The sequence below is a fragment of the Actinoplanes lobatus genome, from assembly GCF_014205215.1.
Classification (GTDB): Bacteria; Actinomycetota; Actinomycetes; order Mycobacteriales; family Micromonosporaceae; genus Actinoplanes; species Actinoplanes lobatus.
The window spans coordinates 7,717,176-7,773,415 of record NZ_JACHNC010000001.1; the positions used below are offsets into that span (position 1 = coordinate 7,717,176).

The window sequence follows — 56,240 nt, forward strand, 5'->3', positions numbered from 1 at the left end:
GCCGGTGTCGGCGACGGCGGCGAGGGTGTCGTCCCAGCCGGGTTGCCGGTGGGTGGCGCGGACGGCGGCCAGTGCGGCCTGGATGCCGGGTGGTGGTTGCGGATGCCGGACGGCGATCTTGTCGGCGAGTTCGAGGGCGGTCATCGGCTCGGTGGCCAGTACGGACAGCAGCATGACCCGGTCGCGGGCGGCGACGACGCGGGCGGCGGCGGTGTCCGGGACGGGGCGTACGGTGTCGCGGGCGGTGACCGGGTCGCCGGCTTGGAGAAGCGCTTCGCCGCGCAGGACGGCGGCTTCCAGGGCGAGCGGGTCGGCGGCGCCGGGCGGGCGGGCGTCGGGGTCGGTGGTCAGGAACACGGCGGGCACGATCGGGCGCAGCACTTCGGCGGCGTCGGCGGCACGGCCGGTGGCCAGGGCGGCGTCGGCGGCGGCGAGCCGCACCCGTGGGTCGACGGTGGTCGGCAGGCCGCAGGCGAACAGCAGCAGCGCGGCGCGTTCGGCGCCGGCCATGCGGTCGGCCGCGCCGAGAGCCTTCCGGTACGCCCCGAGCGGGTCCCCGGCGGCGGCGAGGTGGCGGGCGGCTTCGGCGGGTGGGGTGAGGTCGGCGAGCCGGGCGTGCATCTCGGCCCGGGCCGGGGCGTCGAGCAGCCCGGCGGCGGTCTCGGCCACATAGGCGGACACGGGCAGCAGGGATCCGCCGGGTTCGGCGGTGACCAGCCCGGCGGCGAGCAGGTCGGCGGCGCCGGTGCCGAGCAGGGCGGGTGGGGCGGGCCGGCCGAGCAGCCCGAGCGCGGCCAGGGCGGTACGCGCGGGGCGGGGCAGGTCGGCCAGGGCGGTGGCGATCGCGTACGCCACCTGGTCGATGTCCTCGCCGATCGGCGCGCGGCCGGTGGCGGCCTGCCGGGCCAGCGCGATGATCGCCAGGGGGTTGCCGCCGGCCCTGGCCACGACGGCGGCCGCGGCCTGGTCGTCGAGGCCGCCGGCGGTCTGCCGGGCGAGGGTGTGTGCGGCGTCGGCGGTCAGCGGTGGCACCGCGATCCAGGCGGTGGCGGCCTGCCGCAGCGCGGCGTGCGCGGCGTCGGGCAGTCGATGCGGGGTACGCAGGGCGACCAGCACCCGGCAGCTACGGGCGAGGTGCGCCACGGCGGCGAGGGTGGCCGGGTCGACGTGCTGGAGGTCGTCGAGCACGAGCAGGCCGCCGCGGACGCGGGAGCGGACGGCTTCGGCGAGCAGCGGGATGTCGTCGCCGGGCAGCCGGGCGCGGACGGCTCTCGACAGGGCGAGGGCGGGTACCGCGGCGAGCATGGCGAGGCCGCCGCCGAGGTGGGCGGGGCCGGGTACGGCGGTGGCGATGCGGCGCAGCAGGGTGGTGCGGCCGCAGCCGGGTGGTCCGGCGATCACGACGAGGGCGGGCCCTTGGCACAGCGCGGTACGGGCGGCCTCCTCTGGGTCGTCCGTCACCTGCGCTCCCCCTTCACTGGCACGAACACGGGATCCCGGCCGCGGCGCCGTCGTCCGTAGGCTGCACGGTGTAGACCACTCCTGTTCCCGCTATCGAAGGGTCCCTTCGTGCCGACGACATCCGCGATACGCACATTGTCGCCGACGGTGTGCTGCGCTGACGAGTCGAAGTGACCGGGCCACTCACCACCGGCATCGCGACGCTCTGTAACGAGATCGTCACGACGGTGTCCTCCGATGCTGGTCAACACGTACGGCAGATCAGTAACCGTCTTCACGATCCGTTACGGGTGGCGGTCGCCGGACGCCTGAAAGCCGGAAAGTCGACACTAGTCAACGCGCTCATCGGCCGTCGCGTCGCCCCCACCGCCGCCGGTGAGTGCACCCGCGTGGTCACCCGCTTCCGGTACGGCCCGGCCGACCGCATCGACGTGGTGACCCGCGACGGCGCCCGGCACAGCCTGCCGCTGGACGAGGACGGCATGGTGCCCGCCCGGCTCGGCGTGCCGGCGGCCCGGATCGCGTACGTGGACGTGGCCCTCACCACCGACCGGCTGCGGGATCTGACCGTCGTGGACACACCCGGCCTGTCGTCGACCGACACCGCCGGCAGCGCCCGGGCGGAGGCCGCGGTCGGTATCGACGACGACTCGGCCGGGGAGGTCGCCGCCGCCGAGGCCGTGGTGTACGTGTTCACCCAGGCGGTCCGTGCCGACGACGTCCGCGCCCTGGAGGCCTTCCACACCGCGTCGGCCCGGCTGGCGACCAGCCCGATCAACGCGATCGGTGTGCTGGCGAAGGTCGACACCCTGGTCGGCGGCCCGCAGGACCCGTGGCCGGTGGCCGGCCCGCTCGCCGTCGAGCAGGCCGGGCTGCTCGCCCGCACGGTCGGCGACGTCGTCCCGGTCGCCGGGCTGCTCGCCGAGACCGCCGAGTCCGGCCGGCTGACCGGCTCCGACCGCGACGCCCTGGCGAAACTGGCGGTGTTGCCGGCCGCCGACCTGAGCCTGCTGCTGACCTCGGCCGACCTGTTCCGGTCCCGGCCCGCACCCGTCGGCCGCGACCAGCGGGAACGGCTGCTGACCCGCCTCGACCTGTACGGCGTCGGCTTCTCCTGCGCCCAGCTGGCCGCCGACCCGCGACTGTCCACCGGCGAGCTGGTGCGCCGGCTGGCCGCCGCCTCCGGGCTGGCCCGGCTGTCGGCGACGGTCGACCAGACGTTCCGCTGGCGCTCGGACGCGATCAAGGCCGGGTGGGCGCTGACCCGCCTGGAACGGCTGTCGCGGCACGGGCTGCAACGCCGCGACTCCGAGACCGTCCGCGACGCCCTGGAAGCCGCGCTGCGCGACCCGGCCTACCACCGGCTGCGGCTGCTCGACGCCGCCCAGCGGGCCGCCACCGGCACGGTGACGCTGCCGGGCGACTGGGAGCAGGAGCTGATCCGGCTGGCCACCTCCGACGACCCGCGCTGGATCCTGCGGCTGCCGCAGGCCGGTGACGGCGAACTGGCCACGGCCGCGGTGGCGGCGGCGGGACGATGGCGGGCGTACGCGGTCGACGGCGCCGGCCCCGCCCAGGCCCGCATCGCCCAGGTCGCCCATCGTGGCTTCCAGCTGCTCGCCCAGGAGGTGCGCCGGTGCGCGACCTGACCACCCTGTTGGACACCGCGGTCCGTGACACCCTGTCCTACCTGCGGACCGCCGACCCGGACGCGGCCGCCGACCTGGCCGAGCTGCGCCGCGCCCACCTCACCCGCCCTGGGGTGGTGGTCGTCGGCGAGACCAAACGCGGCAAGAGCTCGCTGGTGAACGCGCTGCTCGGGGTGCCCGGCCTGTCGCCGGTCGACGCCGCGGTCACCACCGCCGCCTATCTGAGTTTCGTGCCCGGGACGGAGTTCGCGGCGCGGGCGTGGCTGCCCGGCGGCGAGGAGATCGAGATCGACTCCCTCGACGAGTGGGCGCGCGGTAGGCAGCGGGCCCGCCGTATCGAGGTCACCCACCCGGCGCCGATGCTGCAATACCTGACGCTGCTGGACACCCCCGGCGCGGGCGGTCTCGACCCGGTGCACGCCACCATCGCCCTGGACGCGGTCCGCCGGGCCACCGCCTTGCTGTTCGTCGCCGACGCGTCCGCCCCGCTGTCGCAGCCGGAACTCGACTTCCTGGCCGCCGCCACCGAACGCGTCGACGCGGTCGTCTTCGCCCTCACCAAGATCGACGCGTTCGGTCAGTGGCGGACCATCGCCGAGGACAACCGGTCGCTGCTGCAGGCGCACGCGCCCCGGTTCGCGGCCGCACCCTGGTTCCCGGTGTCGGCGCGGATGGCCGAACTGGCCCTGACCGCCGGCGACGCCGGCACCCGCGACGCGCTGGCGGCCGAGTCCCGGGTGCCGGCCCTGCAGCACGCGCTGGTCGAACTGGCCGGCCGCGGCCACCAGCTGCGGCTGGCCAACGTGCTGCGCGCCGCCCACCGCGACCTGACCCGGCTGCGTGACGCCGCCGAGGAACGGGTGACGGCGGCGTCGGCGGACGCGGCCGTCCAGGCCGCCACCCGCGCCGAGCGGGCCGCGCTGGCCGCCCGCAAACGCACCGAGTCCCGGCAGTGGACGCTGAAACTCAACGCCGAGATCCAGCACGCCCGGGTCGCCGTCGTCGGGCAGCTGCGGACCCGGCTGACCGAGGTGCAGCACGACTACGCCCGCCGCATCGACGGCGCCCGCGGGGAGGCGCTGGCCGCACTGCCCGACGACCTGGACACCCAGTTGCAGGCGGTCGCGGCGCAACTGTCGGCCCGGCTGGAGGACACCTACCGGGAGGTGGCCGAGAAGGTGCTGGCCGACGCGTTCGACCCGGCCCGGGTCAGCGCCACCCTGCGCCACCACCTGATCGCCGGGCCGCCGCGCGACGGCTCCGGCGAGAACCTGCTGATCGCCCTGTCCGCGGGCGGGGTGGCGCTGATCGCCGGCCGCGGCGCGGCGCTGGGTGCGGCCGCGCTCGGCGTGTCCGGCGGGCTGCTGATGCCGGTCGCCGGGATCGGGCTCGGCCTGGCCGCCGGCGGCTACGTCATCTACCGGCGCCGGGTGCACACCGACCGCCGGCACGCCCACACCTGGCTGCGGGACGTGCTGGCCGAGGCCCGGGCCGCGCTCACCGACGAGATCGCCGGCCGGTTCACCGACCTGCAGTACGCGCTGTCGGTGGCCCTGGACGAGGCGATCGAACGGCGGCTGCGCGAGCTGGACACACTGATCGCCGAGATCGACGCGGCGGCCGCCGAGGACGCCGCGGGCCGCGCCAAACGGCGGGCCGCATCCGTCGCCGACCGGGACGCCGCCGCGTCCCGGCTGCGGCAGGCCGACGAGGCGCTGCTGCGGGCCCGTTCCCTGACCCCCACCCCGATCGACGAGGAAGGTTCGCGATGACCGACCACTGGGATTTCGACGACCATTTCGAGGATCTGACGCCGGATGATGTGCCGGAGCCGGATGCTCTTGTCCACGACCATGTGGAGTGGGATCTCCCGGACGATACGCCGGACCTTGCGGACCTGCCCGACATCGACCTGCCGGACCTGCCCGACGTGCCGGACGCGGTGGACGTGGTCGACGACGACGCCTTCCCGCCCACCCTGGACATCGGTGAGCTGCCCGAACCCGTCGACGGATTCCCCTGGGTGGACACCACCACCCTCGGCGCGGCGGACCCGTCCGGCTTCACCCCGCCGGTCGAGCCGGTCACCGCGGGCGAGCTCGCCGCCTACGCTGGGGTCGAGATCCCGCCCGGCGCCGACCCGTGGACGTTCCTGGCCTCCTCCGAGGACCCGGCCACCGCGGCGCTGGCCCAGTGGTGGACGCAAGGTGAACAGTGATCCACATCTCCCGTTGACAGCGCCGGGGTGGCATCATGTCCGCGCACCGACCATTTTCAGGAGCGGACGTAGATGGCCGTCGACGGCAACCACAGCACCACTCTCGCACCCAGGCGGGAACGCACCGCCTGGTATTTCTACGACTGGGCGAACTCGGCGTTCTCCACCACCGTCATCACGGTGTTCCTCGGCCCGTTCCTGACCAGCGTCACCGAACAGGCCGCCGGCTGCGCCATCGACGCCGACGAGTGCACCGCGAAGGTGTACCCGCTGGGCATCCCGGTCGCCACCGGCTCCTACTTCCCCTACCTGGTGTCGCTGTCGGTGCTGCTGACCGTGTTCATCCTGCCGATCATGGGTGCCGTCGCCGACCGCGCCCCGCGCAAGAAGCCGCTGCTGGGCGGGGCCGCGTTCACCGGCGCCGCCGCCACCGTGGCGATGGCGTTCGTGACCGGGGACCGCTATCTGCTCGGCGGGATCCTGTTCATCATCGCCAACATCGCCTTCGGCGCGGCGATCGTCGTCTACCACTCGTTCCTGCCGCTGCTGTCCGGCCCCGACGACCGTGACCGCATCTCCAGCCGCGGCTGGGCCATCGGCTACCTGGGCGGCGGTGTCCTGCTGCTGCTCAATCTGATCGCCGTGATGTCGCTGTCGGAGGACGGCAACCCGCAGCGCACCCTCGACCTGGCCCGCTGGTCGATCGTGTCGGCCGGCGTGTGGTGGGCCCTGTTCACCATCGTTCCGCTGCTGTGGCTGCGTGAGCACCCCAGCGCCTCCGCGGTCACCACCGGCACCGACCGCGGCAACGTGCTCACCGACGGGTTCAAGCAGCTCGGCCACACCCTCAAGGGCATGCGCGCCTACCCGCTGACACTGTTCTTCCTGGGCGCCTACCTGATCTACAACGACGGCATCCAGACGGTCATCTCGCTGGCCAGCCAGTTCGGCAGCGAAGAGCTGAAACTCGAACAGTCCACGATGATCCTCACCATCCTGATCGTGCAGTTCCTGGCGTTCGGCGGCGCCCTGCTGCTCGGCGCGCTGGCCACGAGAATCGGCGCCCGTAAGACCATCCTGATCGCCCTGGCGCTGTGGCTGCTCGTGGTGGTCGCCGCCTACTGGCTGCCGGAAGGCGAACCGGTGCCGTTCATGCTGCTCGGCGCCGGCATCGGCCTGGTGATGGGCGGCAGCCAGGCCCTGTCGAGAAGCCTGTTCTCCCAGCTCATCCCGGCCGGCAAGGAAGGCGAGTACTTCGGCTTCTACGAGATCAGCGACAAGGGCACCAGCTGGCTCGGCCCGCTGTTCTTCGGCCTGATCTTCCAGATCACCAACAGCTACCGGACCGGCATCGTCTCCCTGGTGCTGTTCTTCGTGGTCGGCGGCGTGCTGCTGGCGTTCGTGCCGCTGCGGCGCGCCATCCTCGCGGTCGGCAACACCCCGCCCAAGCTGATCTGATGGACATCACGATCGACCCGGCGTCGGCCACACCACCGTACGAGCAGGTGCGGCTGCACATCGCCGCGCTCGCCGCCGACGGTGTGCTGCCCGCCGGCACCCGCCTGCCCCCGGTCCGCCGGCTCGCCGAGGACCTGGGGCTGGCGGTGAACACGGTGGCCCGCGCCTACCGGGAGCTCGAGCAGGCCGGCCTCGTCGAGACGCGGGGCCGGCACGGCACGGTGATCACCGCGCGGGCCGGCGCGACGCCGGTCGAGGCCCAGCAGGCGGCCGCGGCCTACGCAACGCGGATCCGCGCCCTCGGCGTGCCGGCCGAAACGGCCCTGTCGCTGGTCAAGGCCGCCTTGGAAGACCAAACCTGATTGGTACGGGTGAACCTCGTCCCGTTCTTTTCAGGACTGTTCCGCCCGGCCGGCGCGATCGGCTGCCTGCTGCGGCCGGTGCCGCGCCCGCCGGGCGCAGATCGGTGGTCACGCCAGCCCCGGATCCGGGGTGGTGGTGACCCGGAAGCCGACACGGCCGTTACGCAGCAGGGTCCGTTCCTGCCTGCCCCCGGTCTCGTACGTGATCAGCAGGTCGAAGGTGTAGGCGCCGGTGTCGGCGCGGAAGCTGAACAGCAGGTCCTGTTTCTCACCGTCCTCGATGAGCAGGCCCGGGTACTCCTCGAAGTACGGGCGGGTGGCGCGGCCGCCCTCGTCGGTGGACCACATCAGCGGGTCGACGTCGGCCAGGTCGAACATCATCGGCGCGGGTTCGGCGTCGGTGCCGTGCAGCGGGATCAGGGCGGCGCGCGGGACGCATTCGGTGACGATGTTGACCGGGCGGATGTCGGTGACGCTGATCAGATGGCTGGTGACGTTCTCGAAGGTGACCTGGGCGACGGCGCCGGCGGCCGCGAACGCGCCCCGGCTCAGCACGTAGGGCACGTCGATCGGGTCACCGACACCGGCCACGTCCGGCAGCGACCGCAGGGTCTCGGCGGAGAACGCGACGTCGTGCGGGTGATCGGCGGCCGGATATTCGCGGGTGGCGGTCCGCAGCGCGGTTCCGGTCGCGGTCACCCGGGAGCCGTGCGGGCGGGGGCAGTCGACGGGCGGGGGTGTGGTGTGCCGGGTCGTCGCCGCGACCAGGACGGGAACCGGCGCGGATCCGGGTTCGGGGGTGGGCGGCTGGGGTCGGCAGACGGTGACGGGTATCAAAGCGAGCACGGTCCAGATGGCCAGAAACGGTCGTGGTCGAGGCACGGATCCTCCCTGCGACGTGGATCTGTGCCCGACCATAGGGCTCCGCGGATGCCCCGTCAGGGCATCGATCGGGTGTAACGGACATCCGACAGCGCGGCTGCGCCTCAGCCGCGCCGCTGGAGCGCCTCCCACCAGGCGGCACGGATCTCGTGGGCGCCCCACGCGTTCGGTTCGATCACCCCGCAGAACCACAGGTCACGCCCGTCCGGGCGCGCCTGCGAACAGGCCGCGTCACCGGCCGTCACGCCGTGGCCGTGGAACCGGGCGTGCACGTCGGCGAGCAGCGCACAGTGCCGGGCCGCCAGCGCGGCCAGCTCCGTGTTCAGCGCCGCCACCCACCGCGGGCCGCCCGGCCACGGCGGCAGCCCGGATCCGCCGACCTCGCCGGTGCCGTCGCTCGGGTCATAGACGGTGGTGACCACGATCGGACACGACGGGCCGGCCACCGCCCGCAGTCGCGACAGCACGCCCTCGCCCTGTGCGGCGACCCGGCCCACGACGGCGGCGGCCGCACGGTCGTCGCCGTAGGCGCCCATCAGGTCGTTGCCGCCCATCGTCACGGTCACCAGATCCGGCGCCTCGGTCAGCTGCGGCAGCTGCCGGTCCAGGACGTCGGCGACGACGGCGCCGTCGCGGGCCAGCAGCCGCAGCGTCCAGCCGGGCAGGTCACGGCCGGCCCAGTCGGCGAAGTCACGGTCCTGGTTGCGGTGCAGCAGGCTCGCCGCGCCCCGGCCGGGGCCGCCCGCGTAGTCGTCGATGGACATCGAGTCGCCGAGCGCGACGTACAGGCCGGTCATGGTCGCCGATCATGACGGATCGGCGGGCCGCCCGTCACCCGCTTTACCGCTGCCGGCGGCCCCACGTCTGCCCGATGAAGACCAGCAGCACGGTGATCCCGACGGTGACGGCCAGCGACCACCAGGCGCCGTAGACGAAACCCATCACGATCGACACGGGTACGCCCAGCATCAGCGCCACCATCCCGGACACCACACCGGCGGCCTCGTCGTCTTCGTCCTCGGCCGGTTTCGTCAACTGCGGATGCGGGTCCGGCAGATCGGCGAAGACCTGCTCCAGCGCGGTACGGGTACGCGCGGCCTGACAGTCCAGCAGCCGCTGCTCGAACTCGCCGGCGTCGATGCGCTCGGCGTCCAGATGCTCCTGCAGCGCCTGGCGTGCCAGCTCCCGTTCGGGCGAGCCGATACGCAGGTCGGGCCCTTTCACGACGGTCACGCCGCCCAGGGTAGCGGCCACCGTCACTGCGGCGTGTCCCGCAGCACGGCGACGGCGGCGACGGTGGCGTAGCCGCGCCACTCGACGGCGGCCGCCGGACTGTACGCCGGGAACGTGACCGTCCAGCCGCCGTCGGCCTGCTGTCCGGCCGCGAGCCGCTCCCGGTCGGCGGCCACCGCACCCGGATCGAACAGCTTGCGCGACGCCGTACCCGGGTGCGGGGTGAAGTCCAACGGGTACAGCACCTCACCGTCGGCGCCGCCCTCGACCGGGGTCGGCCCGTCCATGCGCACGAACCGGGCCAGCCGCTCCAGCAGCTGCGGCGCGTCGACCGCGTCGAGGAACCGCAACGCGAACATCAACTCGTACGCGTGCGGCGCCGCCTCGATCCGCTCGATCGCGCCGAGGCAGTAGCCGGTGGCGGCGGCCAGCCACGGATGCCCGCCGACATCCGGCCGGTGCCGGGCCAGCCGGTGCGCGTGCCCCGCCAGCTGCGCGGTCATCTGCAACGACGACACGCCCGGGTCGGCGCCGGCCCAGTGCGGGGCACTGCCGGTGGCGTCGGCGAACGGCAGCGCGAACGGCATCCCGCCGTCGTCGAGGCTGTGCCGCATCAGCCAGTCCAGCAGCGCGACCGGCCCTGGCCCGGTGTCGCGGACCTCGGCCATCACCTCCAGGGCGTGCATGGCGGCGACCGGCTGGCTGGTCACCGACCGCAGGTCCGGCTCCAGCGCCCACCCGTACCCGCCGTCGGGGTTGCGGTAGCCGTCCAGCGCTGCCATCACATCCTGTGCGGGCAGGTCACCGAGCAGGTGGTGCAGCCGCCGCCGGTCCAGGTTGCGGGCGTTTCCAGCCGCGAACCTGACCGCTGCCGCGAGATCGAATCCCATCCGCTCATCCTCGCACCGTCCGGCCGCTCGGTCGTGCGAGCACATACGACACCCGCTCGGGCCAGTCGTCGAGGTCGCCGGCGGCGGTGGCCGCCGGGAACGCGCCGATCAATCCACCGGATCGTCGTCGGCATCGGATTGGCTTCCTGCCGATGTCGGGCGTACGGCGGGCTGCGGGCCCGCCACACACCCGACATCGGGCCCAGGCCGAGGAGCTGATGACGCGACGGGTTCAACTTCTCGTCGACAGCCCCCTCGAACCCTCGTGGTCAGGACATGACCATGAGGCCGAGCATCATGCCCTCGTCCTCGTGGATGACGTTGTGGCAGTGCAGCATGTACATGTACTCGTTGTCGCTGTAGTCGGTGAACTGCATCTTGATCACGACTGTGGTGCTCGGCGCCACCTCGATGGTGTCCCGCCAGCCGGTGTTCGCGCCGGTCGGGGCGGAGCCGCCGATGGAGACCACTTGGAACGGCACGTCGTGCAGGTGGAAGTTGTGGTAGATGTTCGTGCTGCTGTTGGTGATCGTCCACTGCTCGATGGCGCCGACCGTGGTCATGACCGCGTTGGCGTCCATGATCTCCATGGTGGTGCCGGCGATCCCGTTGATGAGCATCGTTGCGCCACTGTTGCTGAGGGTGAAAGTGCGCGTGGTCGCGTCGGTGGCGTCGATGTCGCTGATCGTGTTGAGGGTGCCGGGAAGGTTGTCCGCCGCCTCGGTCGCGGTGCTGCTGACCGTCAGCATCGAAACGGTGTACCGGGTGCCGTTGGTGGTGTTGCGGACGGTGGCCCGCAACGTGACGGCGTCGTCGGCGGCTGTCAGGTCGAGCACGATCTCGGCCCGTTCCCCGGGGCTGAGTCGCAGGCTGGAGATCGAGATCGGTTCGGCCAGCAGCCCGGCGTCGCTCGCCACCTGGGTGAGGCTGCCGCTGTCGGTGAGGGCCAGCGTGATGCTGTCGGTGATCGAGGCGTTCAACAGGCGTAGGCGTACGCGGCCGTAGGCGACCTCCAGGGTCGGTGTCTCGTCGGTGGCGCTCATGCCGTTGACCAGGAACTTCACGGTGGACGCGGAGGCGGTGAAGGTGGCGTTGGTGGTGGCGAAGGCGCCGGCGCTGGTGACCGCGGTCGATTGCATGATGAGCGGGACGTCGTTGGCGCCGTAGTCGGTGGGCAGGGCCGCGTTCGCGTCCGATCCGTCGTCGACGATGAGCAGGCCGGCCAGGCCGAGTACGACCTGCTCCGTGGTGGTGCCGAGGCCGTGCGGGTGGTACCAGAGCGTGCAGGCCTCGCCCTGGTTGATGGTCGTGGCGGCGGACCAGGTGTCGCCGTCCTTGATGAGGTTCTGCGGCCCGCCGTCGGCGGACGGCGCGATGTGCAGGCCGTGCCAGTGCACCGTGGTCGCCTCGCCGAGGCTGTTGGTCACATCGAAGCGGACCGGCTCGCCGTCGCTGACGAGCATGGTGGGGCCCAGGAGGGTGCCGTTGTAGCCGGCGGTGTTGATCGTCTCGCCGCTGACCAGTGAGGTGTTGGTGCCGGTCTGCGCCTGCAGGGTGAAGACGGAGACGCCGTCCTCGACGGTCGGGTCCAGCCGATCGGGGATGGGCAGTGTGCCACCGGCGGCGGTCGCGGTGGTGGTCGCCTCGGTCGTGCCGGTGCCGGTCTCCTCGGCGAACGAGGTGCCACCGCCGATGCGGGCCAGAGCCGCGATGGCGCCGGCTCCGAACGCTCCGGCGAGGATCCGTCGGCGGGTGAGGCTGCTGTTCGAGGGTTTGCGGGTCTTTGCCATGAGCCGAGAGATTCAATGTGGATCATGGCAGGAGCCTTGGCGGGCACTATCAAAAGGTTGTGCATCTAAATATTCGCTGAAAGTGATGACAAAGCCCGGCAGGTGATCGCGTCGCCGGCCGTACCATCACCGGGGTTTTCGGCAGAGAAAGACCCGCTCACGGGCGGGCCGGTCCGGAGCCTGGCGCACGTCGGCGATCTCGAAGCCGGCGCCGGTGAGCGTGTCGCACAGTTCGTTGCGGTCGCGGAACCGCAGCGTCGAATCCGACTCGAGCACCTGCCCGCCGGGGAACGTGTAGGTGTACCGGAAGCTGACCAGCGGCAGCCGCACCCCGGTGAGCCGCCGCTGCCGGCGTACCTCGCCGACGCCGGGCACCGCCCGCACGACCGGGCCGGTGTCGCGGGCCCACTCGTCCCACACCCGGTATTCGGGCCGCCGCGTCTCGAACACCAGGTGCCCGCCCGGTACGAGAACGTCGTACAGGCCGGTCAGTGTGTCCTGCCACTGCTGGTCGGTGAGGAACACCTGGGCGACGTTGCCGGTCATCACCGCCAGGTCGAACCGCTGGTCCGGTAGCGCCGGCAGCCAGGTCACCCGGTCCGCGCCGGGTTTGCCGCGGGCGATGTCGAGCGATGCGGCCGCCGGGTCGACGCCGGTGACCGTGCGGCCGTCCGCGGCCAGCCGCAACGCCAGGCAGCCGGTGCCGCAGCCCACGTCGACGATCGTGCGCGCGCCGAGTTCGGCGACGATCCGTTGGTAGGCGTCCAGATCGTCACGGTCGCCGTCGAACGTGTCGTACAGGGCGGCGAGCCGCGGATCGGCGAAGATCGCATCGGGCATGCATCGACGTTAGCCGTTACCCTCTCGTGGGTGACGCGATTTCTGCTGGTGCCCGGCCGTGGGGTGCCGTTTCCGAATCACTGGTCACGGCAGTGGGTGCGGGCCCACCGCGACCACACCTGGGCGCCGGAGCCGCCCGGCCCGCCCTATGTGGCCGGCGACCGGGTGGCCGCCCTGCATACGGCCATCGCGGCCGGCGACGCTCCGGCGGTCCTGATCGCACATTCGGCGGGTTGTCTCACGGTGGCGTTGTGGGCCGCCCAGCACACCGGCCCGGTGGTGGGCGCGCTGCTGGTGACGCCACCGGAACGCGACGACATGCCGCGCTCGCCGCTGCCGTTCCGGTCGATCGCGGTGCTGTCGCGCAACGATCCGCACGCCACGTTCGCCTACGGTGAGCAGCTGGCCGGGCAGTGGGGCGCCGAGGTCCACGACGCCGGCCCGGTGGGGCATCTGGATTCGAGTTCCGGGTTCGGCCCGTGGCCGGAGGGCGAGAAGCTAGTGGCTAGGCTGGCCGCCCCTTGATCACCAGGATGTGCCACAGATATTTGATCAGCTGCGGATCGTCGCCGTCGCGGGCCGCCCGCCCGAGCAGGGCCGCGTCCAGGACCTGTTCGCCGTAGCGGGCGGCGATGCGGCGGCCCAGCGCCACCGTCTGCGGGCCGCGCAACTCGTCCGGCAATTCGTCGGCGGGCAGCCGGAATCCGCCGTGCCAGCGCAGCGGCAACCCGAGAGCACGTAGATGCCCTTCGTACGCCGTACCGCGGAATGAGGGGTCGGCGACGACGGCCGCGACGTCGCCGCTGAGGGTGAGACGATCGTGGATCTGCGTTTCGACGTAGTCGTCGAGGGCCCGGCCGGCCCGCGTGCGGGGCGCGCCGAGCGCGGCCACCCACGCGTCTACGCTGCTCGCGCTCACTCCCAGAGCGTTTCCGGTACGGGTGACCTGCGCGAGAAGCCCCTCCCAGACGGCGCCGAACGCGCCCGCCGTGCCCAGGATGTCCGGTTCGGTGTGGCTGTCGCCGAGGCTGAACGTGGCCCGCCGCAGGCAGTGCGAGCGCAGTTCGAGATGGCAGCTGCCGAACCGTGGCGCCGCCCCGTCGGGATGCCCGGCCAGGTTGAGCGCCCCGTAGACGGGCCGGCTGCCGCTGTCGCCGAACATGCGCTGTTCCCAGCGGGGCCGGTCGCCGCCGAGCCCGCCGTTGGAGATGCCGGTCTCGTACCGGGTGCGGTAGACGCCGTCCACGGCGAGGTGCTCGATCACCGTGCGGCCGTCGGCGAGCGGCCGGTCCGGGTGGAAGTTGACCGTGATCGGCGCGCCCGGCACCGGCCCGCCGGACGGAAAAAGCGCCCGCACGTGGGCGAGCGCTTTTTCCCCGGGCGTGGTCATGGCCGCTATTTGGCGGCGATCGTGTCGGTGGCCAGCAGGAGCAGCAGCAGCGAGCCGAGCGCCACCCGGTAGAAGATGAAGATGCTGTACGAGTGCTTGGACACGAACTTGAGCAGCCACGTCACCGACGCGTAGGCGACCACGAAACTGACCACGGTCGCGACGATCGTGTTGGTCCAGCCGACACCGGCGGCGATCCGGTCGGCCTCGCTGACGCCCTGCAAGATTGATGCGCCGGTCAGCGCCGGGATCGACAGGAAGAACGACAGTTTCGTCACGGTCACCCGGTCGATGTCGCGCAGTAGGCCGGCCGACATGGTGGCGCCGGAGCGGGAGATGCCGGGGATCAGCGCCATGCACTGCACGGTGCCGATGACCAGCGTGTCCTTCCATGTGACGTCGTCCTGATGGCGGACCTGGGTGGCGGCGTGGTCGGCGAACGCCATCACCCCGGACCACAGGATCAGCGCCCCGGCGACGAACCACAGGCTGCGCAGGGTGCCCTCGATGGCGTCCTTGAACAGCAGCGCCGCGATCACGATCGGGATGGAGCCGAGCAGCACCGCCAGGCCGAACTTGAAGTCGATGTGTTCCCGGTGAGACTTGTTGAACAGGCCCTTGAAGAAGGCGGGCACCACCCGGGCGATGTCCTTGCGCAGGAACAGGATGGTGGCGAGCACCGCACCCGACTGGATGATCACCGTGAAGGCGGTGATGTCCGGGTCGTCGATGGTGTGGCCGAACAGCTTCTCCAGGATCGTCAGGTGCCCTGTGCTGGACACCGGGAGGAACTCGGTGACACCCTCGACCGCGCCGAGGATGATCGCCTCGACGAGACTCATTTCCGTGCTCAAAACACCCGCCCGCTTTCCGTAGCCGGGTTCAGAGCATAGGGGGCCGTTTCACCCCCTGTTGCGGCGGGCACGGGCCGCCGCGATCGTGTACGCGGGGTCACGGTCCAAGTTGTAACGGTCACGGTCGTAGCGGCGGGTGGTACGCGGATCGGCGTGCCCCATGGCGTCCTGCACGTCTTCCAGGGGTACGCCTTCGGCGCGGGCCGTGATGGCGAACGAGTGCCGCAGCGAGTGCGGCGACAACCGGTCGGCCGAGGCGATCCCGGCCTCGCCGGCGAGCCTGCGGACCAGCCGGAAGATGGCGTGCCGGTCGACGCGGGAGCCGGTCGAGGTGACGAACAGCGGCCCCGGCGCGCTGCCGCGTTCGGCCAGGTAGTCGTCGAGGGCCGCCGCCACGGCCGGGGTGACCGCCCGGCGGCGGGCCTTGCCGCCCTTGCCGGTGAACCGGACGGTCCGGTGGCCGCGTTCGTGGCCGAGGTCGTCGAGGTTCAGCCCGACCAGCTCACCGACGCGCAACCCCAGATCGGCCAGCACGGTGATCATCGCGTGGGTGCGGCGGCCGGCGCGCCCGGCGGCCGCGAGCAGCGCGTCGACCTCGGCCGGGGCGAGCCCGACCGTGGACGGGTGGTCCCGGTCGACCTGGGGGCGGTCCGCGCCGCCGACCGGGTTCGCCGGCACCGCCCGCAGTTTGACCAGGAAGTCGTACCAGCTGGACAGGCCGGACAGTTTCCGGGCCACCGAGGCGGGCGCCAGCGGCCGGGCCTCCAGCTCGCGGGCGTAGGCGTTGACGTCCAGGAACGAGGCGTGCAGTGGGTCGAGGTCACGGCCGGCGCACCAGGTGAGCCAGCCGTCGACGTCGCGCCGGTACGCCGCCCGGGTGTGGTGCGACAGCCGCCGGTTGGCCAGCCACGCGTCGGTGAACTCACGCGCGGCCGTGCCGATGACGGGTTCCCGGCCCGGGTGCGGCTGCAGCGACATGCCCGTCATCGTCTCAGTTCTCGATCAACTGTCCGTCCGCGACATGCCAGTGCCGGGTGTGTCCGATCGCATCGGCGAAATACCGGTCGTGGCTGACCACCACCAGCGTCCCCCGGTAGCGGCGCAGCGCCTCCTCCACCACGTCGAGTGCGGCGAAGTCGAGGAAGTTGGTCGGCTCGTCCAGCAGCAGGATCCGCGACGGGCTGTTGACCAGCACCGCGAGCAGCAGCCGCCGCAGCTCCCCCGCCGACAGGTCCCGCATCGGCGCGTCCCGCTGGTCGGCGTCGAACTGGTGCCCGGCCAGCAGCTTCTCCGCGTCGTCGATGTAGACCGGCACCCGCGCCCGGAAGAACTCCATCACCGTCGTGGTGTCGCGCAGCCCGTCGTCGGTCTGCGGCAGCACCGCCACCTCCGGATGCCGGTCCGCGATCGCCCGCAGCAGGGTCGTCTTGCCCGCCCCGTTACGGCCGGTGATCACGATACGGTCGCCCCGGGTGACGTCCAGGTCGACGTCGCGCAGCAGCTCCCGGTCACCGTGGGTGACGTTCAGGTCGCGAACCTTGAGGACGATCTCGCCCGGGTCGCCGTCGTCGCCGGGGAAGGCGAGCGTCAGCGGCGGGCGGGTCCGCGGCCGGGCGATCCACGACACCGACGCCATCTGCCGCCGCAGCCGCCGCTCCCGGACCTTCGCCTTACGGGCCACCAGCCGGGCCACGCGCCGCAGGTGCGGGGCGGTGGCCCCGGAACGGACGGTGTTCTCGACGCCGCGGGCGTACCCCTTGGTCTTCTCGATGTCGGCTTCCAGGCGGATCCGGTCCTTCTCCTGCGCCTCGTAGTCGAGCAGCAGCTTCTCCCAGCGCCGCTGCTTCTCGGCGCGGTAGGCGGTGTAGCCGCCGCCCGGATAGTCCTGCGGCTGCTCGTCGATGCCGTCCAGCTCGACGATCCGGGTGACGACCTCGTCCAGGAACGCCCGGTCGTGGCTGACCGCCAGCACCCCGCCCTCGAAATCGCGCAGCCACTGCCGCAGCCAGGCCGCGCCCTCGGCGTCGAGATGGTTCGTCGGTTCGTCGAGCAGCAGCAGGTCGGGTTCGTCGAGCAGGGCCCGGGCCAGCATCAGCCGCGCCTGCTCGCCGCCGCTGACCGCCCGCAGCGGCAGGTCGTCGTCGAGGTGGTCGATGTCCAGACGCTGCCGGATCTCGGTGAGCCGCGTCTCGGCCCTCCAGCCTTCCAGGGCGGTCCAGCGTTCCTGGACGGCCGCGAACTCGTCCAGGACGTCCTGGCCTTCGGCCAGTCGTTTCTCCAGCTCACGCAGCCTGGCCGTGACGTCCGCGAGCTCGCCGAGGCCTCCGCTGAGAAACGCGCCGACGCTTCCGTCCGGGTCCGGCATCCGTTGCGGGACGTACGCGACGCGCGTGCCCGTGGCGAGGCCGAGGTGCCCTTCGGTGGGGGTGAGCTCGCCTGCCAGCACGCGGAGCAGGGTGGTCTTGCCGGCGCCGTTGGGTCCGACGACCCCGATCCGGTCGCCGGGGCGCAGCACCAGGTCGAGGCCGGAGAAGAGCAGGTCACCGTCGTGGGCGCGGCCCAGCCGGACGGTTTTGAGATGAGCGGACTGTTGCAAGATCTACTCCAGGGGAGAGTGCACCGACAGGGATCTGGGGGTCGGTTGTCTCTCACATCGCGCTGGTGCGCTCCCGGTTCACTCGGCGGTAGGTCCGGCTCCCACCATGCCCGCCGCTCCCGCCCCGCCGCAACCACATTTTCCACTCACCCTTTTCGAATAATACGGCCGCCGATGCATCCCCCCTCATCCTCACCCGATTCGGATACTACGGTTGACGTTATATGACGTCGCCCGTAGTTTGTTGGCATGTCTGCTTCCGACTGGCCGCACGCCGAGCCCACCCTGGAGCGCGTCTACCGCCGTCTGCTGCACGCCTACCCACGCCCCTACCGGCGCCGCCACGGTGCCGAGATCGTCACCACCCTGCTGGAGATGGCCGAACCCGGCCAGCAACGTCCCCGCCTCGCCGACTCCTGGCATCTGATCGCCTCCGGCCTACGGCAACGCTTCCGGCTCCCACACCGCCCACTGGCCTGGGCGGCCGCGGTCCTGGCCCTGCTCGCCGGCGGCGCGTTCGGTGCGGCGGCCGGCTCATGGGCGGCCGCGCAAACCCTGGCCGACCTTCCCGGCCCCGCCCAGACCCTGGCCCTGCACCAGGTCGCCGCCGGCGCCACCGGCGGCCAGGTCAGCCTGAACCTCACCTCGGGCGCCCCGATCTCCGGCCCGGAATCCTTCGCCACCACGACCTTCACCACCACCACCCCCTGGGACACCCGGCAGGCCCAGACCCGGCTCGCCGCCGACGGCTGGCGAATCGGCCCCCCGCCACAGAACCACGCCCGGTTCGAAGCCGTCCGCGACGGCCTCACCGTGCTGGTGTTCGGATCCTCCGACGCCACTCGAACGGCGGTGCTGACCAGCACCACCGCCCTCGACAACGGCTGGCTGCGGCCGCTGACCGTCCTCGGCCTGCTGGCCGGCGCCACCGCCGGCTGGCTGATCGCGGCCGCCGTCACCCAGCGCCGTTCCCGCCCGGCCACGGTCGCCGCCCTGGCCACCTTCGCCGCGCTCACCCTGCCGGTCTGGGCCGTCTACGACTCCACGGTCGCCACCCTGCTGCATCCCGGCCACGGTTTCGTGGCACACACCGTCCTGTGGCCGTCGTACTTCTGGCCGGTCGAGCCGATCTGGCTCAACACCGCGTGTGCGTTCACCGGCCTGGCCCTGGCCGCGATCACCCTCGCCCTGTCGCTGGTGGGCCAGCACCCCGCGACGACCATCTCCCGGCAGGTGGCGCTCTGATGCAGGAGCCGACGTTTCTGATCCTGACGGCGCTGGCCGCTCAGCCTTTGCACGGTTACGGCATCGTCCAGTCCGTGATCGCCCTGTCCGAGGGCGAGGTGAAGCTACGGCCGGGAACCCTGTACGGGGCTTTGGACCGGCTTGCCGAGCAGGGCCTGATCGAGGTCGAACGTGAGGAGGCGGTCGAAGGTCGTCTTCGCCGTTACTACCGGCTCACCGACGGCGGCGCGGCCGCCCTTGCCACCGAGGTGCAGCGGCTGCGCCGCCGTGCGGCCGCCGCGGAGACCCAGCTCAAGGACCGCCGCGGCATCGTCCCCGGCCTCGGCACCGCCTGAGCCGGGCCACCACCCCCAGCCTCGCCCGACCCACCGAAAGTTGCCGAACATGTCTACCTCCGACTGGCCGAGCGCCGCCCCCACGCTCGAACACCACTACCGGCGGCTGTTGAACGCCTACCCGAGCCACTACCGGCGCCGCCATGGCGCCGAGATCGTCACCACCCTGCTCGAGATGGCCGAACCCGGCCAGCAACGCCCCCGCCTCGCCGACTCCTGGCACCTGATCGCCTCCGGCCTACGGCAACGCCTCCGGCTGCCCCGCCGCCCCCTGGCGATGCTGGGCGCCGCCCTGGCCCTGCTCGCCGGTGCGGCGTTCGGCGCGGCCGCCGGCTCGTGGGCGGCCTTCCAGACCTACACCCCGCTGCCCAGCCACGATCAGGCCACGGCCGTCCACCGGCTGACCGCCGGCGTACCCGGCGCGGCGCCGTACGTGCGGACACTGCGCGGTTTCTACGACACCGGCCCGATGGTCATGGCCGACAGCAACCTGTCCGGCTGGCAGGCCGCCCCGGCCCGGGCCCGGCTCGCCGCCGACGGCTGGCAGAACCTGCCGGTGGCGCCACCCGACCGCGGCTACGAACTCCTGATGCGACGCGACGGCCTGCGCATCCACGCGGTCACCGACGTCACCCGTTCCACCGTCTGGTCCACCGTGTCGGCCGTCGACAACGGATGGATGCGGCCGCTGGTCGTGGCCGGTCTGCTGGCCGGCGCCCTCACCGGGTGGCTGATCGCGACCACGGTCGCCCAGCGCCGTTCCCGCCCGGCCGCGGTGACCACCGTGTTCGCCGTCGCCGCGCTGACCCTGCCGGTGGTGTCGATCGCCGACAACCTGACGAACATCTTCCACCGCGCCCACCAGGGAGCGACCGTGCATCACGTGCTGATCACATCGTCGTACTGGCCGTCCGGCCCACTGTGGCTCAACCCGGCGCTCACCGTCGCCGGTCTGGCGCTGACGGTCGTCACGGTCCTGGTGTCCCGGCTCTCCCGCCCGTCCGGGCCTTCGATGCGGGAGGTGGCGCTCTGATGCAGGAGCCGACGTTTCTGATCCTGACGGCGCTGGCCGCTCAGCCTTTGCACGGTTACGGCATCGTCCAGTCCGTGATCGCCCTGTCCGAGGGCGAGGTGAAATTACGGCCGGGAACCCTGTACGGGGCTTTGGACCGGCTTGCCGAGCAGGGCCTGATCGAGGTCGAACGTGAGGAGGCGGTCGAAGGTCGTCTTCGCCGTTACTACCGGCTCACCGACGGCGGCGCGGCCGCCCTTGCCACCGAGGTGCAGCGGCTGCGCCGCCGTGCGGCCGCCGCGGAGACCCAGCTCAAGGACCGCACCGTTCCCGGCTTCGGCCAGCCCGCCCCCGGCGTCGCCTGACACCCCGCGTGCAGTGCCGATCGTCGCCACGGGGGCGACCGAACGGCCACAGCAGGCGAAGGTCAGCATGGCTCACCGGGGCGGTGAGCGCCTGATCGACGCGGTGGAGACAGCGCTGGGGACCGGCTGGACCGGCGAGCTCAGCCCGGCGGGCGCGGCACAGGCGGGAGTGGGCAATCAGCTCGCGTGGCAGGGCGCAACGGCCGTGAAGAAACGGGACGGGCGTCACGCGTACCGAAAAATGGGGTCAAGGACGGTCGAGGCGCACGACGAGCGGGCGATGGTCGGAGATCGGCTGCGACGGGGTGCGCACCTGCACGACCCGGCCCAGGGCCGCCACCCCGCGCGGGTCGGCGAGCACATGATCGAGCTGGGTCTTCGGCGCCGGGCTGGGGAACGTCGCGGCGCGGGCCAGCGGCCGCCAGCCGGTGAACGCGCGCACCGGCACGGCCGGCATGTTCAGGTCGCCGAGCAGCACCCGCGGCGCCGGCAGGGCCCGCAGCGCGCGGACGGCGTGGCGCAACTGCCGCACGTTCCAGCCGGGCACGAACGACAGATGGGTGGTCGCCACCGTCATCGGCCCCGACGGTGTCTGTACCACGGCCGCCAGCAGAACCCGCGGTTCGTCGCGCAGCAGCAGCAGACCCCCGTCGGGCGCGAACACCGGGGAACGCACCGGAGCGCCGGGCAGTTCGGTGACCTGCCAGCGGTCGACCGGATACCGCGACACCAGCGCGATGCCGTACTGCGGGTGGGCGATGTCGACGCCGGAGTGCCAGGGTTCCCAGGCCTGGCCGGGGGTGCCGACGACGGCGGCGGCGAACCGGTGGGTGGTGGCGTCCAGGGCGTCGGCGGCCAGCGCGGTCAGGTCGAGCAGTCCGGAGCGGGGCTGCGCGCGGTCCACCTCTTGCAGTCCCAGGACGTCGGCGTCGAGGTCGGCGATCGCGGTGCGGATCCGGCCGGCGTGTACGGTGCCGTCGGACAGTGATCTGCCGTGCAGCAGGTTGAAGGTGGCCAGGCGCACCAGCCGACCCTAGCCAACCGGGGTGAGTGGGATGTTTATCAAGGCAGTGTTGTGCCTCGCGTTGTTGTTCATCGCGGGTGCGTCGTTCGGGATCTGGCTGCAGAGGCAGCGGGGCCGCCGGTGATCGCCACGCTGCTGGTGGCGGCCGCGGCGGCGGGCTGGGTGGACGCGGTCGTCGGCGGGGGCGGGCTGTTGCTGCTGCCGGCGCTGATGCTGGCCGCGCCGCATCTGCCGACGGCGACGGCGCTGGGTACCAACAAATTGACGGCGATCTGCGGCACGAGCACGGCGGCCGTCACCTACGCCCGCCGCACGAAGATCGACTGGCGGGTGGCGGGCCCGTCGGCGGCGCTGGCGCTGATCTGTTCCGGTTGTGGGGCGCTGCTGGCCGGTGGGATCCCGGCGACCGCGTTCCGGCCGGTGATCATCGGGGTGCTGGTGGCGGTGGCGGTGTTCGTCACCGTACGCCCGCAGATGGGGTTGATGGAGCACCCGGAGAAACGCACGCCGTGGCGCCGGGGTGTCGCGGTGGCCGTGGCCGGCGGTGTCATCGCCACCTACGACGGGCTGATCGGCCCGGGCACCGGCACCTTCCTCGTCCTGGCGTTCACCGGAATCGTCGGCGCCGACTTCGTGCACGGCTCGGCGATGGCGAAGATCGTCAACACGGCGACGAACCTGGGTGCGCTGGTCGTGTTCGCCGCGACCGGCCATGTCGCCTGGAAACTGGGCCTGGGCATGGCGGTGTGCAACGTGCTCGGTGCGGTGATCGGCGCCCGGATGGCGTTGAAACGCGGCGCCGGCTTCGTCCGGATCGTGCTGCTGGTGGTGGTGCTGGCACTGATCGCCCGGCTGGGATACCTGCACTGGCAGGAAAGCTAGAACGACAGAATGGGTTCCATGAGCGACGACCTGGACCAGTTGATCAACGACATCGAGCAGCAGGAGGCGCGGCTGGTGTTCGAGAGCTTCACCGAGGCCGACGCGTTCGCGCTGGGCTGCCTGCTGGTGAACCTGGCCACCGAGCGGCGACTGCCGGTGGCCGTCGACATCCGCCGCGGGCCCCAGCAGCTGTTCCACGCCGGGCTGCCCGGTTCGACCGCCGACAACGACACCTGGATCGAGCGCAAGGTCCGTGTCGTCTACCGGTTCGGCGCCTCCTCCTACCTGGTGGGCCGCCGTCTCGCCGCGAAGGGCCGCCAGCTCGACGCCTCCCAGGGTGTCGACCCGGCCCGGTTCGCGGCGCACGGCGGCGCGTTCCCGGTACGGCTCGCGAACGCCGGGGTGATCGGGGTGGTCACCGTGTCCGGGCTGCCGCAGGCCGACGACCACGCCCTGGTCGTCGAGGCGATCGAGACGTTCCTGGCCGCCGGCTGACGCCCTCTGCTGTCGGCAGAGCCGCCTGGGCGTGTCGCCACGCTGTCGGGCAGGCTCGCCGGTATGCGGATTCTGGTGCTGGGTGGAAGTGGTTTCGTCGGGCGGGCCGCCGCCGAACTGGCGGTGGCCCGCGGCCACGACGTGACGGTGTTCAACCGGGGCCTGCACGACCCGGTAGCCGGGGTGACCACCCTGGTCGGCGACCGCTCGGCCGACGGCGGCCTGGACGCGCTGCGCGACGGCACCTGGGACACGGTGATCGACACCTGGTCGGCCGAAGCCTCAGCGGTCGGCGCGGCGGCGTCGCTGCTGTCCGGCCGGGCGGCCCATTACGTGTACGTCTCCAGCCGCTCGGTCCACCGGTGGGATCCCGGCCACCCGCCGCTGGCCGAGGACTCACCCCTGGCCGACGTCGACGACCCCGGCTACGCCGGTGACAAGCTGCGCGCCGAGATCGCGACCGCCGCGTTCGACGGCCCGGTCCTGCTGGCGCGTGCCGGGCTGATCCTCGGCCCGTACGAGGACATCGGCCGCCTGCCGTGGTGGCTCAACCGGCTCCATCAGGGTGGCCCCACCGTGGCGCCCGGCCCCCGCGACCTCGCCTTGCAGTACATCGACGTCCGCGACCTGGCCGCGTTCCTGCTCGACGCCGCCGGACGGCACGGCCCGTTCAACGTGGTCAGCCCACCCGGCCACACCACCATGGGCGAACTGCTGGACGTCGCCAACGAGGTGACCGGCGGCCACGCCGACCTGCGGTGGCTGCCGGGCGAGGACATCGTCGCCGCCGGCGTGCAGCCGTGGACGCAGCTGCCGATCTGGCTGACCCCCGAGGCCGGGTACGCGTTCATGCACCAGGGCGACGTCAGCAAAGCGATCGCCGCCGGCCTGTCCTGCCGGCCGGTCCGCGACACGGTCACCGCCACGTGGGCGTGGCTGCAAACCCTGCCGGGCGGTGCACCGCAGCGCGCCGACCGGCCGGCGCCCGGCCTCGACCCGCAGGTCGAGGCCAAGATCCTGGCAAGCTAGCCGGTCCGTCAGAGCAGAGCATGTTGGAGAGATTCTTCGGCCGCGCCGCCCAGGGGACATCGCTTCTCATGCTGGCGGACCAGAGCGGCTCGGTCGACATGCTCGACGAAGCGATCGCGATGCTGCGACAGGGGCTCTCGACCATGCGGCCGCGAGGCGCGGCCTACGCGACATACCTGTCGAATCTCGCCGCCGCACTCCAGATGCGAAGCACCTGGACCGGTGTGCCGATCGCCGACAGCGGCAGCATCGAGACGGGCCGGCAGGCGGTGGCGGCGATGCCGGCCAGGTATCGGCTGCGTCCCCTGGCGCTGTCGAACCTGGCCGACGCGCTGTGGCGCCGCTACGACCAGAGCGGTGAACGCGCCGACCTGGACGAGGCCGCGGACCTCGCCGGGCAGGCGCTGAGCCTGGCCCGCCGGCACGACGGCAACCTGCCGCGTTTCCTGGCCGTCCGGGGCAAGGTGCTGCTGTCGTCGTACGAGTGGACCAAGGATCCGGCCGACCTCGAAACCGCGCTCGACGCGACGCAGCGGGCGCTGGATCTCACCCCACCTCAGCATCCACGGTATGCGACGACGGTCGACCTGGCCGGAGCGGTCCGCAAAGAGCTCTGGCGGGCGACGGGCCAGACACGCTTTCTCGACGACTGCATCGAGCTACGGCGCGCAGCCGCCGCATCGACCGGCGCCGACCACCCGGAGCACTACATCTGGCGGGCCAACGTCGCGGAGGCGCTCGGTGAACGCTATGCGCGCCTCGGCGACGACCGCGACGTCACCGAGGCGATCGACCTGCTGCAAGCAGACATCCGGCAGGCTCCGGCCGCCGGCTACCTGAGCTACGCGCTACGGGTGCTCGGTCAAACCTACCGGCTGCGCTACGAGGCCAGCGGTTCGGTCGGCGACCTGGCGGCGGCGGCGACAGCGCTGCGTGACGGCCTCGACGCCGCCGCACCGGCAGACCCCGAACGGGCCGGGTTGGAGATGGAGCTGTGCCAGGTGCTGCTGCTGCGCCACGAACGCGACGGCGACCGGAGAATCGTCGACGAGGCGGTGGCCCGCGCCCGCCGCGCGGCCGCCGGACTGCCGGTCGACCGCCTGGACGGGGCGATGTGCACCCTCGCGTTGAGCCGTGCCCTGCTGGCTCGCTTCCAGCACCACTACGACACGAGCGACCTGGAGCAAGCGGCCACGCTGACCGGATCGGTCTTCGACGCCATGCCTGCCGACGGCCAGAACGGGCCGGTACTGATGGCCAACGGTCTCGCCGTGGCCAACACCCTGATCGGGTTCACCCGCGATCGTGGCTGGCTGGCCGTCGCGACACGACTCGCCGACACAGCGCTGGCCGCCACGCCGGCGGCCCACCCCGCCCGGGTGCTGGTCGCCAACAACAGCGGCCTGCTGTACCGCCACAGGTATCTGCTCGACGCCGATGCCGCCGCGCTGGACAGAGCCGAGACGTTGCTCCGCGAGGCGGCCCGGCCGGACCAGCCCGCCCCACGCCACGGGTATGTTCCGCTGAACCTCGCGTTGACGCTGATGGACGTGTCGTCGGCGCACGGGGACACGCGACCGCTGGTGGAGGCCGTCGCGATGTTGCGCGAGATGCGCTCGGCCCGATCGGGCGGCCCGGCCGACCGGATGGTGACGGCCAACCTCGCCGTCGCCCTGTCACGGCTCCACGAGCACCGGCCGGACCTGCCCGGCGACGAGGTGCTCGAACTGCTGCGCGAGACGGCGACCGACGACGCGGCGCCGCCGCTGCACCGGGTCGAGATGTCGGCGTTCTGGGGCCGTCTCGCGTTTCGCCGCGGCCGCCTCGACGCCAGCCTCGACGGCTACGGCAACGGTGTGCGGCTGCTGCCCAGGCTCGCCTGGCGGGGCCTGGGCCGCACCAGCCGGGAACGGCTGCTCAGCCTCAGCCCCGACGTGGTCGGCGACGCCTGCGCCGTTGCCGTTGCCGCGGCCCGGCCGCAACTCGCGGCGGATCTGATCGAACAGGGACGGGCGGTGCTGTGGTCGCAGGTGCTCGAGTCTCGTGCGGCCATGACGGACCTGCGGGCCGCCGCACCGCGGCTCGCCGCCCGGCTGAGCAGCCTGGCCGCGACCTTGGAGGAGCCCGGCAGGTAGGCGGCCGACCGGCCGCCCACCTGTCCGGTCAGAGGCTGGCGGCCGCGTGCCGCCCGGCCGCCCGGCCGGAGAACAGGCAGCCACCCAGGAAGGTGCCTTCCAGGGCGTTGTAGCCGTGCACGCCGCCGCCACCGAATCCGGCGACCTCCCCGGCCGCGTACAGGCCGGGGATCGGCGCCCCGTCGGCGCCGAGCGCCCGCGAGTTCAGGTCGGTCTGGATGCCGCCGAGCGTCTTACGGGTGAGGATGTGCAGTTTCACGCCGATCAGCGGTCCGGCCGCCGGGTCGAGGATCCGGTGCGGGGCCGCCGTACGCCCGATCCGGTCGCCGAGGTAGCGGCGCGAGTTGTGGATGCCCTGCACCTGCGCGTCCTTGGTGACCTTGTTGGCGATCTGCGAGTCCCGCGCCTCGATCTGCGTGCGCAGCGTTCCCGCGTCGAGCAGCGGCTGTTCGGTCAGCTTGTTCATGCCGGCGACCAGGTCGTCGAGGTTGTCGGCGACCACGAAGTCGGCGCCGTGCGCTTTGAACGCCTCGACCGGGGCCGGCGCGCCCTTGCCGAAGATCCGCTCCTTGAGGAAGCCGCGCCGGTCGCCGGCGGTCACGTCCGGGTTCTGCTCACTGCCGGACAGCGCGAACTCCTTCTCGATAATTTTCTGCGACAGCACGAACCAGGAGTGGTCGTAACCGGTCGACCGCAGGTACTTGAGCGTGCCGAGAGTGTCGTAGCTGGGAAAATACGGGGCCGGCAGGCGGCGGCCGAGCGCGTCGAACCACATCGGCGACGGCGCGGACAGGATCCGGATGCCGTGGCCGGGCCAGATCGGGTTCCAGTTGCGGACACCTTCGACGTAGTGCCACATGCGGTCGCGGTTGACCAGCCGCACCCCGGCGGTCTCGGCGATGCCGAGCATCCGGCCGTCGACATACGCCGGAACACCGGTGATCATGCTCGCCGGCGGGGTGCCGAGCCGGTCCGGCCAGTACTCGCGCACCAGATCGTGGTTGGCGCCGATCCCGCCGGTCGTGACGATCACCGCCTGCGCCCGCAGTTCGAAGTCGCCGACCACCTCCCGGTTGGAGGCCACACCGCGGGCCGAGTCGTCGGCGGCCAGCAGCACCCCGCGCACCCCGACGACCGCGCCGGCCTCGACGATCAGCTCGTCGACCCGGTGCCGGTGGTGCAACCGCAGCCGGCCGGTACCGGCCGCCTCCAGCGCGGCCGCCGCGAACGGGGCGACCACGCCGGTGCCGGTGCCCCAGGTGACGTGGAACCGCGGCACCGAGTTGCCGTGACCGTCGGCGCGCAGGTCACCGCGTTCGGCCCAGCCGGCGAACGGCAGCCACCTCAACCCCATCCCGGACAGCCAGGACCGTTTCTCGCCGGCCGCGAACTCGACGTACGCCCGCGCCCACTTGACCGCCCACTCGTCCTCGGCGCCGGGGCCGAGCCGGTCGAAGCCGGCGCTGTTGCTCCAGTCCCGCCAGGCCAACTCGACGCTGTCGGTGATGCGGGCCCGCTTCTGTTCGGGGCTGCCGACGAAGAACAGGCCACCGAACGACCACCACGCCTGCCCGCCCAGGTTCGCCGGATTCTCCTGGTCGACCAGCGCCACGCTCTTACCGGCGGCGGTGAGCTCGCGGGCCGCCGCCAATCCGGCCAGGCCGGCCCCCACCACGATGACGTCGACGTCCACGACACACACCCCTTCACCAATGAATACGAGAATTTATCGGATTAGCGGCGTGGGGGAAATCCCCGAATGTGATCACCACCGCTGCCGCAGTGTCCCCGCCGGACACCCACCGCCCCGACCGCGACAATAAGCACGTGCCGACCCCCACCGCCGACCCCGCCGGCACCCGAACGCAACTCGCCGACCTGCGCCCCGACCTGCTCACCGGCTACGACACCGCCCTACCCGGCGCCCACGCCGCCATCCTGGCCCGGCTGCTGCTCGCCCTCGAACACGAACCCCTGCCCGGCCTGCAAACCCGCCACCACCACAACGGCCGCACCCACCTCCGGTTCACCCACACCACCGTCACCTACCCCACCACCGCCGCAACCCCCTTCACCGAACCACCGGCCGGCCTCACCGTGCTGGTGGACGGCCTCGACATGACCGACCCGGCGGCCCTGACCGCCCAACTGTGGCCCGGCAGCGCGTTAAGAACCGAGATCGCCAACAGCGTCGCCAACCTGGCACTCGCCCGCGCCGCCAACCCCACCCCCGCGGTCATGGCCACACCACACGAACCCGGCCGCATCGAACAACTCCTCGTCGACGGCCACCCCCTGCACCCCTGCTGCCGCACCCGCACCGGCATGACCGTCGCCGACCTGCTCGCCTACGCCCCCGAACACCACCCCACCTTCCCCCTGCGCCGCCTCCGCGTCCCACCGAACCGCTGGTACGGCACCGCCAACCCGATCCTCTACGCCCACCCCTGGCAAGCCGCCCACCTCCTCGACCAGCACCCGTGGCTCACCGACGACGGCCCCACCACCCCCGTACGCCCCCTCATGTCCCTGCGCACCGTCGCCCCCATCGACGGCGGCCCCCACATCAAAACCGCCGTCGACATCCAGATGACCTCCGCCATCCGCACCGTCTCCCCCGCCGCCGTCCACAACGGCCCCCGCCTCTCCGCCTTCCTCAACCGGCTCACCGCCGACCTGCCACTCGACGTCCTCACCGAAACCGAAGCCGGCGCCGCCATCACCGACCACGGCCCCGACCGGCACCTCGCCCACCTCATCCGCCAAGCCCCACCACCCGGCGCCATCCCCCTCGGCGTCCTCGCCACCACCCCCGCCATCCTCGACACCATCGACGACCCCTACACCTTCTTCACCGACCTCACCACCGTCCTGTTCGCCCCCCTCGCCACCATCCTGAACCGCGGCGTCGCCCTGGAAGCCCACGGCCAGAACACCCTCATCGTGCTCTCCGACGGCCGCCCCACCAGAACCGTCTACCGCGACCTCGGCGGCATCCGCGTCCACACCGACGCCGGCGCCCCCGACCTGCACGGCGACCTACCCACCGACGACCCCGCCGAACTGCGCACCAAACTCGCCGCAGCCGCCCTCGCCACCGTCGCCCGCCAGACCATCACCGCACTGAGCCACCACCACCACGCCGAACCCGACCGGCTCTGGCAACTACTCGCCACCGCCCTGCACCACACCGACCCGAAACTGCGCACCGACCCCCTGCCGGTCAAAGCCACCACCGCCATGCGCCTGGCCGCCGACCCCCTGCACGACCAATGGACCCACCTACCCAACCCGATGGCCGCATTCGCCTGAGCCACCCCGCGAAAAGGACCACCCATGATCCGCATCGCCACCGCCGCGGCCCACACCGAAGCCGCCCTCACCGTCCACGCACCCCACCTCGTCGACGGCTTCCTCAACCACCTGCCCCACGCCGCCGACACCGTCGGCCGCCGCCTGCGCGCCGCCCTCGTCCGCGAAAACCTCACCCCACAGACCACCGGCGGCCGCACCCACGCCTTCCACCGCGTCGAATACCCGACCGCCGGCGTCGACGACCCCGTCGACCTGCTCACCGGCATCGACACCACCGGCACCATGACCGCCGAGATCCGCAACGCCGTCCTCAACCTCGCCGTCGCCCTCGCCCGCTACGACGCGCGCATCCCCGCCGACGCCGACCCCGACACCACCGCCATCCACCTGGAACGCCTCGCCGTCGCCGGCCACAACCTGCACCCCTGCGGCCGCACCCGCCTCGGCTGGGACACCGCCGACGTCCTCGCCCACGACCTCGAAGCCGGCCACACCGCCATCCGCTTCATCGCCGTCCAAGACCACGCCCACCTCGGCGACGACCTCAGCACCTGGCTCAACCTGCCGCAAGCACCCCCCGGCTACCGGATCCAACCCGTCCACGCCTGGCAACACGACACCGTCCTGCACCGCTACACCGACCTGTTCACCGACGGCACGCTGCGCCGCATCGACGGCCACCTCGACGCCATCCCCACCGCCGCCCTGCGCACCCTCCTGCTCCCCGGCGGCACCTACCTCAAAGTCAGCCTCGACATCCAGGTCACCTCCACCCGCCGCAACATCAGCGTCGCCTCCACCCGCAACGGCCCCGCCCTCTCCCACCTCCTGCACAAACTCGTCGACGACGACCCCGACGGCCACCGCCTGATCCTCATGACCGAAACCGCCGGCGCCGCCGTACCCGCCGGATCCGGCCGCGACCTGTCCGCCATCACCCGCACCGGCCTCACCGGCCGCCTCCAACCCGGCGAACACGCCATCCCCGGCGGCGCCCTGCCCGCCTACGACCCCGCCACCCACACCACCGTCCTCGCCGGCCTCGTCGACGCCACCGGCGGCAACCCCGCCACCTGGCTCACCGACTACACCCGCCTCCTGCTCCCCCCACTACTGCGGCTCGCCACCCACGGCATCGCCCTCGAAGCCCACCTCCAGAACTGCCTGCCCACCTTCCTCGGCGGACACCCCCACCGCCTCGCCCTACGCGACTTCGCCGGCCTACGCCTGCACCCCGGCCGCCTCCACCAGGCCGGCCACACCATCGACCTGTGGCCCGGCAGCGTCATCACCACCGACGACACCGAAATCCTGCGCGCCAAACTCGGCTACACCGCACTCCAGGCCCACCTCGGCGAACTCGTCATCCGCCTCGGCGAAACCCACAACCTCGACGAAAACCACGCCTGGCGGCTCATCCGCGCCGTCGTCGACGAAACCTACGACGCCCTCGGCACCCACCCCCACGCCACCGCCGACCACACCTGGCTCACCGCCCCCACCGTCCCCCACAAGGCACTCGTGCGCATGCGCCTCGCCGGCACCGGCGACATCCACATCCCCGTGAAGAACCCGCTGCATGTCTGACCACGACGACCTGCTGCGCCAACTGCCGGCACCCCGCTGCGCCTACCTCTACGACACCCGGGCCCTGCGCGCACGCGCCACCCTGCTGCGAGCCGCGCTTCCCGCCAGAACCACATTCCTGTACGCGGTGAAAGCCAACGGACACCCGCACGTCGTCCGTACCCTCGCCGAGGCCTGCGACGGTCTGGAAGTCGCCTCCGGAGGCGAACTCGCCCTGGCCGTCCAAGCCGGCGCCCGCCGCATCGCCTTCGGCGGCCCCGCCAAAACCGACACCGAACTCGCCGCCGCCACCCAGGCCGGCGCCCTCATCAACGTCGAAAGCGCCCACGAACTACGCCGCCTCGCCGCCCTCGGCCACCGCGGCGACATCTGCCTGCGCATCAACCGGGCCGGCCCCGCCCTGTCCGGCAGCCACACCATGACCGGCGTCCCCACCCCGTTCGGCATCGACGAAACCCAACTCCCCGACATCCTCGAAAACCTGCCCGACGGACTCCAGGTCATCGGCTTCCACCTGCACGCCGTCTCCAACAACCTCGACGGCCACGCGCACGCCGCCTTCCTCACCGAAGCGATCGGCTGGTCCCTCAAAACCGCGCATCGGTACGGGCTGAGCATCCGCATCGTCAACGCCGGCGGAGGACTCGGCATCGACTACCAGTCCGACCAGTCGATCGACCTCAGCCCACTGGCCTCAGTGACAGTCCCCGACAGCCTGGAACTGATCCTCGAACCCGGCCGCTGGCTCACCGCCGACGCAGGCTGGTACGCCACCGAAGTCCTCGACCTCAAAACCACCCACGGCCGCACCTTCGCCGTCCTCCGCGGCGGCACCCACCACTTCCGGCTCCCCGCCGCCTGGGGCTACAGCCACCCCTTCACCGTCCTACCCGTCGACGACTGGCCCCACCCGTACCCCCGCCTGTCCGTCACCGACACCGAAGTCGACGCCGTCGGCGAACTCTGCACCCCCCGCGACGTCCTCACCCGCGGCCAGCACATCACCCGGCTGCGCACCGGCGACCTACTCGTCTTCGCCCGCGCCGGCGCCTACGGCTGGGACATCTCCCACCACGACTTCCTGCGCCACGACCCACCCACCTTCCTGACGATCTAAGGGTCACCGCCTCCGGGAACTCTCCGGGTCCCCACCCGGAGGCGCCCCAGGGCCCACCACCACCAGGATCGTCCACATGACACGCGCCGCACTCCTGCTCGGCCCCCTCGCCATGACCGCCTACGGAATCACCCGCATCATCGGCCGACTCGACGACCAGTACGGCCCCGGCGCCGACTGGCAACTCGCCCACCTCTTCGGCCTCGCCGGCATGCTCCTGTTCATCCCGATCATCTGGCACCTGCGCGCCCACACCCGCCCCGGCCCACTACGCGAAACCGTCACCGCCGCCACCCTGCTCGGCCTGACCGCCTCGATCATCCAGTTCAGCGCCGACATCACCCAGGCCGCCATCGCCGCCGACCGCACCGAACTCGTCACCCTGCAGCACGGCTTCACCGACCTGCCCGGCATCCAACTCGCCATCTACGACATCGGCCCGCAACTGTTCTTCATCGGCATCGTCATCCTCGCCGCCCTCACCAAACCACTGCCCTGGTGGAGCCCCGTCCTCCTGCTCACCGCCGTCCTGCTCGCCGCCGTCGACCTCAACCTGCTCCCACTCACCGGCCTGCTCATGCTCGCCGCCCTCCACCCCCTCACCCGCCGCCGCCCGGTAGGCAGCGCCGCCACGCCCGCCCCCGCCACCCGTTAGGCCGCACCCCCGCTTCCGCGCCGCCCATCCCGCGATCTCCACCCGTCCGCAGGACTGGCGCAAAACCCAAAGCGCGGCGATCTTGGACGTTTGACCACCCGACGAGGTGGTCAAACGTCCAAGATCGCCGCGCTTTTCGCACTTCAGAGCGGGCGCTGCAACAACGTCCCCGCAACAACGCCACCGCCCGGTCACCGTCACCCGCCAACTCCTCCAAAAGCCCCCGCGCGACATCCCCCGGCAACTCCGCCAACGCCTGCACCAACCGAATCCGCACCGCCTGATCCCCGGCATGAGCCGCCAACTCACCAGCCAACGCCGAAACGATCCCCGCCACGTGCCCGGCCCCCGCCAACCCACCCAGAACCTCAGCCGCCTCCACATCATTCACACCATCGACCACCATCCCGACCAGCACCGGAACCGCCGCCACCACACCCCGCGACCCCAACGCCAACGCCGCCGGCCCCCGCACCGACACCTCCACATCACCGAGCGCATCCACCAACACCGCCACCACCTCATCACCCGGCATCTCACCCAGCGCCACCACCGCCCGCCGCCGCACCACCGCATCCTCCGACGACACCCCCACCGCCAGGCTCGACACCCCCTCACCACCGGAACGCGCCAACGCCCACCGCAACGCACCCGCCACATTCGGATCCGCCTCGGCCAGCACCGCCCCCGCCAGTAACTCCACCGGCACCGCCACATCCTCACCAGCCAAAACCGCCTGCTGCCGCCGCGCCGCATCCGGCGACCCCAACCCCCGCATCAACTCCACGATCCGCAACACATCCGGCCACCCCGCAGGCGACGACGCATCCACCGCACGAAGCCGCTCCAACAGCTCCCGCTCCCGCCGCACCCGATCCTCAGCCCACCGGATCAACTCACCGATCAACACCGCCGGCTCGAACCCCGGATCCTCCAGCGCCTGCCCCACCTGCCGCAACGACAACCCCAACGACCGCAACGCCTCCACCTCGAAAATCCGCCGCAGATCCTCCGCCCGATACTCCCGATACCCACCCACCGTCCGCCCGGTCGGCCGCACCAACCCCAGAGACTCGTAATGGCGCAGCATCCGGGAACTAACCCCCGAACGCCGCGCCACCTCACCGATCAACACCCGCTACCCCAAAGCCATGATCCGCGTCGCCTCATGAACAGCCGCATCGAAACCCACCTCCGGGTCCCGCAACAACACCCCCGTCGCCGCCGCATGCTCCCGCACCGCCTCATCCACACTCCCCATCGCGGCCTCCAGCACCGGCTCGACCACCGAACCCAACCCGACCAGCGCCCGGCTCAAACTCAACCGCCGCTCCCGGTCCCCACGCCCGAACTCCCGGACCAACTCCCCCGCGAGCCGCTCACCTTCCCCCTCGGGGACCAGCGCCACCGCCGTACGCCACGCCGCCCGCGCCACCTCATCGTCCCCGTCATGCAGCAACGCCCCGGAAACCACCGGATACACACTCCGGTCCCCGATCTTCGACAACGTGTGCAGAGCCTGACTCCGCGCCTGAGCAACCGAAGACCCCAACTCCACCACCAACCGCGGCACCGTCACCTCAGCCGGCAACCGCGTCAACGCCCACGTGAGCATGTCCCGCACGAAGAAATCCGGCTCCACCGCACACCGCCCCACCAGCGCCTCCAACAGCCCCGGCTCCGCACTCGTCCCCGCAGCCATCACCGCCCGCAACCGCACCGACGACGCCGCCGCACCCAACCCATCAACAATGCCCATACACCCAGTCAAGACGTTGCCACAGTGTCAAGGTCAAGGCGTACGGTTACCCTCCCGCTGCCTCCCCGACCCGAAGGGCGCACCAGATGCCCGACGAAGACGACCCCCTCGCCGACGCGGAACGCATCTTCCAGGCCTACGTCACCTCCGGCGGCGCGGACGCCCACGAACTCCCCCGAGCCGCCCACCACTACCGGCACGCACTGACAACACTGCCCAACGACCACCCCCTGCGCCCGCCGGTGACCGCGAACCTGATGGCCTGCCTCCGCGCCCTCTTCCTGACCAGCGCCGACCCCACCCACCTCGACGACGCGATCACACTCGGCCGGCAACAACTCGACCAGGCCGGACCGACGGCACCACTCCCACTCGCCTTCCACACCAGCCTGGCCGGCGTCCACAACGCCCGATTCCAGCACACCCAGGACCTGGCCGACCTGGACGCCACCCTGAACCACCTGCACGCCGCCGCCGACCTGGCCCGCCACACCGAACCCGGCATGCTCCCCGCACTCCGATCCAACCTGGCCTTCACGCTACGACTGCGCTACGACATCACCCGCAACCACGACAACCTCGACGAAGCGATCACCCTCGCCCGCAGCGCCCACCAGGACGCACCCGCCGCCGTCCGCCCCAAAATCGCCTACATGCTCAGCTCGATCCACATGCTCCGCCACCGCGACCTCGGCACTCGCACCGACCTCGACGAGGCACTGCACCTCGCCATCGACGTCGTCGACCACACCCGGCAGGACCACCCCGAATACAGCGGCTACCTGGCACACCTCGCCGCCCTCGAAGTCGAACACCACCAGCGCACCCACGACCCACAGTCCCGCGAACGCGCGGCCGCCCACTACGAACGACTCCTCGACCTACTCGACACCGCCCCCGCCATCCGCCCGATCGTCATCGCGAACTGGGCACAGATCCTCGAAACCGCCGAACGGCAACCCGGCGCGCTCGCCCTGGTCACCCGCATGCTCCCGGAACTCGAAGCAGCCGTCGAGGAAGCCCGCGGCAGCGCTCACCGCCCCGCAACCCTCACCGCACTCGCCCGCGCCCACCTCGCCGTCCACGCCCTTCGCGGAACCCCGGAGAACCTGCACACCGCGATCACCTCGGCCGAGGAGGCCGTCGCCACGACCCCACCCGAACACCCCGACCACGCCGAACACTCGATCTCCGCCGCCGCCGCAAGACTCGCCCGCTGGTCCACCCGCGGCGACCACACCGACCTCGACCGGGCCGGCACACTCCTCACGGCCGCCGCGAACCACCCGACCGCCGCACCCGCCGTCCGAATCCAGGCGGCACACGCACTGATCGCCGCCCGCACGACAGCCGACGACACCGCAGGCGCCGATCACGCCGCCCGGCAGGCCGTGGACCTGCTGCCGGCCGTCGCCTGGCCCGGCGTCCCACGGGCCGACCAGGAATTCCGGCTCGCCCAGGTCGCCGACGTCAGCAATGACGCCACCGCGGCCGTCCTCTCCGCCGGCCACCACTGCGGCGAGGCGGTCGAGATCAACGAGGCGGGCCGTGCCGTGCTCTGGGCCCACCTGCTGAATCAGCGCACCGACCTGGCAGCGGTCCACGCGGTCGCCCCACATCTCGCCACCGCGATGGCCCGGGTTCGCCGCGACCTCGCCTGACTCGATGACGGCCGTGATGGAATGCGGCCGTGCAACTGCGCCCCGAACTGCTGCCGCCCCGCATCCCGGCCGCACGCCTCGCCGAACTCGCCGACGCCATCACCGCCATCGAGGACCGCCTCGAGCGCGGCGAGGATGCGACCACCCTGATCGAGGCGTTCAACGCCGACACCGACACCGACACCGGCTACGGCGAATACGACTTCCGCGGCTACCACTCCGCCCAGACGCTGGAGGAGTTCGCGCGCGAGGCGGCCCGGCCCTCGTTCCCGAAGGTCCCGGACATCACCCGTGACGAGCTGGTGGAGATCGCCGAGCGGATTGTCGCCGTCGACCCGGACACCGACTTCTACGTGCACCTGTTCGAGACGAACACGGTCCGCCCGGCCGCCGTCTCCGTCTTCTACCACCCGCCGGAGCACCTCCAGCACGCGAGTGTCGCCGAGCTGGTGGACTTCATCCTCTCGTACCGGCCAATTGCTCTTTAGGTGTTGTTGGCGAAGCCGTCCTTTGTGTTTTGGATTGGGTGCGGCTTGCCGCACTGCCGCTAAGCCATCCTAGGATTCTAGGCAGAAAGGATGTTCGCGAGGCGGGCCCGGCACTCGACCACGAACGCCGGGAACGTGTCCCAGTAGTAGGCGACCCCGCTCGCGGCCACCGCGACGGCCCAGGCACGAGCGCGCGTCCAGGTCGCGTCGTCCAGTTCAAGACCTTCCCGGTACGCGTGACGCGCACCCGCCGGCAGATCCCACACCGTGGAGTGCTCAGCGTCCGGCAATCCCACCGTGAGACTGCCCCAGTCGATCACCGCCCGCAGTCGCCCGTCCGCCCCCACCAGCAGGTTCGTGGGTTTGAGATCGGCGTGCATCCACACCTGGGCGGCCGGTGAACCAGGAAGGGCCAGCCCGTCGCGCCAGTACGACTCCAGAGTGTCCACGTCGAGTTCCGCCCCGGCGAGCCTGCGACAGTCCGTGAACGCCGAGTTCACCCAGTCGTCACAGTCACGCAGGCCGCCGCCGCGGTACCAGCTCAGCTCCCCGGCCCGCCTCGCACCCATCAGGTCGATGCCGTGCAGCGCCCGCACGAATCCGGCCAGGTCCGCACCGAACGCCGCCCAGTCCTGCACGCTCTCCGGTGACGCCTCCACACCGTCGATCCACCGGTACACCGCCCACTCCGACGGATAGACCGGTGCGGGAGCTCCCGCATGCACCGGCGCGGGAATCGCACACGGCAGCAGCGGCGCCATCCGGGGCAGCCACTGCCGTTCCTTGCGCAGCGGCGCGGCCCGGTCCGGGGTCCGCGGCAGCCGCACCAGCAGCTCATCCCCCAGCCGGTACATCGTATTCTCGGTCCCGGCACCGGCCCTGGCCAGGGACAACCCGGCCCATTCGGGGCACTGGTCCGCCAGTAGCGCCCGGACCACGGACTCGTCGACAGCGAGCTCACCCTCGTGCAAGGTCACCCGAGCATTCTGCATCAATCACTATGTACGAGCGTACGCATGATGTGTACTGTCGTACATATGAACACCGACAGCCGCAGCATGCGCGACCGGATGCTCGCCGGCGACCTCTACATCGCCGACGACCCCGAACTGGCCGAGGCCAGCCTGCGCGCCATGGACCTCACCGACGCCTACAACGCCACCTCCGCCCGCAATCCGGCCGAACGCCGCCGCATCCTCGAAGAACTGCTCGGCGAGATCGGCGACGGCGTCGACATCCGGCCACCGTTGCGGGTCGACTACGGCAGCCACATCCGCATCGGCGCCCGCACCTTCGCCAACTACGGCCTGATCGCCCTCGACGTCGCCCCGATCACCATCGGCGAGGACGTGCAGATCGGCACCAACGTGCAGCTGCTCACCCCGACCCACCCTGTCGACCCGCAGCCGCGCCGCGACAAGTGGGAGGCCGCCGAACCCATCGTCATCGGCGACAACGTGTGGCTCGGCAGCGGCGCCATCGTCCTGCCCGGCGTCACCATCGGCGACAACACCGTCGTCGGCGCCGGCTCCGTGGTCACCAGGGACCTGCCCGCCAACGTGGTGGCCGTCGGCAATCCGGCGCGCGTCGTCCGTACCATCTCCTCACCATGAGCGACCCCGCGCCCACCGCGACCGCCCGGCGAACCCGGCGGCATGATCCGCACCGGCGCGACCGCCTCATCGACGCCGCGTTGCAGGTGATCGCGCAACGTGGCGTGGCAGGCGCCAGCCACCGGGAAATCGCCCGCGCCGCCGACGTGCCGCTCGGCTCGATGACCTACCACTTCGCAAGCCTCGACGAGATCCTCGCCGAGGCGTTCACCCGGCACGCCGACGGCATCGCCCGCGTCTTCGACGAGCGCCTCACCGCCGCCCGCACCCGCGACGAAGCCGTCGAAGCCGTCGTCGGCCTGGTCGCCGGCGACCTGCTCAGCCCCGGCCACGACCTGGTGCTCACCGTCGAGCTCTACGTCGCCGCGGCCCGCAACCCGCGCCTCAGAGCCGTCACCCAGGCGTGGATGCAGCGCAGCCGCGACGCCCTCGAACGCCATTTCGACCCGACCACCGCCCGCGAGGTCGACGCCCTCATCGAAGGCCTCACCCTGCACAGCGCGCTCTCCACCGAGCCGATGACGCCGGCCCAGATCCGCCACGCCATCGAGCGCTACCTGCGCTGAACGCGCTTTTCTTCCGGTACGGGCGAAGCCCACCCCCACATCTCGGAGTCGATCTTGACCGCCCTCGCCGCCGCCCCACCCACCCGGCAGGCCCGCCACGCCCGCGCCGCCGTCGCCGCCCTGTTCCTCACCAACGGCGCGATCTTCTTCAACGTCGTCCCCCGCTACCCACAGATCAAAGCCGACCTCGGCCTCACCAACACCGCCCTCGGCGCCGCCATCGCCGCCTTCCCGATCGGCGCCCTGCTCGCCGGGCTCCTCGCCGCCACCGCCATCCGCCGCTTCGGATCCGCCCGCGCCGGCGCCTTCGGCATCGTCCTCACCACGATCGCCATCCTCGGCACAGCCGTGGCGCCCAACGTCTACACCCTCGCCGCCGTCCTGTTCGTCGTCGGCGCCCTCGACTCCATCGTCGACGTCGCCCAGAACTCCCACGGCCTGCGCGTCCAGCGCCTCTACGGCCGCTCCATCGTCAACTCCCTGCACGGCGTCTGGAGCATCGGCGCCGTCCTCGGCGGCCTCATGGGCTCCGCCGCCGCCGGCCTGAACCTGCCCCTCAGCCTGCATCTGGCCATCTCCGCAGCACTGTTCAGCGCGGTCGCCCTGATCGCCTACCGCTACACGCTGCCCGGCCCTGACGACACCGAACGCTCTCCCGGCACCGGAACACACGTCAACTCCCGCGCCGTACCGCTGCTCGCCGTCCTCGGGATCCTCGCCGCGTGCGGCGTCCTCGTCGAGGACGCCGGCGCCTCCTGGGGCGCCATCTACCTCACCGACCTGCACGCCGGCGCCGCCACCGCCGGACTCGCCGTCGTCGCACTGCAAACCGCCATGACCGTCGGCCGCCTCACCGGCGACCGTGTCGTCGACCGCTTCGGCCAGCGCACCGTCGTCCGCGCCGGCGCCGCCCTCGCCGCGATCAGCATGGGCGCCGCCCTCACCGTCCCGTCCGTCCCGGCCGCGCTCCTCGGCTTCGCCCTGGCCGGATTCGGCGTCGCCACCCTCGTACCGGCCGCCATGCACACCGCCGACGAACTCCCCGGCCTCTCCCCCGGAACCGGCCTCATGATCGTCAGCTGGATGCTGCGCGGCGGCTTCCTGCTCTCCCCGCTGGTCGTCGGCTTCCTCGCCGACCGGGCCGGACTCCGCGTCGGCCTGCTCACCGTCGTCGCCGCCGGCCTCACCACGGTCGCCCTGGCCCGCGTCCTGGCCAACGGCAACCACCGATGACCGCCTCTGGCAACCCTACGACGGCAGCTGCTCACTCCGCTTCCGCGACGCCGGACTCCCCTACGACCAGGACGAATGCCGCCACCTGGCAACCCGATAGGACCAGCCCGGCCGGCGCCGCCCAACCACCATCAGTAAACGCGAGGGGCCCTTCCCACCAGCACCATGCCGCGCGCAACGGCGGACACCGCATGGGCGCCCCTCACGGGCACCGCGGTCCTGGCATGATCGCGGCGTGCGCAACCCCATCACCGCCATCACTCTCATCGCCCTCGCCGGTGGTGGCCTCGCCTGCGGATTCGGCGGATCCTCCGAACAGGCCCCACCGCCGATCACGGCACCCAGCACACCCGACCGGGCCACCCTGCTGGAAGCGCCGGTCGAGGTGCTCTTCGAGGTGACCGGCAAGGGCAAGGCCGACATCACCTATGCGTACGAGTACGGCCAGACCCCCACGCAACTGCGCGCCGAGACACCGTGGCGCACCACCACGACCCGCTCGCTCACCGAACCGGTCATGCTGGTCACCCTCACCGCCCGCGCCACCGGCAGCAGCACCGACACCACCATCGGCTGCCGGGTCACCATCGGCGGCAACGTCGTCCTGGTCGAGAAGACCGCACACGGCCCGCACGCCGAGGCCACCTGCTCCACAGTCCCCTCAGCATTGACGACATAAATCCAAGACGACATGTGTACGTGTGGACAACATGACCACATGACCGCATTGATTCATGTCGTCAACGATGGACCACCGGACGCACCGCCCCTGCTGCTCATCCACGGTTCCGGAGCCTCCGGCGGATTCTGGGCACCGATGATCCCGGCGCTCGCCGCACACCACCGCCTCATCCGCGTCGACCTGCCCGGACACGGCCGCTCGGCCATCGCGTCCTCGACCGGCCGGCCCGGAAACGGCCGCTCAGCCGGTGCGGCCTCGTACGCCGTACCCCATCAAGCCGACCGCCTCGCCGAAACCCTCGACGCGATCGGAACCCACCGCGTGTCCGTGGCGACGCACTCCAGCGGCGGCTACATCGCCACCGCCCTCGCCACCCGCCGGCCCGGCCTCATCAGCTCCCTCACCCTGATCAGCTGCGGCCCCACCATGGACGCGGCCCTGCCCGAACCGCCCATCCTGCGCCTGCTGCTCACCCCACCGGCCGGACCGGTCGTGTGGAAGCTGCGCACCAGCACCCTGATCCGCCGCGGCATCGCCGCCACCTGCGCCCGCCCGATCGACCCGCCCGGCCACGTGGTCGCCGACCTGCGCCGCATCCGCTACCGCACACTCCGCCAGGTCCTCGACAGCAACACCGCCTACCTGACCGAACGCGGCATCCCCGACCGGCTCGCCCCACTCGGCCTCCCGATCCAGGCGATCTTCGGAGACTCCGACCCGCGCTGGGATCCCGCCTCCGTCCAGCAGTACCGTGCCGTACCCGGCGCCCGCATCGACACCCTGCCCGGCGTCGGGCACATACCCATGCTGGAGGCCCCCGGCGAGACCGCCGGCCTGCTGCTCGCCTTCACCACGGCACAGCGTCTAGCCTGACCATCGTGGCGGCCTTCGACTGGGCGGACGTGAACGTCACCGTTCCGCGCACCCCACATCGCCTGCCCGGTGTCCGCATGGCCGGCTTCAGCCACCATGCGTCCGGGCCCGTCGACATCGCGATGATCGCCCACCCGGCCGTCACCCTGCTGTTCAACCTGGGCCCGGGCGAATTCACCGTCCACCTCGCCCCGGACGGCCCCGGCAGGATCGCCGGCAGCACCGTCATCGGGCTTCTCCCGGGTGCCGTCCGCACCGCCGGAACGAACGGTGACCTGCTACAGGTCCGCCTCGAACCGACCGTGGCGACCGTTGTCCTGGGCTCCTGCACCGAACTGACCGGCACGGTGACCGCCCTGCACGACGTCTGGGGCCACGACGCCGAAGCCCGCCTCCGTGCGGCCACCTCGTGGGAGGACCGTTTCGCGACGGCCGCCGAGGTCCTCCGCCGCCGGCTCGACGGCGGGCGAACCGTCGACCGGGAGGTCGCCCACGCCTGGCGACGGATCCGCACCAGCCACGGCCGCATCCGGGTGGACGACCTGGCCGGCGAGGTCGGATGGAGCCGCCAGCGCCTGTGGTCCCGGTTCCGTTCCCAGCTCGGCATCGTCCCCAAGCGAGCCGCTCGGCTGGCCCGCTTCGACCAGGCCGCCCACCTGCTCGCCGCCGGGCGGCCGATCGCCGACGTGGCCGCCCGGGCCGGGTACACCGACCAGTCGCACCTGCACCGCGACGCCGGCGAGTTCACCGGCCTCACCCCCGCGGCGGTCGCCGCCGCACCGTGGCTCGCCATCGACGATGTCACCTGGCCGGGTCCCGGATGATCCGGGACCGTCAGCCGTCGACGCCCGGTCCGGCCCCTCGCCGCCACTGATCCCGTCGATACCCGGCGGCGAACCGCGGTGGCGTCGCTGCCGGGGTCGGTGTCGTCCCGGCGGAAAAGGCCGCCTGGCGGAGAAACCGGCCCGATCGAGTCCGGCCTGACCTGTACCCACCAGGCGCGGCTCGGCATGATCACCACGCTCCGGGCATCCGGAGCTGCCTGTTCGGGGATCAGTCGGCGAAGCCGGCGCTGTGAAGTGCGGCTCCGCACTTCACGTAAGCCGTCCTAGGAAGACCTGGTCCACCTCCGATCGACATTGACCACCTCGTACTGTGTGGCGTCCCGCTCGACGGTGATCATCGGGCCAGTTCCAGGACCTCGTCGACGGTCCACTGGTCGTCGGCGTGGACGCCGTTCTTGCGGGCCACGACGTCGCCGCCGGGCGCGAACAGCAGGTCGGCGGGCAGGCCCAGGCGCCCGCCGGTGGGAGTGCGCGACGGCGGTCTGGCCCGGCCACGCAGGAACTCGACAGTGCCGACCGTGACGGCCCGCACGATCGAGGGATACACCCGCGGATCGACCAGCGAACGCACCGACGGCTCGGCGCCGAAGCGGCGGTACAGGTGCCGCTGCGGATCGGCGACCGCCGGGAACGGCAGGTCGGCCACGTGGGGCCGCAACTCCTCGACGGTGGAGTGGAAGACGACCACCTCGAGGATGCCGGCGGACTCGATCTCGGTGTGGCGGCGGACGAACGACCGCAGATGCAGGTGGCAGATCGGGCAGCCGGCGAAGCGGCGCAACTGCAGGTGGACCATGCGGACCGGATCCGGTACGGGGACCGGCGCGCCGTTCTGGACGGAGGTGAGCGACAGCATGTGGCCTCCAAAACATCGTAGGCGTACATCGTACGCTTAAAAGGGGACGGTACGCTGTCCGCGCCATGCCGAGACCGCGCTCCCTCACCACCGGCCAGGTGGCCGCCGCCGCCCTCGCCGTCATCGACCGCGAGGGCCTCCACGCGCTCACCATGCGTGCGGTCGCCGCCGAGCTGGGCACCAGCACGATGGGCCTCTACCGGTACGTCGACGGCCGCGACCAACTGGAAGCCCTGGTCGTCGAGCTGGTCCTGGCCGACGTCGACACCCGCCCACCCGGCGACGACACGCCGTGGCGCGACAGCATCACGACGCTCGCCGAACGGGTACGCATCACTGTCAGCGCCCACCCGGCCGTCGTACCGCTGCTGATGACACACCGGCACCGCTCACCGAGCCTGCTCCGCTGGTCGGAAACCGTTCTCGGGATCCTCACCGCGGCCGGCCACACCGGACCGGCCCGGGTCACGGCGCTGCGCGCCATCACCGGCTACATGGTCGGCGTACTCCAGCTGCAGCACCTCGGTCCGCTGGCCGGGCCGGGCACCAAGGTGATCGCCACACAGAGCGACTTCCCACTGATGGCGAGCACCGCCCGGGACGCGGCCGCGGTGACACCGGAGACGGAATTCGGCGCGGGATTGACCGCGCTGCTCAACGGCCTCAGCCCCGGCTGACCGGCGTACCCATCGGTTTGGTGCACAACACGTCGGGACACGGCAGATAGCCGAGTTCCTGCCAGAACCGCAGCCCCGCCTCGTTGTCCGGCATCACCAGCAGGTTGACCCGCGGACACCCCAGCCGCACGAACCGCGCCTCCAGCTCCGCGACGAGCCGGGAGGCGAGACCCTGGCGACGGTAGTCGGGATGAACGGCCAACCGCAGAATCCAGCCACGCCGCCCGTCGTAGGCGCCCATCACGACTCCGGCGACCCGCCGCCCGGTCTCGGCCACCAGGAACAACTCGGGGTCACGGGCCAGTTTGGCCTCCAACTCGGCACGGGGCACCACCTCGCGCCCGGCCGACTCCCACACCCCGGTCACGGCCTCGTAGTCACGCCACTGGAACTGCCGGATCACCCTGTACCGCCTCCTCGACGAAGTCCGTGGATGACGCGACCGACCGCACCACCGCTAGAGCATCCTAGGACTCCAGTATGGAGGTCTTCCCGTCATCCGGCCGCCGCACGCGGCAGGGCTCCTCCGGCCTTCGGGGCCCCACTCACCAGCGCCGACCGCCACCCGGGTTACGGGCCGCGCCGGCCGCCCTCACCCGCCACGTCGATGACTACGCCGGCCAAGCCCTCGCCGCCCGGCCCCGAGCCAGGCAATCCGGCTCTGCCCGACCTCGCCGCCGTGTCTCTGATGAAGCGGCCGGCAGGAAGGCGGTGTCCAGCCCGGACGGCTCGGCCCGGGGCCGCTGAAGCCGGCGGCCCCACGACAACGGCCACACCCACGCAGGCCGCGCTACGTCGCACCGGCATGTCCCCGCAGCCTAACCACGTGGTACCAGCACTTTTCCTGGTTCGTTTCCCCTGGCCCGCGGGTGCCGAAGCGGTTGTACGATCATCAACCACGCAGCCGTGACGTCCGCGCGGGGTGGGTGCCTACTTTGGCCACCTACGATGTCACGGTGAGCGACTTCCTGAGCCGGACGCTGTCGCGGGTGCCCGCCGGGTTCGACCTACCCGAGCCGTTGCGCCTGCTGTTCGAGTGGGTCGGCCGGCAGGGTTTCGTGGTCACCGGCCGCGACGGGGACCTCTACGGCTCCATCAGCCGCGATGCCTGGGTGGGCACGCGTGTGGAGCTGCGCGGTTTCACCGCGGATCAGACGGCCTCGTACGTGGCCTCCTGGTTCGGCACCACGACCGGCGACCCCGGTGCGCGACTGTGGCCGTTCGCCCAGACCGGCGGGGAGGGCTCGATGGCCGCCCTGTGGCGCGACGACGACGGCCGGACGAGGATCGTTCACCTGGGCTCGGGCAGCGGTTCGATGATGACCTGCGTACTCGCCGACAACGGGCTGGACTTCCTGCGCCTGCTGGCGATCGGCTACCGGGCCATCTGCTGGAACGCGGAATTCGGCGCCCCGCCGCAACCGGCGGGCGAGGACCACGAGATCGTCAACGCGCCCTACCGCGATTGGCTGCGCCGCACTTTCGGCGAGCAGGTGACCATCCCGGAGACCGCACTGGAGGTCGTGCCCGAGCCCGCCGAGATGGGCGACCCCGGCACTCGCGACCCGTTCTGCCGCTGGGTCGACACCGTCCTGGACACCGAATAGCGGCGCCGGGTCGGCACCGTTCTAAGACACCGAGTTGCGGCGCCGGGTCACCGCCGACCAGAACAAACGGGTAGCGGCGCCGGGTCACCGCCGACCAGGACACCGCGTAGCGGCGCCGGCCAATCCGGCGACCGCCGCATGCCGGTGCGGGCGCACGGAGACCGCGCGGCTCGGCGGGTACGGCGTCCGATTTAACGCCGTTGTAATGGGAGCGCTCCCATGCAACGATGTCGCTCTATCCCCGTCACGACCCCCCGAAGGAGCCGCGAATGCGCGCTCTCCCCCGGCTGGCCATAGCCGCCCTCCTGGTGGCGATCCCGGCGGCCGCCGTAACCGTCACCGTGGCCGCCCATGCGGCCGACGACCCCACCCCCATCACCGTCTTGACCAGCGACTTCGAGGACGGAACCGTCCAGGGCTGGGCCGGGCGGTCGGCCGAGACCCTCGCGCACAGCACCGCCCAGGCGCACGGCGGCACCGGCAGCCTGCTCGTCTCCGGGCGGACCGCGGCCTGGCAGGGGCCGTCGCTCGACGTATTGAACACCTTCGAGAAGGGCACCGCCTACACGATCTCGGTGTGGGTCCGGATGGCCAGCGGCTCGGACAACGCCCGCCTGAGTGTGGAGCGCCGCACCGGTGGCGTCGCCGCCTACGACCAGGTCGTCGGGAACACCGCGGTGACCAGCGGATCCTGGGTGAACCTGACCGGCCGGTACACACTCGCCTCCGACGTCGAGTTCCTGCGCGTCTATGTGGAGACCTCGTCGACGACCGGCTCGTTCCATATTGACGACGTGACCGCCAGCTATGTGCCGGCGTTGCCGATCCAGACCGGGATCCCGTCGGTGAAGGACGTGGTCACCGAGTTCCCGGTGGGTGCCGCGATCACCGGTGCGGAGATCGTGACCGAGCACGGTCAGCTGCTCAACAAGCACTTCGACAGCGTCACCCCGGGCAACGCGCTCAAGTGGGACGCCACCGAGCCGTCCGAGAACACCTTCACGTACGCCCAGGCGGACCCGCTGATGGCGTACGCGAAGGCGAACAACCTGGCCGTCCGTGGCCACACGCTGGTCTGGCACAACCAGACGCCGGCCTGGGTGTTCACCGGCGCCGACGGTCAGCCGATGACCGCCACCGCCGAGGACAAGGAACTGCTGCTCGCCCGGCTGGAGAACCACATCCGCAACGTGGCCGCCCACTACGGCACCGACATCGGCGTGTGGGACGTGGTCAACGAGGTCATCGACGAGAGCCAGTCGGACGGTAACCGGCGCAGCAACTGGTACAACGTGACCGGTCTCGACTACATCCGGACCGCGTTCCGGGTGGCACGTGAGGTGGCGCCGCACGCCAAGCTGTGCATCAACGACTACAACACCAACGTGGCGGCCAAGCGTGACTTCCTCTTCAACCTGGTCAGCACGCTCAAGGCGGAGGGTGTACCGATCGACTGCGTCGGCCACCAGATGCACATCAACGTGAACTGGCCGACCATCGCCGAGACTGAATCAATGTTGACGAAGTTCATTCCACTCAACATTGATCAGCAGATCACCGAGATGGACGTCAGCATCTACACGAGCAACAGTGAGAACTTCACGACCCCGCCCGCGGACCGTCTTCTCAAGCAGGCATACGTGTACCGCGACATGTTCGCCCTGTTCCGCAAGTACCCGGGTGAGATCACCTCGGTGACACTGTGGGGCCTGGCCGACGACAACACGTGGCTGGACACGTTCCCGGTGACCCGCAAGGACGCGCCGCTGCTGTTCGACACGCGGTTGCAGGCGAAGCAGGCGTACTGGGGTGTGGTCGACCCCAGCAAGATCGAGACGTCACCGTCGCCGAGTTCGCCGTCGGCCAGCGTCTCGACAAGCGTCAGCCCGTCGGCGAGCGTTTCAACCAGCGTCAGCCCCTCGACCAGCGTCAGCCCCTCGACCAGTGTCAGCCCTTCCGCGAGCGTCAGCCCGTCGACCGGCACGTCGTCGTGTGCCGTCACCTACCGGGTCACCGGTAGCTGGCCCGGCGGCTTCCAGGGCGAGGTCAAGATCGGCAACACCGGCACGAACGCGCTCACCGGCTGGAACCTGAACTGGTCGTTCACCGGCGGCCAGAAGATCACCCAGCTGTGGGGCGGCACGCCCGCCCAGACCGGCACCGCGGTCACGGTCACGAACGCCTCCTGGAACGGCAACGTCCCGGCCGGCGGCTCCACCACGTTCGGATTCCTCGGCAGCTGGACCGGCACCAACCCGGTCCCGACCGCCTTCACCCTCAACGGCACCGCCTGCGCGATCCTTTGAGCCACCACCCGTCGCCCCCGGCCTCGAACCGTCGGGGGCGACGGCGCGAACACGTCGGCACGAAGGCCCGGGTTGTTCTATGCCATGAGTCCGTTCGGAGATCGCACCGCAGCTTCGCAGTAGACAGTGATCACTCGATGGGAAACAGGCTCAGCGGAAGCGGGCACTCGACACGGGGCCAGGGGACCACAGACGGTCACGGCGGCCGGTGAGAGGCCATTGCCCTGCGAGCCCGGCCGCGAAGGCCGCGAGGTCCGCCGACGTGTCGCCCGGGGCCACCTCGTCCTCGTCGGGCGTGGTCTCCCCTACGGCGGCGGCCAGCTCCTCGACGGGGCGGTCGTCCGCCGGGACCTGCTCCGGCTCACCGCCGGCCGGGAAGCGCATGCGCTCGCCCCACGCGGGCACCAGCGACTGGTACAGCAGCCCGGTCGCGTCCGGAGCGAGCGGCCCCGGGTCGGTCCACGATGTCGCATGCTCCACGAGCAGCGTGCCGGGCGTGCGCTCGACCAGCGGCGACAGGGGCACCGTGAGGGCGGACAGGTCGTAGGCGGCGATGATCGTGTCGTGGCGGCCGGGTGCATACGGCTGGGCGGGAAGGTCAAGGGCGGAGGCCAGCGCCAGGCCGAAGATCAAGCTTCCGCGGTCGGGCAGGAGGCTGACGGTCGACGCGGACGAGCCGACGGCCTCGACGACGACCCGGAGGCGATCGATGGTCCGGCGCAATGCGGCCAGGCTGTCGTGCAGGTACGCGTAGCGGCCGCGCATCGGCTCGTCGAACCCGTACGGGGACAGATGCAGCAGGACACCGCCGTTGAGCACGTAGTGCCAGGATCGCAGCGCCTGGTGATCGAGCGTGCCGGGTACGGTCCTGGCGCGCTCGAGCATGCCGAACAGGCGCTCGTGTGCGTGAACCCAGTCAGGGGGCGCCGAAGCAAGGCGTCCGGTGACCTGGCGGGCCCGATCCAAATCGCCGGACATGACGCTGTTGAGGGCGAGCAGGTACCGGTCCGGCCAGTCCTGCAGGCCGGCGTCGTTCGCCTCGAGGACCGCGACGGCATCGCCGTAGCGGTAGTCGTCCTCATAGGCGGCGACCAGTTCGGTCACGATCTGGCGGCGGCCCGGCGCCGCCTCGAGGGACGCCTCCAATAACGGGATGGCGATCCGGGAGATGCCGCGTTCGATGCAGGCCCAGCCCAGTTGGTAGAGGAATACAGCGTCACCGGGGTCGGAGATCACCGCGTCGGCAGCCTCGGCCAGGTCGTCGAAGCCGGCGAGGCGCCCGGCGCGGGCCAATAGTGCCGCCAGTTCCACGGTCGGTGCGCCGGGCGCAGCGGTCAGTAGCGCGCGGATGGCGCCGTTCAGGTCACCGGCATCGAGTCTTTCCGATACCTCTGCAAGATCACTCATCACCTCCCACGATATCCGGCGCCTGCCGGCATGCATCCGAGCGGTCCGGACGGCCGCGGCCAGGGCATGGTCCTTCACCGTCGAGATCGGCTGGTCACCCGGCCGAAGTCGAGTCCGCGGATTCTGCGAACAGACGGTGCAGAGGTCGTGTAGATGGCCGGCGAAGATCACGAATGCGTGGGGAGCACTGCTACGTTCCGCGCATGTTCGAGCGCAATCACCGCGGCCCGATCGTGGCATCCGCAGTCCTCGCGTCGGCGATCCTCCTCGTCGACGCCGTCGTCGCCCTGTTGATGATCATGGTTTCGGGTCTGCCGCTGTTCGCCGCCGTGACCGACGCCGAGTCCGGGCCCGGCAGCGCCTACAGCGTTCTCGCCATCCTGTTCGGGGCCGTGCTGGCCGCCCTGAGTTGCCCGGCCGCGGCGACCATGGTCGCGGGCGTGCGCACTCCGGCAGCCCATCTGACCAGCTGTGTGATCACGGCCTCGGTCACCGTCGGGGTGGCCGGCCTGGGCGCCCTGGGATTGCGATACGACCTGCCCAGCCAGTTCGCCATCATCGCGGGCGCGCTGTTCGTCGCGAACGTGGCGGCGCTGATCATGATCAGCGGATTGCTGCGCCCGGGCGGCAACCGTGCCGCCGGTCAGGACGGGGACAACGGCCCGATTCCCAGCGCTTCCGCGAACCCGTAGATGCCGTCACCGAACGGGCCGGGACTCTCCTCCAGGGCGGCCGCCAACCGATCGGGGTCACCGCCGCCGGCCCAGCGGATCAGCCCGGCGACGGCCTCGCTGTTGAGTGGCTCGAAGTCGTCCCCCGCCAGATCCTTGACGATCTCCTCGTTGAGGTAGAACTCGACCCGCTCCCCGGAGAGGTGTTCCGCCACGGCGAAGGCACAGTCGCTGTCCACCACCCACATCGCGATGGCGGGCGACGCCGTCTCCAGCGCCAGATCCGCCGCGAGCCGCCCGGGTGACGTGTCGTCGTTCTGCCCGAGAAGGCCGATCCGCCAGCCGCCCACCCGCAGGTCACCGCGCGCGACGACCAGCAGATCCTCGATGCACGCCAGATCGTCGAGGCGGGTGTCACCGGTACGCGCGATGACGACCAGACCCGAGTACCCCACGGTCAGCCCTTCCGTTCGGTGCGGCGCTGTTCGGCGTAGGCCAGCGCGGCCGCGTGGACCGAGTCCGGGTCGACGGCCTTCGGAGTCCCGATGAGCGCGCTGACCGCGCCGACGTCGCCGCGCTCGGCATCCCGGTAGAGCCGGATGACCTTCTCGCGCCACGTCCCGTCGGGCCAGCGGCCGGGTTTCCACTTCCCGGAGGCGAGCTGGGCGGCGCGGGCCTGCCTGGCCCGTTCCCCGTCCTCGGCAACAGCGGCGAGCATGGCGTCGTAGTCGCCGAGCCAGCCCTTCAGCCGGGGAAGATTCGCCCGGGTCCAGGTCAGCACGACCTCGGCGGCACGGTCCGTGCCGGCCTCGTCGGCCAGCGAGAACAGGTGGTCGCCGTCCCCCGCCACCAGGCGGTGCTCCCAGACACCGTGGTGCGGCATGACGTCCAGGCGCGGATCCTCGTCGTCCAGGAAATACCGCACGTACGGGCCGAGCAGCACCCCGGCGTTGACGAAGAACTCGACCTCCCCGTACATCGCGGTGGTCCGCTGGATGTCGAGGGCGATGCCGTTCCCGTCGGCGTCGAAATGCCGGTAGACCGGCCCGCGGCGTACGAAGCCGTCAGGCGCCAGCCCGTCCTCGATGAGATCGACGAACCTTCTCAGCAGGGGGTTCACGAGTCGGCACGCTATCGGATCATGGCAGTCCCCGGGTGACGAGGGTCAGCAGCCGGTCGAGGCGTCCCTGATCCCCCGGAAGCCGCTCGCTCGCCCACGCCACCGCGTTGACGACGGTCAACATATCGTCCACATCGTCACGGACCCCCGCACGCTTTGACAGGTCTCCGGCGACCGCCCGGATCCGGTCATGGCACTCGGCCAGCGCCGGATCCGCACCCAGCAACTCGGTCGCCACCAGCCCGCGCATCGCGCTCGCGTGCACCGCCACGGCCCGCAGCCAGATCCGCAGCGCCTCGCCCGGCGACGGATGGCCGAGCAGTTCACGCCCGTGATCGACGAGCGCCGCCACGTCCTCCGTGATGATCGCGACGAGCAGCGCCTGCGCCGACGGGAAGTGCCGGTAGAGGGTGCCCGGCCCGACCCCGGCCCGCTGCGCGATCTTGTTGAGCGAGGCGGCCGCACCACGCGCGGTGAACTCCTCCCGCGCCGCGGCCAGCACCCGGTCGCGATTCTGCCGTGCGTCGCTTCTCATCCCACTCTTCCCATCCGGAGAACCTCTCCGTATCGTACCGGAGAACCACTCCGAATAGGGGAACGCCCATGGACATCAGCATCATGATCGGCGACGTACGGGGCCCGGCGACCGCATCCGACCTGAAAGACCAGGTCACCGCCGCCGACGGCCTCGGCGTATGGACGGCGCAGGCCCTCGGCTGGGACGCCCTCACCGCCCTCGTCGTCGCCGGCACCCACGCGCCCGGCATCCGCCTCGGCACCGCGGTCGTCCCGGTCCGGCAACGACATCCGTTACTGCTGGCCGGGCAAGCGCTCTCCGTCCAGGCCGCCACCGGCAACCGCCTCACCCTCGGCATCGGCGCCGGCATCGGCGCGATGACCGGCGGCATGTTCGGCCTCCCCACCGACCAACCCGTCCGCTACCTGCGCGAATACCTATCCATCCTGCTGCCGCTCCTGCGCGGCGAGCCGGTCACCCACACCGGTCGATTTCTGACCAGCATCGGTACGGTCGAACTGCCGGCAACCGCACCCCCACCGGTCCTGCTGGCCGCCCTCGGCCCGGCGATGCTGCGCCTGGCCGGATCGTCCACCGATGGCGCGATCACGTGGATGACCGGTCCACGGACACTGGAGTCGCACGTCGTACCCCTGATCCGCGAAGCGGCCCCCGCTCCCCCGCGCATCGTCGCGGGCCTGCCGGTGTGTGTCACCGGCGACGAGGCCGGCGCGCGCTCCCGCATCGCGGAGCGGTTCGGCATGGCCGGCCAGGTCCCCGAGTACCGCGCGGTTCTCGACCGCGAGGGCGTGACCGGCCCGGCCGACGTCGCGATCGTCGGCGACGAGGAGACGGTGGCACGTGCCGTCCGTCGCCTCGAGGACACCGGCATCACCGAGTTCGCCGCGGCCCCGTTCGGCGATCCGGCCGAACAGCGACGGACCAGCACGTTGCTGCGCGATCTCGCCAGGGTCGATTCGATGACTCACCCCGATGCGAGCCCAGCGCGCCGCAGGCACCGCCCGAACCACGCCGCGGCCCTGGGCCACCCAGCGGATTGACCGCTGACATGCTCTGCCGAATCGCTGTGGCCTGGAGGAACGCCCCCACGGACAGCCTGCGAAGCGGGTCTGTCGACATCGGCATTCCCTCGATCCGATCGACGAAAAACCTCCGGGCACCTACGGCAGAGCACTACTAGGGTGAGGCGATGCGACTGACCAAATTCACCCACGCCTGTGTCCGGATCGAGAACGGCGATCGTCGTCTGTTGATCGATCCGGGCGTGTGGACCGAGGCGGAGGCGTTCGACGGGGTCACGGACATATTGATCACCCATGAACATGACGACCATGTTGACGCCGAACGCATCAATGAGTTGACAGCAACACGTCAACTGCAGATCTTCGCGCCGGAGCCGGTGCTGGCACTACTGCCCACCGCCACGGTGGTCGGCGCCGGCGACGAGTTCAAGGCCGCCGGCTTCGAGGTGACCGCGGTCGGCGGGCAGCACGCCGAGATCATCGACGGACTGCCCGGGTGCACCAACCTCGGCTACGTCGTGGACGGCGTCTACCACCCCGGCGACTCGTACTTCGTACCGGAAACGCCCGTCACCACGCTGCTGGTGCCGGCTTCGGCGCCGTGGGCGAAGCACCGCGAGGCCATCGAGATGACCCGGGCGATCGCACCGCTGCGCGCCTTCCCGATCCATGACCGGATGCTGTCCACCGATGTCGGTTTCGCCAACTTCGACGCCTGGATGGACTTCAAGAGCGAGACAACGTACGCCCGGATCGCCCTGAGTGAGTCCGCCGACCTCGACTGATCGCCGGCACGTAGGGTGTCCGGGTGACCGACGGACACCTCCTACTGCTCCCCGTGCTCGCCGGCCTGTTCCTCATCTGGCAGGCATCGGTGCAGCTGCGGATGCCTGCCGACTACGTGAAGGAGCTGGACGTCCCCGGCCGCTACGGCTACCCGGCATGGCTGTGGCGGCCGTTCGCGGCGGTCCAGCTGGGCGCCGCGGTGTGCCTGCTGATCGGCACGGTCCGCCGCCCCGTGGGCCTGGCCGCCGCGTCGGTGCTGGTGGTCCTGTTCCTGGCGGAGACCGTGGCCCGCCTGACCACCCGCACCTGGCGCAGCGCCCTGATCCCCGGCGTCTTCCTGCTGCTGCCGCTGACCGCTTTCGCCAGCCTCTCCGCCACCGCATAGGGCCGTCCGAACAGCCCGCAACCGGCGCGGGGCTGCCCGATCAGCGGGCGGTGCGAGGTCGGCGAACTCCGGTTGACGATCCCCGGCTAATGCAGGGCGTCCAGCGGGGCGACGACAGCCCAGGCGCTGGACACCTCCTGGACGTCCACCGCGTCCACCTGGATCGACGAGCCGGGCGGTAGCGTGCCCAGTCCGTTCAAGATGGCGACGCCGTCACAGGGGAAAGTGAACTCGACGATCCTGGCGGCACCGTCCCCGCTGACGTTGAAGGTCGCATTGCCCGCTCCCACACAGGCTGCCTTCACCCCGTACCCGATGCCGGCTTCCGGCTTCTTCCCGCCGTGGCTGCTGGTGGTGAAGGCGCCGTCGAACTCGTAGCGTGCGAGCTCACCCGGAACCGCCGGCGGAGGCGTCACCGGCGGTTCGGTACTCACCGCGACGGACGCGACCGGGGACGAGGGCGGCGACGAGGGCGCCTCATCGTGCTCAGCGCTACAGGCCTGGAGCGGCACGGCCAGCAGGATCAACATGATCATTCCGATTCGCACGCCATAATCATTTCAAACCCGTGCTCGCGTACGGGCACACAACGCGGCCACGACGAGCCGCGTAGTCGGCAGGCACCGAGATACCCCGAGGACCGGATCGCCCGCGAGCCCGGCACGCGACACCGCGGCATCGCCGAGCACATCCTGCCGCCGTCCGAGCACTTCGGCAGCTCAGCTTGTGATTCAACCCCTGCTGGCCGTCTGCCATGGATTCAGCGGATTCGGCGAGGGCTACTCTCCGGTGCATGGTTACACGCGACACTCAGGATTCGAGTCAGGCGTGGCGGGATCTCGCTGCGGACTACGAACGTGCGCGTGCCCGGGAGGACTCGCTGGACAGGCTGGTGGAGTGGCCGGCCGAGCGCGAGGTTCTCGGTGACGTCACCGGGTGCTCGATTCTGGACCTGGGCTGCGGCAACGGTGGCAAGCTCGCCGAACTCGCCCGCGACGGTGCGGGCGCGTCGGTCGGTGTCGACGTCGGGGGAAACTTCCTCACCTCCCCGCCGCCGCGCGTCGAGTTGATCAGGGGTGACTTGTCCGATCCGGGGTCGTTGCCGGGTCTGAGCGGTCGTACGTTCGATCGGATCTTGTTCCTGCAGTCGTTCGGCTACGCGAAGGACCCGGTGCACACCCTGCGTGCCGCGAGGGCGATGCTGAACGAGGGCGGATTCATCCTGCTCACGAGAACTCAGCCGATCCGGTACGCCGTCGAACGTGCTGAACAGAACGGGACCACGCTGGGTGAGGAGTACTTCTCCAAGGTCGACTACACCTACCGCACCGGCTGGAACGAGCACATCGCACTGACGAAACGCACCTACACCATGTCCGACCTGCTGAATGCGTTCAGCGCAGCAGGACTGTGGATCGAGACCGCCGCCGAGCCACATCTCGACGAGGAAGCCGCTCGACGATACCCGCACAAGCAGGCGTGGATGAACAAGTATCTAGGCATCCTGATCTTCAAGTTGCGGCCGCTGACCTCGCATTGAAACGACCTCGACGGCGGGCCCGTGTCCGTTACTGACTAATGGTCGCTGTTGGGGCCATGGCGGACCAGGCGACGGCTATCGATGGACCGGCAGATTTCGGAAGCGGTTCTACCGGTACATGACCCGGCGGGCGGACACGTTGTTCGAGCTGACCGACGCCCTGTTGTACGCCGACGGGCCGGCCAAGACCCTGGTCGGGTTGTCGCTGGTCCCGGAACATCGGCGTGGGCACGGCGCCCGGTACGACACGCTCAACCAGGGCCGCCTCGACGTGGAGGCGCTGCGCCGTGACCTGGGCAGGCTGCCGCTGCCGCGGGCCGTGGATGGCCGGTTGATGCTGGCCGTCGACGTGTCGCCGTGGCTGCGCCCGGACGCCGACACCAGCCCGGACCGCTCGTTCTGTCACACCTACGGCCGGGGCAAGGACGAACACCGGATGACCCGGGCTGGCCGTACTCGTTCATCGCCGCTCTGGAACCCGGCCGCACCTCGTGGACTGCCCTGCTCGACGCCGGCCGCGGACCTGACCGCCCTCACCTGCACGCAGATCCGCGGGCTCGTCGGCCGGTTGGTCGCCGCCGGGCGGTGGCAGCCCGGCGAACCCGACATCCTGATCGTGCTCGACGCCGGCTACGAAGCCCCGCGCATCGCCTGGCTGCTCCGTGATCTGCCGGTGGAGATCCTGGGCCGGATGCGCTCGGACCGGGTCCTGCGCCGGGCGACCCTACCCAGCCGGGGCGAACCGAAACCGGTCTTGCTGTCGTGGTCCAAAACCGACGCCACCCC

General features: G+C 71.3%; 57 protein-coding genes and 1 pseudogene (2 of these 58 cut by a window edge). 35 read left to right on the forward strand and 23 right to left on the reverse strand.

The genetic code is table 11. From position 1 onward, the window contains the following. Positions 1 to 1,461, reverse strand: partial view of a LuxR C-terminal-related transcriptional regulator gene (locus BJ964_RS35410; protein WP_188124705.1) — the 5' portion only. The gene continues 1,032 nt to the left of window position 1, outside the view; only the first 1,461 of its 2,493 coding nucleotides appear in the window; it begins with the start codon at positions 1,459 to 1,461; its stop codon lies beyond the left edge, outside the window. A gap of 170 nt (positions 1,462 to 1,631) precedes the next feature. Between BJ964_RS35410 and BJ964_RS35415 the strand changes: the two genes are divergently transcribed. The 5 genes from BJ964_RS35415 to BJ964_RS35435 all read left to right on the forward strand — a co-directional run bounded on the left by BJ964_RS35415 (position 1,632) and on the right by BJ964_RS35435 (position 7,148). After that, positions 1,632 to 3,110: a dynamin family protein gene (locus BJ964_RS35415; protein WP_188124706.1), complete on the forward strand. Its 1,479-nt coding sequence runs from the start codon at positions 1,632 to 1,634 to the stop codon at positions 3,108 to 3,110. Further along, positions 3,098 to 4,882 (forward strand): dynamin family protein, encoded by a 1,785-nt coding sequence (locus BJ964_RS35420; protein ID WP_188124707.1) that lies wholly within the window; start codon positions 3,098 to 3,100, stop codon positions 4,880 to 4,882. Before BJ964_RS35415 ends, BJ964_RS35420 begins: the two co-directional genes overlap by 13 nt. Next, positions 4,879 to 5,328 (forward strand): hypothetical protein, encoded by a 450-nt coding sequence (locus BJ964_RS35425; protein ID WP_188124708.1) that lies wholly within the window; start codon positions 4,879 to 4,881, stop codon positions 5,326 to 5,328. The genes BJ964_RS35420 and BJ964_RS35425 overlap by 4 nt, the downstream gene beginning before the upstream one ends. 72 nt (positions 5,329 to 5,400) lie before the next feature. Beyond that, positions 5,401 to 6,786: an MFS transporter gene (locus tag BJ964_RS35430; RefSeq protein WP_188124709.1), complete on the forward strand. Its 1,386-nt coding sequence runs from the start codon at positions 5,401 to 5,403 to the stop codon at positions 6,784 to 6,786. After that, positions 6,786 to 7,148, forward strand: a complete 363-nt coding sequence (locus BJ964_RS35435; RefSeq protein WP_188124710.1) for a GntR family transcriptional regulator — start codon at positions 6,786 to 6,788, stop codon at positions 7,146 to 7,148. Before BJ964_RS35430 ends, BJ964_RS35435 begins: the two co-directional genes overlap by 1 nt. A 108-nt stretch (positions 7,149 to 7,256) precedes the next feature. Here BJ964_RS35435 and BJ964_RS35440 read toward each other — a convergent pair whose 3' ends face one another. From BJ964_RS35440 to BJ964_RS35465, 6 genes are all read right to left on the reverse strand, one after another. Next, on the reverse strand, positions 7,257 to 8,030 hold the full coding sequence (locus BJ964_RS35440) for a hypothetical protein (RefSeq protein ID WP_188124711.1): 774 nt from the start codon (positions 8,028 to 8,030) through the stop codon (positions 7,257 to 7,259). Between the two features lie 104 nt (positions 8,031 to 8,134). Further along, a complete protein-coding gene (locus BJ964_RS35445; RefSeq protein ID WP_188124712.1) occupies positions 8,135 to 8,827 on the reverse strand; it encodes an SGNH/GDSL hydrolase family protein in 693 nt (230 codons plus the stop codon). 43 nt (positions 8,828 to 8,870) lie between these two features. Continuing rightward, positions 8,871 to 9,263, reverse strand: coding sequence for a DUF1707 SHOCT-like domain-containing protein (locus BJ964_RS35450; RefSeq protein WP_188124713.1), 393 nt, complete (start codon positions 9,261 to 9,263; stop codon positions 8,871 to 8,873). 23 nt (positions 9,264 to 9,286) lie between these two features. Beyond that, positions 9,287 to 10,153 (reverse strand): hypothetical protein, encoded by an 867-nt coding sequence (locus tag BJ964_RS35455; protein WP_188124714.1) that lies wholly within the window; start codon positions 10,151 to 10,153, stop codon positions 9,287 to 9,289. A gap of 269 nt (positions 10,154 to 10,422) precedes the next feature. Beyond that, positions 10,423 to 11,943: a multicopper oxidase family protein gene (locus BJ964_RS35460; protein WP_188124715.1), complete on the reverse strand. Its 1,521-nt coding sequence runs from the start codon at positions 11,941 to 11,943 to the stop codon at positions 10,423 to 10,425. 126 nt (positions 11,944 to 12,069) lie between these two features. After that, positions 12,070 to 12,783, reverse strand: a complete 714-nt coding sequence (locus tag BJ964_RS35465) for a class I SAM-dependent methyltransferase (protein WP_188124716.1) — start codon at positions 12,781 to 12,783, stop codon at positions 12,070 to 12,072. Between the two features lie 30 nt (positions 12,784 to 12,813). On the opposite strand from BJ964_RS35465, the gene BJ964_RS35470 reads away from it, so the two are divergent. Then, positions 12,814 to 13,308 (forward strand): RBBP9/YdeN family alpha/beta hydrolase, encoded by a 495-nt coding sequence (locus BJ964_RS35470; protein ID WP_188124717.1) that lies wholly within the window; start codon positions 12,814 to 12,816, stop codon positions 13,306 to 13,308. On the opposite strand, the gene BJ964_RS35475 is transcribed toward BJ964_RS35470, so the two are convergent. Genes BJ964_RS35475 through BJ964_RS35490 form a run of 4 tightly spaced genes read right to left on the reverse strand, consistent with a single transcriptional unit; the run spans position 13,289 to position 17,623 of the window. Beyond that, a complete protein-coding gene (locus BJ964_RS35475; RefSeq protein ID WP_188124718.1) occupies positions 13,289 to 14,173 on the reverse strand; it encodes a DUF3626 domain-containing protein in 885 nt (294 codons plus the stop codon). The genes BJ964_RS35470 and BJ964_RS35475 overlap by 20 nt on opposite strands. Before the next feature lie 5 nt (positions 14,174 to 14,178). Continuing rightward, positions 14,179 to 15,015: an undecaprenyl-diphosphate phosphatase gene (locus BJ964_RS35480; protein ID WP_188124719.1), complete on the reverse strand. Its 837-nt coding sequence runs from the start codon at positions 15,013 to 15,015 to the stop codon at positions 14,179 to 14,181. A gap of 60 nt (positions 15,016 to 15,075) precedes the next feature. Next, complete coding sequence (locus BJ964_RS35485) at positions 15,076 to 16,014, reverse strand: tyrosine-type recombinase/integrase (protein ID WP_188124720.1); 939 nt, start codon at positions 16,012 to 16,014, stop codon at positions 15,076 to 15,078. Between the two features lie 4 nt (positions 16,015 to 16,018). Beyond that, entirely contained in the window at positions 16,019 to 17,623 is a 1,605-nt protein-coding gene (locus tag BJ964_RS35490; RefSeq protein ID WP_223149666.1) for an ABC-F family ATP-binding cassette domain-containing protein, read from the reverse strand. A 249-nt stretch (positions 17,624 to 17,872) separates the two neighbouring features. On the opposite strand from BJ964_RS35490, the gene BJ964_RS35495 reads away from it, so the two are divergent. Genes BJ964_RS35495 through BJ964_RS35510 form a run of 4 tightly spaced genes read left to right on the forward strand, consistent with a single transcriptional unit; the run spans position 17,873 to position 20,580 of the window. Further along, positions 17,873 to 18,868, forward strand: a complete 996-nt coding sequence (locus BJ964_RS35495) for a hypothetical protein (RefSeq protein WP_188124721.1) — start codon at positions 17,873 to 17,875, stop codon at positions 18,866 to 18,868. Continuing rightward, positions 18,868 to 19,203 (forward strand): PadR family transcriptional regulator, encoded by a 336-nt coding sequence (locus BJ964_RS35500; RefSeq protein WP_188124722.1) that lies wholly within the window; start codon positions 18,868 to 18,870, stop codon positions 19,201 to 19,203. The genes BJ964_RS35495 and BJ964_RS35500 overlap by 1 nt, the downstream gene beginning before the upstream one ends. 49 nt (positions 19,204 to 19,252) lie before the next feature. Beyond that, positions 19,253 to 20,236 (forward strand): hypothetical protein, encoded by a 984-nt coding sequence (locus tag BJ964_RS35505; protein ID WP_188124723.1) that lies wholly within the window; start codon positions 19,253 to 19,255, stop codon positions 20,234 to 20,236. Beyond that, positions 20,236 to 20,580: a PadR family transcriptional regulator gene (locus tag BJ964_RS35510; RefSeq protein WP_188124724.1), complete on the forward strand. Its 345-nt coding sequence runs from the start codon at positions 20,236 to 20,238 to the stop codon at positions 20,578 to 20,580. Before BJ964_RS35505 ends, BJ964_RS35510 begins: the two co-directional genes overlap by 1 nt. 247 nt (positions 20,581 to 20,827) lie before the next feature. Here the strand turns inward: BJ964_RS35510 and BJ964_RS35515 are convergent, their stop codons facing one another. Next, positions 20,828 to 21,604, reverse strand: coding sequence for an endonuclease/exonuclease/phosphatase family protein (locus tag BJ964_RS35515; protein ID WP_188124725.1), 777 nt, complete (start codon positions 21,602 to 21,604; stop codon positions 20,828 to 20,830). 120 nt (positions 21,605 to 21,724) lie between these two features. On the opposite strand from BJ964_RS35515, the gene BJ964_RS35520 reads away from it, so the two are divergent. From BJ964_RS35520 to BJ964_RS35535, 4 genes are all read left to right on the forward strand, one after another. Continuing rightward, a complete protein-coding gene (locus tag BJ964_RS35520; protein WP_188124726.1) occupies positions 21,725 to 22,486 on the forward strand; it encodes a sulfite exporter TauE/SafE family protein in 762 nt (253 codons plus the stop codon). Between the two features lie 18 nt (positions 22,487 to 22,504). Then, complete coding sequence (locus tag BJ964_RS35525) at positions 22,505 to 22,981, forward strand: heme-degrading domain-containing protein (RefSeq protein ID WP_188124727.1); 477 nt, start codon at positions 22,505 to 22,507, stop codon at positions 22,979 to 22,981. Positions 22,982 to 23,044: 63 nt separating this feature from the next. Beyond that, a complete protein-coding gene (locus BJ964_RS35530) occupies positions 23,045 to 24,010 on the forward strand; it encodes a Rossmann-fold NAD(P)-binding domain-containing protein (RefSeq protein WP_188124728.1) in 966 nt (321 codons plus the stop codon). Between the two features lie 20 nt (positions 24,011 to 24,030). After that, positions 24,031 to 26,145 (forward strand): ATP-binding protein, encoded by a 2,115-nt coding sequence (locus BJ964_RS35535; RefSeq protein ID WP_188124729.1) that lies wholly within the window; start codon positions 24,031 to 24,033, stop codon positions 26,143 to 26,145. A gap of 28 nt (positions 26,146 to 26,173) precedes the next feature. On the opposite strand, the gene BJ964_RS35540 is transcribed toward BJ964_RS35535, so the two are convergent. Further along, positions 26,174 to 27,838 carry an FAD-binding dehydrogenase gene (locus BJ964_RS35540; RefSeq protein ID WP_188124730.1) on the reverse strand — a complete coding sequence of 555 codons (1,665 nt, stop codon included), beginning with the start codon at positions 27,836 to 27,838 and terminating at the stop codon, positions 26,174 to 26,176. A gap of 134 nt (positions 27,839 to 27,972) precedes the next feature. Here BJ964_RS35540 and BJ964_RS35545 point away from each other — a divergent pair, with 134 nt between their 5' ends. The 4 genes from BJ964_RS35545 (at position 27,973) to BJ964_RS35560 (ending at position 32,819) form a co-directional block, all read left to right on the forward strand. Further along, positions 27,973 to 29,457: an IucA/IucC family siderophore biosynthesis protein gene (locus BJ964_RS35545; RefSeq protein ID WP_229807252.1), complete on the forward strand. Its 1,485-nt coding sequence runs from the start codon at positions 27,973 to 27,975 to the stop codon at positions 29,455 to 29,457. Between the two features lie 24 nt (positions 29,458 to 29,481). Then, on the forward strand, positions 29,482 to 31,047 hold the full coding sequence (locus tag BJ964_RS35550; protein ID WP_188124731.1) for an IucA/IucC family protein: 1,566 nt from the start codon (positions 29,482 to 29,484) through the stop codon (positions 31,045 to 31,047). Further along, on the forward strand, positions 31,040 to 32,164 hold the full coding sequence (locus BJ964_RS35555) for an alanine racemase (RefSeq protein WP_188124732.1): 1,125 nt from the start codon (positions 31,040 to 31,042) through the stop codon (positions 32,162 to 32,164). Before BJ964_RS35550 ends, BJ964_RS35555 begins: the two co-directional genes overlap by 8 nt. A 76-nt stretch (positions 32,165 to 32,240) precedes the next feature. Continuing rightward, entirely contained in the window at positions 32,241 to 32,819 is a 579-nt protein-coding gene (locus BJ964_RS35560; RefSeq protein ID WP_188124733.1) for a hypothetical protein, read from the forward strand. Between the two features lie 175 nt (positions 32,820 to 32,994). Here BJ964_RS35560 and BJ964_RS35565 read toward each other — a convergent pair. Both BJ964_RS35565 and BJ964_RS35570 read right to left on the reverse strand, forming a co-directional pair. Next, positions 32,995 to 33,954: pseudogene (locus BJ964_RS35565) on the reverse strand (MerR family transcriptional regulator); the annotation flags it as partial. A gap of 3 nt (positions 33,955 to 33,957) precedes the next feature. Further along, entirely contained in the window at positions 33,958 to 34,578 is a 621-nt protein-coding gene (locus BJ964_RS35570; protein WP_188124735.1) for a HEAT repeat domain-containing protein, read from the reverse strand. An 86-nt stretch (positions 34,579 to 34,664) separates the two neighbouring features. On the opposite strand from BJ964_RS35570, the gene BJ964_RS35575 reads away from it, so the two are divergent. Both BJ964_RS35575 and BJ964_RS35580 read left to right on the forward strand, forming a co-directional pair. Further along, positions 34,665 to 36,239 carry an ATP-binding protein gene (locus BJ964_RS35575; RefSeq protein WP_188124736.1) on the forward strand — a complete coding sequence of 525 codons (1,575 nt, stop codon included), beginning with the start codon at positions 34,665 to 34,667 and terminating at the stop codon, positions 36,237 to 36,239. A 29-nt stretch (positions 36,240 to 36,268) separates the two neighbouring features. Then, the gene (locus BJ964_RS35580) at positions 36,269 to 36,727 is read left to right on the forward strand and encodes a hypothetical protein (protein ID WP_188124737.1); all 459 of its coding nucleotides are present in this window, start codon (positions 36,269 to 36,271) and stop codon (positions 36,725 to 36,727) included. 77 nt (positions 36,728 to 36,804) lie between these two features. Here the strand turns inward: BJ964_RS35580 and BJ964_RS35585 are convergent, their stop codons facing one another. Continuing rightward, a complete protein-coding gene (locus tag BJ964_RS35585; RefSeq protein ID WP_188124738.1) occupies positions 36,805 to 37,704 on the reverse strand; it encodes an aminoglycoside phosphotransferase family protein in 900 nt (299 codons plus the stop codon). A gap of 60 nt (positions 37,705 to 37,764) precedes the next feature. On the opposite strand from BJ964_RS35585, the gene BJ964_RS35590 reads away from it, so the two are divergent. The 6 genes from BJ964_RS35590 to BJ964_RS35615 all read left to right on the forward strand — a co-directional run bounded on the left by BJ964_RS35590 (position 37,765) and on the right by BJ964_RS35615 (position 42,518). After that, on the forward strand, positions 37,765 to 38,340 hold the full coding sequence (locus BJ964_RS35590) for a sugar O-acetyltransferase (protein WP_188124739.1): 576 nt from the start codon (positions 37,765 to 37,767) through the stop codon (positions 38,338 to 38,340). Beyond that, the gene (locus BJ964_RS35595) at positions 38,337 to 38,906 is read left to right on the forward strand and encodes a TetR/AcrR family transcriptional regulator (protein WP_188124740.1); all 570 of its coding nucleotides are present in this window, start codon (positions 38,337 to 38,339) and stop codon (positions 38,904 to 38,906) included. Before BJ964_RS35590 ends, BJ964_RS35595 begins: the two co-directional genes overlap by 4 nt. 54 nt (positions 38,907 to 38,960) lie before the next feature. Then, positions 38,961 to 40,139 (forward strand): MFS transporter, encoded by a 1,179-nt coding sequence (locus BJ964_RS35600; RefSeq protein ID WP_188124741.1) that lies wholly within the window; start codon positions 38,961 to 38,963, stop codon positions 40,137 to 40,139. 235 nt (positions 40,140 to 40,374) lie between these two features. Next, positions 40,375 to 40,818: an MmpS family transport accessory protein gene (locus BJ964_RS35605; protein WP_188124742.1), complete on the forward strand. Its 444-nt coding sequence runs from the start codon at positions 40,375 to 40,377 to the stop codon at positions 40,816 to 40,818. A 39-nt stretch (positions 40,819 to 40,857) separates the two neighbouring features. Next, on the forward strand, positions 40,858 to 41,694 hold the full coding sequence (locus tag BJ964_RS35610) for an alpha/beta fold hydrolase (protein ID WP_223149668.1): 837 nt from the start codon (positions 40,858 to 40,860) through the stop codon (positions 41,692 to 41,694). A 5-nt stretch (positions 41,695 to 41,699) separates the two neighbouring features. Further along, a complete protein-coding gene (locus BJ964_RS35615) occupies positions 41,700 to 42,518 on the forward strand; it encodes a helix-turn-helix transcriptional regulator (protein WP_229807251.1) in 819 nt (272 codons plus the stop codon). Positions 42,519 to 42,873: 355 nt separating this feature from the next. On the opposite strand, the gene BJ964_RS35620 is transcribed toward BJ964_RS35615, so the two are convergent. Further along, positions 42,874 to 43,395, reverse strand: coding sequence for an AhpC/TSA family protein (locus BJ964_RS35620; RefSeq protein ID WP_188124744.1), 522 nt, complete (start codon positions 43,393 to 43,395; stop codon positions 42,874 to 42,876). Positions 43,396 to 43,460: 65 nt separating this feature from the next. Here BJ964_RS35620 and BJ964_RS35625 point away from each other — a divergent pair, with 65 nt between their 5' ends. Then, positions 43,461 to 44,072, forward strand: coding sequence for a TetR/AcrR family transcriptional regulator (locus BJ964_RS35625; RefSeq protein ID WP_188124745.1), 612 nt, complete (start codon positions 43,461 to 43,463; stop codon positions 44,070 to 44,072). Here the strand turns inward: BJ964_RS35625 and BJ964_RS35630 are convergent. Then, complete coding sequence (locus BJ964_RS35630) at positions 44,059 to 44,475, reverse strand: GNAT family acetyltransferase (RefSeq protein WP_188124746.1); 417 nt, start codon at positions 44,473 to 44,475, stop codon at positions 44,059 to 44,061. The two genes, BJ964_RS35625 and BJ964_RS35630, sit on opposite strands and share 14 nt — an antisense overlap. 553 nt (positions 44,476 to 45,028) lie before the next feature. On the opposite strand from BJ964_RS35630, the gene BJ964_RS35635 reads away from it, so the two are divergent. After that, positions 45,029 to 45,679 (forward strand): hypothetical protein, encoded by a 651-nt coding sequence (locus BJ964_RS35635; protein ID WP_188124747.1) that lies wholly within the window; start codon positions 45,029 to 45,031, stop codon positions 45,677 to 45,679. Between the two features lie 269 nt (positions 45,680 to 45,948). Next, positions 45,949 to 47,985 carry an endo-1,4-beta-xylanase gene (locus tag BJ964_RS35640; protein ID WP_188124748.1) on the forward strand — a complete coding sequence of 679 codons (2,037 nt, stop codon included), beginning with the start codon at positions 45,949 to 45,951 and terminating at the stop codon, positions 47,983 to 47,985. A gap of 150 nt (positions 47,986 to 48,135) precedes the next feature. Here BJ964_RS35640 and BJ964_RS35645 read toward each other — a convergent pair whose 3' ends face one another. Then, positions 48,136 to 49,392, reverse strand: coding sequence for a tetratricopeptide repeat protein (locus BJ964_RS35645; protein ID WP_188124749.1), 1,257 nt, complete (start codon positions 49,390 to 49,392; stop codon positions 48,136 to 48,138). Between the two features lie 203 nt (positions 49,393 to 49,595). Between BJ964_RS35645 and BJ964_RS35650 the strand changes: the two genes are divergently transcribed. Beyond that, positions 49,596 to 50,084 carry a hypothetical protein gene (locus BJ964_RS35650; protein ID WP_188124750.1) on the forward strand — a complete coding sequence of 163 codons (489 nt, stop codon included), beginning with the start codon at positions 49,596 to 49,598 and terminating at the stop codon, positions 50,082 to 50,084. Here BJ964_RS35650 and BJ964_RS35655 read toward each other — a convergent pair. The 3 genes from BJ964_RS35655 to BJ964_RS35665 are packed head-to-tail and all read right to left on the reverse strand — an operon-like array spanning position 50,036 to position 51,718. Next, positions 50,036 to 50,518, reverse strand: a complete 483-nt coding sequence (locus BJ964_RS35655) for a hypothetical protein (protein WP_188124751.1) — start codon at positions 50,516 to 50,518, stop codon at positions 50,036 to 50,038. The genes BJ964_RS35650 and BJ964_RS35655 overlap by 49 nt on opposite strands. A 2-nt stretch (positions 50,519 to 50,520) precedes the next feature. Further along, positions 50,521 to 51,183, reverse strand: coding sequence for a hypothetical protein (locus BJ964_RS35660; protein ID WP_188124752.1), 663 nt, complete (start codon positions 51,181 to 51,183; stop codon positions 50,521 to 50,523). A gap of 19 nt (positions 51,184 to 51,202) precedes the next feature. Beyond that, positions 51,203 to 51,718 carry a TetR/AcrR family transcriptional regulator gene (locus BJ964_RS35665; protein ID WP_188124753.1) on the reverse strand — a complete coding sequence of 172 codons (516 nt, stop codon included), beginning with the start codon at positions 51,716 to 51,718 and terminating at the stop codon, positions 51,203 to 51,205. Positions 51,719 to 51,786: 68 nt separating this feature from the next. Between BJ964_RS35665 and BJ964_RS35670 the strand changes: the two genes are divergently transcribed. The 3 genes from BJ964_RS35670 (at position 51,787) to BJ964_RS35680 (ending at position 53,914) form a co-directional block, all read left to right on the forward strand. Next, positions 51,787 to 52,761 carry a TIGR03564 family F420-dependent LLM class oxidoreductase gene (locus tag BJ964_RS35670; protein ID WP_188124754.1) on the forward strand — a complete coding sequence of 325 codons (975 nt, stop codon included), beginning with the start codon at positions 51,787 to 51,789 and terminating at the stop codon, positions 52,759 to 52,761. 149 nt (positions 52,762 to 52,910) lie between these two features. Further along, positions 52,911 to 53,528 carry an MBL fold metallo-hydrolase gene (locus tag BJ964_RS35675; protein ID WP_188124755.1) on the forward strand — a complete coding sequence of 206 codons (618 nt, stop codon included), beginning with the start codon at positions 52,911 to 52,913 and terminating at the stop codon, positions 53,526 to 53,528. Between the two features lie 23 nt (positions 53,529 to 53,551). Further along, a complete protein-coding gene (locus BJ964_RS35680) occupies positions 53,552 to 53,914 on the forward strand; it encodes a DoxX family protein (protein WP_188124756.1) in 363 nt (120 codons plus the stop codon). An 86-nt stretch (positions 53,915 to 54,000) separates the two neighbouring features. Here the strand turns inward: BJ964_RS35680 and BJ964_RS35685 are convergent, their stop codons facing one another. Beyond that, positions 54,001 to 54,462, reverse strand: coding sequence for a hypothetical protein (locus tag BJ964_RS35685; RefSeq protein ID WP_188124757.1), 462 nt, complete (start codon positions 54,460 to 54,462; stop codon positions 54,001 to 54,003). A gap of 245 nt (positions 54,463 to 54,707) precedes the next feature. Here BJ964_RS35685 and BJ964_RS35690 point away from each other — a divergent pair, with 245 nt between their 5' ends. Next, entirely contained in the window at positions 54,708 to 55,454 is a 747-nt protein-coding gene (locus tag BJ964_RS35690; RefSeq protein WP_188124758.1) for a class I SAM-dependent methyltransferase, read from the forward strand. A 118-nt stretch (positions 55,455 to 55,572) separates the two neighbouring features. After that, positions 55,573 to 56,240 carry the 5' portion of a transposase gene (locus tag BJ964_RS35695; protein ID WP_188124759.1) on the forward strand. Its footprint extends 559 nt past the window's final position, so 668 of the gene's 1,227 nt are visible here — the first part of the coding sequence; the start codon lies at positions 55,573 to 55,575; its stop codon lies off the right edge, out of view.

Bases quoted from the DNA above. Each gene is read 5' to 3' on its own strand.
- BJ964_RS35640 (WP_188124748.1), top strand. From the start codon at position 45,949: ATGCGCGCTCTCCCCCGGCTGGCCATAGCCGCCCTCCTGGTGGCGATC.
- BJ964_RS35425 (WP_188124708.1), top strand. From the start codon at position 4,879: ATGACCGACCACTGGGATTTCGACGACCATTTCGAGGATCTGACGCCG.
- BJ964_RS35665 (WP_188124753.1), bottom strand. From the start codon at position 51,718: ATGAGAAGCGACGCACGGCAGAATCGCGACCGGGTGCTGGCCGCGGCG.
- BJ964_RS35670 (WP_188124754.1), top strand. From the start codon at position 51,787: ATGGACATCAGCATCATGATCGGCGACGTACGGGGCCCGGCGACCGCA.
- BJ964_RS35550 (WP_188124731.1), top strand. From the start codon at position 29,482: ATGATCCGCATCGCCACCGCCGCGGCCCACACCGAAGCCGCCCTCACC.
- BJ964_RS35555 (WP_188124732.1), top strand. From the start codon at position 31,040: ATGTCTGACCACGACGACCTGCTGCGCCAACTGCCGGCACCCCGCTGC.
- BJ964_RS35645 (WP_188124749.1), bottom strand. From the start codon at position 49,392: ATGAGTGATCTTGCAGAGGTATCGGAAAGACTCGATGCCGGTGACCTG.
- BJ964_RS35445 (WP_188124712.1), bottom strand. From the start codon at position 8,827: ATGACCGGCCTGTACGTCGCGCTCGGCGACTCGATGTCCATCGACGAC.
- BJ964_RS35495 (WP_188124721.1), top strand. From the start codon at position 17,873: ATGTCTGCTTCCGACTGGCCGCACGCCGAGCCCACCCTGGAGCGCGTC.
- BJ964_RS35505 (WP_188124723.1), top strand. From the start codon at position 19,253: ATGTCTACCTCCGACTGGCCGAGCGCCGCCCCCACGCTCGAACACCAC.
- BJ964_RS35530 (WP_188124728.1), top strand. From the start codon at position 23,045: ATGCGGATTCTGGTGCTGGGTGGAAGTGGTTTCGTCGGGCGGGCCGCC.
- BJ964_RS35510 (WP_188124724.1), top strand. From the start codon at position 20,236: ATGCAGGAGCCGACGTTTCTGATCCTGACGGCGCTGGCCGCTCAGCCT.
- BJ964_RS35465 (WP_188124716.1), bottom strand. From the start codon at position 12,783: ATGCCCGATGCGATCTTCGCCGATCCGCGGCTCGCCGCCCTGTACGAC.
- BJ964_RS35595 (WP_188124740.1), top strand. From the start codon at position 38,337: ATGAGCGACCCCGCGCCCACCGCGACCGCCCGGCGAACCCGGCGGCAT.
- BJ964_RS35535 (WP_188124729.1), top strand. From the start codon at position 24,031: ATGTTGGAGAGATTCTTCGGCCGCGCCGCCCAGGGGACATCGCTTCTC.
- BJ964_RS35690 (WP_188124758.1), top strand. From the start codon at position 54,708: ATGGTTACACGCGACACTCAGGATTCGAGTCAGGCGTGGCGGGATCTC.
- BJ964_RS35460 (WP_188124715.1), bottom strand. From the start codon at position 11,943: ATGGCAAAGACCCGCAAACCCTCGAACAGCAGCCTCACCCGCCGACGG.
- BJ964_RS35560 (WP_188124733.1), top strand. From the start codon at position 32,241: ATGACACGCGCCGCACTCCTGCTCGGCCCCCTCGCCATGACCGCCTAC.
- BJ964_RS35430 (WP_188124709.1), top strand. From the start codon at position 5,401: ATGGCCGTCGACGGCAACCACAGCACCACTCTCGCACCCAGGCGGGAA.
- BJ964_RS35485 (WP_188124720.1), bottom strand. From the start codon at position 16,014: ATGACGGGCATGTCGCTGCAGCCGCACCCGGGCCGGGAACCCGTCATC.
- BJ964_RS35590 (WP_188124739.1), top strand. From the start codon at position 37,765: ATGAACACCGACAGCCGCAGCATGCGCGACCGGATGCTCGCCGGCGAC.
- BJ964_RS35570 (WP_188124735.1), bottom strand. From the start codon at position 34,578: ATGGGCATTGTTGATGGGTTGGGTGCGGCGGCGTCGTCGGTGCGGTTG.
- BJ964_RS35500 (WP_188124722.1), top strand. From the start codon at position 18,868: ATGCAGGAGCCGACGTTTCTGATCCTGACGGCGCTGGCCGCTCAGCCT.
- BJ964_RS35610 (WP_223149668.1), top strand. From the start codon at position 40,858: ATGACCGCATTGATTCATGTCGTCAACGATGGACCACCGGACGCACCG.
- BJ964_RS35525 (WP_188124727.1), top strand. From the start codon at position 22,505: ATGAGCGACGACCTGGACCAGTTGATCAACGACATCGAGCAGCAGGAG.
- BJ964_RS35675 (WP_188124755.1), top strand. From the start codon at position 52,911: ATGCGACTGACCAAATTCACCCACGCCTGTGTCCGGATCGAGAACGGC.
- BJ964_RS35620 (WP_188124744.1), bottom strand. From the start codon at position 43,395: ATGCTGTCGCTCACCTCCGTCCAGAACGGCGCGCCGGTCCCCGTACCG.
- BJ964_RS35625 (WP_188124745.1), top strand. From the start codon at position 43,461: ATGCCGAGACCGCGCTCCCTCACCACCGGCCAGGTGGCCGCCGCCGCC.
- BJ964_RS35475 (WP_188124718.1), bottom strand. From the start codon at position 14,173: ATGACCACGCCCGGGGAAAAAGCGCTCGCCCACGTGCGGGCGCTTTTT.
- BJ964_RS35480 (WP_188124719.1), bottom strand. From the start codon at position 15,015: ATGAGTCTCGTCGAGGCGATCATCCTCGGCGCGGTCGAGGGTGTCACC.
- BJ964_RS35575 (WP_188124736.1), top strand. From the start codon at position 34,665: ATGCCCGACGAAGACGACCCCCTCGCCGACGCGGAACGCATCTTCCAG.
- BJ964_RS35650 (WP_188124750.1), top strand. From the start codon at position 49,596: ATGTTCGAGCGCAATCACCGCGGCCCGATCGTGGCATCCGCAGTCCTC.
- BJ964_RS35435 (WP_188124710.1), top strand. From the start codon at position 6,786: ATGGACATCACGATCGACCCGGCGTCGGCCACACCACCGTACGAGCAG.
- BJ964_RS35455 (WP_188124714.1), bottom strand. From the start codon at position 10,153: ATGGGATTCGATCTCGCGGCAGCGGTCAGGTTCGCGGCTGGAAACGCC.